Origin of the sequence: Allohahella marinimesophila (assembly GCF_039538005.1) — a bacterium.
Lineage (GTDB): Bacteria > Pseudomonadota > Gammaproteobacteria > Pseudomonadales > Oleiphilaceae > Allohahella > Allohahella marinimesophila.
In genome coordinates, this window is record NZ_BAABBO010000012.1 from 1 (window position 1) to 56,959 (window position 56,959).

Here is a 56,959-nt window from a genome sequence, read left to right on the forward strand (position 1 = left end):
TCCAAGATCATTAAGCCACTTCATTGGCGGTCTGCAGCTCTTCGTTTATTGACTGTAGCTCCTCTTTCGACGTTTCAAGCTCTTCAAGGGTGGAACGCAACTCCTCATTAGCGGACTGCAACTCCTCATTAGAAGCTCGCATGTCTTCCTGGCCGGTCTCATATTCGTCAATCGCAGTCTGCAGGCGCCGCTTGGTCAGCTCCAGTTCAAGCTCAAGCTCTCGGCTATCAGCTCCTAGTCTCTCCTCCCCCTCGCGAACCGCCTGGACCTGCACCGGGTCCCGTTCATCGAAAACGACAAGAGTATAAATATCGTCCTCTTCGCCACTGCCACGACGTGCGTACAACGTAACTTCACGCGGCTCTCCATCGAGCTTTAAGACTATTGGGCGGGAGATACAGGGTTCGGTCGCACTTGACGCACCCTGCAATGCTGCATTTAGCTCAACCTGCAGCTCTTCGCGGATAAGCTTGAAGATATTGGAGCTTGGCACGCCTCCAGGATGCATCATGTAGCGACCAGCCCGGCGTGAGAGATGGACCATCTTGTTCTCGGAATTCACCAACACACTGGGGGGGGCGTATCGTTCTACCATACGATGATGCATGGCACCATATGATGGGAGAGCTCTCTCCGCCTTGTTGGTTCTGTCCTCGTCCTTTCGACCGGATCGGGTGAACGGAAACACTGGCAACTTTGGCTCTGTTGCAGGCACATTGCGTCGCGAATAAAGTCCGTTTGTCTTGTTTTCCGGCACAAACAGGTGCGACTGGGTCACTGTTTCTGCCGTGCCGAGCAACAGATATCCCGGCGCCTTCAGAGCGTAGTGAAACAATTCAATGATGTCCGGCTGTAGCGTCCGCTGCAGATAGATCAGCACGTTGCGACAGACAATGAGATTGATCCGGGAAAACGGTGGATCGGAAAGAAAATTATGCGGTGAAAAAACCACAAGATCCCTCACCTCGTTCTTTATCCGGTAGGCACCATTCTCCTTTTTAAAGAAGCGCTCGAGGCGCTCCTGGCTGACATCAGCCTCAATATCGCCGGGATAGAGACCTTCACGTGCCCGCTTCAAAGACATGTCATGCATATCCGAGGCAAATATCTGTACAGGCCGGTCCGAATTGGTCTTCTCAGCGTGTTCAAGCATGAGGATAGCCAGCGTATAGGCCTCTTCCCCGGTAGAACAGCCAATGGACCATATCCGCAAAGACTCTTCTTCATGAGACGCGTTGAATAGCCTGGGGATTATTTTTTCACTCAACTCGTCGAATACTTCCGGATCTCTGAAGAAGCTGGTGACGGTGATTGAGAAATCGTTGACCAACTCTCCGACCTCTTCCGGCGTGGTCTGAAGCAGCTCAAGATAATCGGTCAGTTCCTCAACGTGTGCCAGCTGCATGCGCCTGCGAATCCGCCGCATGATCGTGGATTGTTTATACCGCGAAAAGTCACGACCCTGGTTGGCTCTGACTACAGAAAGGATTGAGGCCAATAGCGGACGTGCTGCATCAGGTTCGTCTTCGGGGGGCGGTAGTCGGGGCTGGGTCTTGAGAAAGCGAAGAACATAGTCCACCATCTCTTCAAGCGGCAACACCAGATCGATGATGCCTGTGTCGATGGCACTGCGAGGCATTCCGTCATATTCGGCCTCGACGGGATCCTGCACGACCGTCAGCCCGCCCTTCTGCTTGACCTCCTGAATACCCAATGTTCCATCCGAACCTGTGCCGGTGAGAATGATGGCTGCCGAATTGCCATCATGGGATTTCGCCAGTGTTCTGAAAAAATGGTCAACCGGCGCTCGGGCCCGGCGCTCTGTCTCTAGTTTCGTCAGGCGCAAATGACTATCGATGGCACTGAGGTTCTGCCCTGGCGGGATGACGTACACCCTGTTGGGCTCCAGCTTCACATCACCCACAATCTGCTGAACGGGAATATTGGCTCGAACCTGCAGTATCTCTGACAGATGACTCTCGTGGTCCGGCGACAGATGGACCACCACTACGAAGGCCACCCCGCTTTCAGCTGGCACGGTAGCCAACAGTAGCTTGAGTGCCGATAGACCTCCGGCAGACGCGCCAATCGCGACCACAGCAGGGAGGGAGTGTCCTGCATCATTCGGCTTGCCACCCAGTGATGGGTCTGCATTAGCTTGAGGCGAGGTATTCAGCTGCTGTTGAGGCGGATGATCTGTTTGCGTCTTGTGTGTCATTGAAAGGCCAAGGAGATGAGGCGAAGAGGGACAGCATAATGGGCGCCAAAAGTATTCACAATTGCTTACTGACGAAACGGCGGAGCGGCTCAACCGAAAAAGACACCAGCAATGACGACGTGCCACTGACCGATGTCTTCAAAACTGCAAATGCTTGCGGTGTAAAACCGGAACGGACTGGTCCCGGTGTTCACGGTTAGATATCAGCTTCAGTTCTCGTAGGATTATACGAACCAGAACTACGCTCATTCGACGGTCGATAAGTCGTGGGCGTCAGCTTGCTGGCTGTTCCGGCAGCACGAGTCTCATTCCGTGGATCGGCTGAAGAGCTGGTTCCGGCATACTGTCGCGGTGTACGCTGGGTGGTCGTACCCCTCAAATTACTGCTGCGCATGGTGCCGTAACGACTACTACTACTCTCACGGTGCATGAGAGCCCACACCAGCATTGCGGTGGCCGCGCCAGCAACTGCACCACCAATGACCAGCGCTGTCGGTGGCGCTTGCACGAACTCTCTGGTTCGACCTACCAGCTCACGTCCACGTTCCCTTAACTCGGGCGCGTACTCCTCATATTCATCAGCTACCTTGTGAGTCACATCACTGATCTTCTCTCTGACGTCGTTCATCGTGTCTTTGTAAGTCATCGTCATATTTTCCTTTTTCTGCGATAGGTTGAAGATAACTCGCATATTTCGGGCCAATTCGCTTCAGTTTCTACGTATGAATCTGTGGAGGGCGGCACGGCAGGCGTGCCAGCGATCAGACGCCCTCTGATCGGCACTGTAACCCACAACCCGGGTTGAACATTTTTGTAAATCAGCTCATCAGCCAAGGTGTGCTTTGTAATTGTTATCACCGGCAGTCCTGCTTCAGCAGCACATCGTAAAGAGCCGTCATACAGACTGGAGACCGTTATAATGAAAAAAAGCTTAGTACTGACTCGCGGATTGCCTGCCCTCATCATCCTGCTTGTCATCATTCGCCTGGCCATGCCTTATGCCATTCTGAAATACGTCAACGACACGCTGGACGGCCTGGATGGCTTCAGTGGCCATATTGATGATCTCGATCTTTCACTCTACCGGGGCGCGTTCGTTATTCAGGGTATCGATATCGTGAAAACAGACGGCGAAGTACCCACGCCGCTGTTCAGCGCTGAAGAAGTGGATGTCTCGATACTGTGGGGCGCATTGTTTCGAGGCTCACTGGTCAGTGAGGTCTACTTTCTCAAGCCGGAAATCAATATCGTCGATGGTGGCGATGCCGCAGAGGGGCAGACCGGCGAGGACCAATCCTGGACTGAGGTACTCGAGTCGATCACGCCATTCAATATCGAGCAGCTCGAAGTGGTCGACGGCGAGTTTCACTTCCGAAACTTCAGCAGTGAACCGCCGGTCGATGTCTATCTCAACGAGATCCAGCTGCTGGCGACCAACCTCACTAACTCGGAAGATCTGTCTTCAAGTCTGGTGGCCAGTATCGACGCCAAGGCATTGCTGATGGCAGACGCCCCCGTGAACCTTGCTCTGAAAATGAACCCCTATGCAGAGCAGCCATTGTTCGACTTCAATTTGCAAATGGACGAACTTTCGGTTCTCAAGCTTGACGATTTGATCAAGGCTTATGCCCCTTTCGACCTTGAAGGTGGACGCTTCAGCCTGACCAGCGAGCTTGCCGCGAAGAACGGCCAGATCGCGGGTTACATCACACCGTCATTGAAAGAAGCAACGGTGTTCGAATGGCGCGAGGATATCAAACGTGACGACGATGGCCTGCTGACAGTGATCGGTGAATCCATCACCGGCTTATTTTCAGCTATCTTTGAAGAGGGCAGCAAAGATCGTATTGCGACCCGTGTGCCCATCGAAGGCCAGATAGACAATCCAGACGTGGGCGTCTTCACCGCGGTCATCGGCATCATCAAGAATGCCTTTATCGAAGCCTACGGCTCTTCTCTCGAGGGCAGCGTATCGCTCGAAGACGTAGGCGAAGACAATGCCGAAAATGATGAACAGAACGAATGACGGCCCCAGCAGGTCGTAAAGACATCCATAAGAGACCGTTTTATGTCGACCACAACATCCAGGCAGAACCTGCGTCATCATCTGCGTGTACCTGCCTCCTGTCCCGCTGTCCTGCAGCTTGAAACACCGGCCAAAGTCCAGATCAGGAATATCTCACGCGCGGGTCTCATGGTCTCCTGCGAGCGTGAGCTGGCCGATCTGCTATCGGCCGATCAGAAGACGACCACTCGCCATGAGCCGGTCACGCTCGATATCGAGTTCGATCTTCGTGAGCTCGCGGCAGGCAGCGCTTACGTGCCGCCAGCCAGTGCCGAGGCGTCGTTCCGAATCGCAGCGGTGGTCGCCCATACCTGCCGGCAATCGCGCGATGAATACCATGTGGGACTGACCTATCTGCGCCTGACGACTGAACAGCAGGACCTGCTGGATGCATTCATAGAGGCAAAAAAGGGGCGCAAACCATAAGGCTATAACAAAGCGATATAGAATAGAGCTTTCTTATAATTTCCTGATTTCCTATAGTACGCGCATTCAAAACTGGCGAAATTCTTTCCGGGGAGACGCGCACTACATGTCCGAACACACTTTGACTCACCTCAAGCAACTTGAGGCCGAGAGCATTCACATCATTCGCGAGGTCGCTGCCGAATTCGAGCGACCCGTCATGATGTACTCGATCGGGAAGGACTCTTCCGTCATGCTGCACCTGGCTCGGAAGGCCTTCTTCCCTGGCAAGCTGCCCTTCCCCCTGCTGCACGTCGATACCACCTGGAAATTCAGGGAAATGATCGAATTCCGCGACCGCATGGCCAAAGAGCACAATCTCGACCTGATCGTGCATATCAACCAGGAAGGTGTTGCACAGGGCGTTGGTCCGTTCACCCATGGCAGCTCCAAGCACACCCATATCATGAAGACACAGGCGCTCAAGCAGGCGCTGAATAAATACAAGTTCGATGCAGCCTTCGGCGGAGCCCGCCGTGATGAAGAAAAGTCCCGTGCCAAGGAGCGGGTCTATTCCTTCCGCGACGAAAACCATAGTTGGGACCCGAAGAATCAGCGGCCCGAACTCTGGAACCTCTATAACGGCAAGATCAACAAAGGCGAGAGCATCAGAGTCTTCCCACTGTCCAACTGGACGGAGCTCGATATCTGGCAGTACATCCACCTCGAGCAGATCGAGATCGTACCGCTGTACTTCTCCAAGAAGCGTCCTGTGGTCGAACGCGATGGCACACTCATCATGGTCGACGACGAGCGCATGCCGCTGCGTGAGGGCGAAAAGCCGGAAATGCGTTCAGTGCGTTTCAGAACACTGGGCTGCTATCCATTGACCGGTGCAGTCGAGTCCGAAGCCGACACACTGACAGATATCATTCAGGAAATGCTGCTGACCACCAGCAGTGAGCGACAAGGGCGAATGATCGACCACGATCAGGCCGGCTCAATGGAACAGAAAAAGCGCGAGGGATATTTCTAGCATGTCACACCAGTCCGAACTCATCAGCGAAGACATTCTCGCGTATCTTGAACAGCACGAGCACAAGGAGCTGCTGCGCCTGCTGACCTGTGGCAGTGTAGACGACGGCAAGAGCACACTCATCGGACGTCTGCTGCACGATTCGAAAATGATTTACGAAGATCAGCTCGAAGCGATCAGGAAAGATAGCGCCAAGAGCGGTAATACCGATGGCAAGCTGGACCTGTCCCTGCTGGTCGATGGCCTGCAGGCAGAACGTGAACAGGGCATCACCATCGATGTCGCCTATCGCTTCTTCTCCACCGCCAAGCGCAAGTTCATCATTGCCGACACGCCCGGTCATGAGCAATACACCCGCAACATGGCCACGGGCGCCTCGACGGCGCAGCTGGCAATCATCCTGGTCGACGCGCGCTATGGCGTGCTGACTCAGACCAGGCGTCACACCTTCATCGCGTCACTACTCGGGATCCGGCACGTGGTCGTGGCCATCAACAAGATGGACCTGGTCGACTACAGCCAGGCGCGCTATGACGAAATTCGTGAAGATTATCTGGCGTTTTCCAAGGCCCTGCGGATTCCGGATCTGCGCTTCATTCCAATTTCAGCGCTGGATGGCGACAACGTCGTCGATTTTTCAGAAAAGATGCCCTGGTACAAGGATCTGGCCGGCGCAGAGCCACTGATGCACATTCTCGAAAACGTGGCCATTTCGGATGACAGCCAGCTCGCTGAATTCCGCATGCCTGTCCAGTACGTGAACCGGCCAAATCTCGATTTCCGTGGTTTTGCCGGTACGATCGCTTCCGGCATCATCCGCCAGGGCGACGAAATCATGGCGCTGCCCTCGCGCAGAACCAGTCGCGTCAAGTCCATCGTGACCTACGACGGTGATCTCGAAGAAGCCTTCCAGAACCAGGCCGTCACCCTGACCCTGAGTGACGAAATAGATGTGAGTCGTGGCGACGTTCTGGTCAAGAAGGACCATGTCCCCACGGTCAGCAGTCGACTCAAGGCCAATATTGTCTGGATGACCGACAGCCCGCTGGTCCCTGGCAAGCAGTACGCGATCAAACTGGGCACGACGACGACTTTCGGCTCGATCACCAGGGTTCTTCATCAGATCGACGTCAACTCACTGCAGCAGAGCGACGCGACGCAGCTTGGGCTGAATGAAATTGGCTTGTGTGAGCTCGCGCTTACCAAGCCCATCGTCTTCGATCCCTATCAGCGCAATCACCTGATGGGTGCATTCATCATCATCGATCGCCTGACCAACGTCACTGTCGGTGCAGGCATGGTGGATAGCGCGGTCACTGATTCCGAGCGGCTGTCGGATGTACCGGTCGCTGCCAGCGAGCGCGAAGCCCGAAGGGGCCACCCTGCGCTCCTGGTCGAAACACAGGGACCTGTCGCCACCAAGCTCGCCAATACTGTCGAACGAACCCTGTTCGAGCATGGCTTGACCGTGGTGTCTATCGAAGAACCGCTAACGCTGTCGACGGCCCGGCTAGCCGCTCGTGTACATATGGTGCTCATCACACAAGGTGCTGAAGACATCAGTGTCGACGATAATGAGCTGCCAGATCGCCTGTGTATTCATGCTGAGACTGATGATGATATCGCTGAGGCAGTCGATAGTGTGCTGGAAAAACTGGGACTAGCGCTACGCTAGGGAGTGACCAGGGCGACCTGACAGGTCGCCCTTTCGCGGGCCCAGCGCTGCGCACCGCTCGCTGAATTCCCGCATTGGCACCAACGCTGTTGATGCGGCCAGCGCACTGCCGGCAGGAAAGGCTATTTGTCGGTCTTGGCCGGAGGGCGTGGAAACGCGGACACTGTAGCCATCTTCGCGGTCGAGACCTTGGCCTGCCCCTGCTGCTCCACTTCGTCGATGCGGATGATGGCCGTCATGGGAATATATGAACGAGTCACTCCGGCGAACTCGTTCTTCAGCTTTTCTTCAGCCGGATCCACCAACAACTGTGAGCGCTCACCGAACAGCCAGGTTTCTATCTCGACGAAACCATATAACTCGCTGGCGTACACGTTCGCCGCGTAGACTTCGAAAATCTCGTCGTGATTGAAGTAGATCACCTTGTAGACCGTTTTATTCGTCGTAGAACTTGCCATGTATTTGAGTACCGTGAACGATGAGACTAAGAAATGGGGTCGAGATTTTATCACTTCAACCCTATAATAGCCGCCCAATTTGTTAAATGCTCAATTTTTGAGCAAGGGTGACCAGTGGCGACCAAGAAGCTTTTCATAAAAACACATGGCTGTCAGATGAATGAGTATGACTCCTCACGCATGGCAGACCTGCTGGGTGAGAGTCATCAGCTCGAGCTGACCGATTCGGCCGAAGACGCTGATGTGATCCTGCTCAACACCTGTTCGATCAGGGAAAAGGCGCAGGAAAAGGTGTTTCATCAGCTTGGTCGCTGGAAATCCCTGAAGAAAAAAAAGCCTGATTTGCTCATCGGCGTGGGCGGCTGTGTCGCCAGTCAGGAAGGGGAGGCCATTCGTGCCCGCGCACCCTTCGTCGACCTCGTATTTGGACCGCAGACCCTGCACCGGCTGCCAGCCATGGTTGACCAGCGTGTCCAGACCCAGATTCCGATGATGGATGTGACCTTCCCGGAAATCGAGAAGTTTGATCACCTGCCCATGCCGACGGCCGACGGCGCCAGCGCCTTCGTCTCGATCATGGAAGGCTGCAGCAAATATTGTTCGTTCTGCATCGTGCCCTATACCCGTGGTGAAGAAGTCAGCCGTCCGGTCGCCGACGTTCTGGCTGAAATCGAGCATCTCGCCGCTTCCGGTGTTCGGGAAGTCAATCTTCTGGGGCAGAACGTGAATGCTTACCTCGGAACATTGGAGGATGAAGACGAAGCGCCAGTAGATCTAGCCGAACTCATCACCTATGTGGCTGCCATTGAAGGTATCGATCGCATTCGCTTCACGACCTCACATCCAGTCGAATTCAGCGACTCGCTGATCGAAGTCTATGCCGAAGTGCCAGAACTGGTCAGTCATCTGCATCTGCCAATTCAGAGCGGCAGTGACAACATTCTCATGCGAATGAAGCGTGGTCATAGTGCGGCAGAGTACGTCGAGAAGATCCGCCGCCTACGTAAGATCAGGCCAAACCTGAGTCTTTCGTCAGATTTCATCATCGGCTTCCCTGACGAGTCTGAAGAAGATTTCGAAGCGACCATGCAGTTGATCGATGAACTCGGCTTCGATGTATCCTTCAGCTTCATCTATTCGGCAAGGCCTGGCACCCCAGCCGCCGACTTGCCTGACAGCGTTCCGATGGATGTAAAAAAGGCCCGCCTGGCGCGGCTTCAGCATGCCATCAACCAGCATGCCCAGCAAATCAGCCGGCAGATGGTTGGTACGGTCGAGCGCGTACTGGTCACCGGACGCTCGAAGAAAGATCCTGCGCAACTGCAGGCTCGTACAGAAAATAACCGCGTAGTCAATTTCTTTGCGCAGCTCGAGACGGCAGATATGACTGATTCCAGCGACCGCAGCATGATGAGCTACGAAGACAGCGAAGGGCTGATCAGCCGCTTTGTCGACTTGCGTATTACAGAAGCACGCCCGAACTCACTTCGTGGCGTATTGGTTGGCTTGCCGGAAGGTCTCAGACCGAATTCACGCGCGGCTGACGCCAGCGTGGCCACCAACGCACAACCCACTACGGAGACCGCCTATTACCAGGCATGATTCAGCCGCTGTAACCGGCTCAGCAGCACAAGACAGTCTTGTCACCATTTCGCTCGAGCCGGACAATGTCGCCAAGCTGCAGAATTTCTGTGGACAATTCGATGAGCATCTCCGTCATATCGAGAATCGACTGCGTGTGTCGATCAGCCATCGCGGCAATCAATTTGCCATTCGCGGTGAGCCTGCACGTATCAAGGCAGCCGAAGAGCTGCTTAAACGGCTCTATAAACAGACCAGCTCGCGCTTCGAGCTGGGCGGTGAAGAAGTTCATCTGCTGATACAGGAAGTCCGCGACCGTCATCGGCTGGACTCGACATCGGACGATGATAGCCCCCAGGATCGAGAGCTGGCTGCGGCCATACGAACACCAAAACTGCACGTCAAGCCGCGGGGCTCCAATCAGAGCAGCTACGTCAAATCGATTCGCAGCTGCGATATCAACTTCGGCGTGGGGCCGGCCGGTACGGGTAAGACCTATCTCGCCGTCGCCTGCGCAGTGGAAGCCTTCACCAGTGAACAGGTCCGTCGAATCATGCTTGTTCGGCCCGCTGTTGAAGCTGGTGAGAAATTGGGCTTCCTGCCTGGTGATCTGGCCCAGAAAGTCGACCCCTATCTGCGCCCGCTCTACGATGCGCTCTACGACATGATGGGTTTCGAGCAGGTAGCGCGCTTGATGGAAAAGGGGCTCATCGAAGTTGCGCCGCTGGCCTTCATGCGTGGGCGCACGCTCAACAATGCCTTCGTCATTCTCGACGAAAGTCAGAATACGACCCGCGAACAAATGAAAATGTTCCTCACGCGCATCGGCTTCGGCTCTACGGCGGTCATCACAGGTGACCTTACGCAGGTCGACCTGCCGCGCAATACACCGTCGGGGCTCGTGCATAGTCTGAATGTCCTGAGCGAAGTGGACGGCATCGCTGTAACGCGGTTTGCCAGCCGAGATGTCGTGCGCCATCCGCTCGTCCAGCGCATCGTCGACGCCTATGACAAGTTCGACAAGCTTGGTGAGACCGCAGTGACCAAGGATCAGGGCGGCGAACTGCAGCGCCCGAGCCGCTTCAAGCGAAGCGGGCCGCAGCCACCTGCGCGACCTCGCTCCAAAACGCCAACGGATGGTCAGTCCCATTGAAGCCGCTCATTGACCTCGGTTTCGAGGACCTTCGCGCTGCGCCGACAGCAGGCGCCCTACCCGAGTTCGTCAATGCCGATGGCCTACTGCCTGTGGTGGCAGCCGTTCTGGCTGGCGACCGTACTGCTGACGAGACGGCGCGTGAGTGGTCGCTGTCGATACAACTGCTGAGTCCAGAGGACATGCAGAGCTACAACAGTCAGTATCGGGGCAAAGACAAGTCCACCAACGTACTGTCCTTTCCTTTCGAGCCGCCACAGGGCCTGCCCCCGGAAGCACTGGCTGCCGCTCAGGCGGAGCTCGGCGACATCTTTATCTGTCCTTCGGTGCTCGAGCAGGAGGCGCTGGATCAAGGCAAGACTCTCGACCATCACTGGATGCATATCGTCATTCACGGGGTCTTGCATTTGCTCGGCCATGACCATATTGAAGCCGAAGAGGCCGGAGTCATGGAGGCGGTCGAGATAGCTCTGCTGAGAGAGTTTGGTGTCGCCGATCCCTACCTCAGCGCAGACGCGGACGAGCAGTCGAAGCCTTTCGACTGAAGAATACGCTGTTCCTCGCCAGCAATTTTGATTATTCTGACCCTGTGTCGGTAGTTTTACCGATGCGCGTTACACCAGACACTTTCAGAGAGAGTTAACAGACACTTTATGACGGATCCCGAGCCGGAACAGTCAAAACCGAATATGGACACCCCCGCTAAAAGCTGGATCAGCAAGCTTTCAGCTGCTTTTTCCGCGGAACCCCAGGATAAGTCAGAACTGCTCGAAATCCTTCGGGCTGCCGAATCAAGACAGATCATCGATACCGAATCCCTTGGCCTGATTGAAGGCGCCATGCAGGTGACCGACATGCAGGTGCGTGAGGTCATGGTGCCCAGAGCCCAGATGATCGTCATCAAGGCCTCGGCTTCACCTGAGGACTACCTCGCAGAAATACTCGATGCTGCACACAGTCGCTATCCCGTTATTGGTGAGTCCCGGGACGATGTGGTCGGCGTTCTGCTGGCGAAGGATCTGCTGCCGCTGGCGCTCAAGGGTGAACTCACCCGTGCCCAGGTCATCAACCAGCTCAGGCCGGTCGCTTTCGTGCCAGAGAGCAAGCGCCTGAATCAACTGCTCAAGGACTTCAAGACCAACCGCAACCACATGGCCATCGTAGTCGACGAATACGGCGGTGTTGCCGGTCTGGTCACTATCGAAGACGTGCTTGAACAGATCGTCGGTGACATCGAGGATGAGCACGATTTCGACGAAGAAGGCTTCATCAAGCGCCGTGACGACAGCCAGTTCGTCGTCAAGGCGCTGACGCCGATCGAGGATTTCAACGAGTACTTTGGTCTGGAACTCGACGAAGACGAATATGACACTATCGGCGGTCTCGTCGTGCATCGCTTTGGACGCCTGCCCAAGCGCGGTGAAAGTATCGCTTTCGGCGACTTCATGGTGAAAATTCTGAACTCGGACAATCGTCAGATCCGGCTTATGCAGTTCACCCGCCAGGCAGAAATGAGCTGAGTCGGTACTGCTTCATCATCAACAGTTGAAAGACCTCATGTTCGCGTCCTTTTTCCGCCACTATCTGCCCTGGCTGCTTATTGGCGGTTTGCTGCCGTTCACCTTCGCCCCCTTCGACCAGGTCTGGCTGCCCTACCCGCTGTTCGCTCTGGCCTTTTGCATGCTACCCACTCTGGCCCGGCGCAATCTTCGACAGTTCGCGCTCGCAGGGTGGTGTCTCGGTTTTGGCTTCTTCACCGTCGGCGTCTCCTGGGTCTATTTCAGCATCCACGACTACGGCAATGCCTCGCCCACCCTGGCTGGCGGGCTTACGCTCCTGTTCACCGCCTTGCTGTCCCTGTTTTTCGTCCTGCAGTTCCTGCTACTGGGGCTCTCTTTCAGATATGGCGGGCTAAGCCGGCTGGCAGCGCGCCGGCAGGTGTTATTCGGCGGTTTACTATTCGCAGCCGTCTGGGTGTTGTTTGAATGGGTGAGAGCCTGGCTACTGAGTGGCTTTCCATGGCTCTTACTGGGCGAGGCCCTGCCCGCCTCCAGCACCGGCGGCTGGATGTCCGGCTGGGCGCCTGTAGCGGGCGTCTATGCCTGCTCACTGCTCATACTGCTGATGGCGCTGGCGCTCGGACTGGTGATTAACAGGCTTCTTGAACGAATCAGGAACACGGCTGAATCTCCTCCCGCCCCAGACTCGACCGGTCTGCCCTCATGGCCGGACTACACCTTCGCCGTGCTGGTGCTGGCTCTGGTGCTCGGTGGCTATGGACTCAGTTCAGTTCAGTGGACGTCTGCAAATGGCCCCGTGCTGAGCGCTGCCCTCGTACAGCCAAATATCGCCCAGGCTTTGAAATGGAAGTCTTCGGAACAGGACCGGATCGTCCGTACTTACATCGACATGACGACGCCCATCTGGGACGCCGACATCATACTCTGGCCTGAAACGGCACTGCCGCTATACCAACATCAGGCCGTCAATTTGCTCAAGCAGCTTGGCCAGCGCGCAGATTCAGAACAGGCCGCTTTTTTCACTGGCATTCTGACCGTGAGCGAGAGTGACGCGGGTGAAATTCAGGTGCATAACAGCTTCATCGGTCTGGGCAAGGCAAGCGGCCAATACGACAAGCAGAGGCTTGTTCCGTTTGGCGAATATGTGCCGATGCAGTCGATACTTCGTGGGCTCATCGACTTTTTCAATCTGCCGATGTCAGACATGCGACCCGGCAGAACGGAACAAGCACCACTGACCATGCAGCTGAACTCAAGCGGTGAGACCTACACTGTCGCCGCTCTCATCTGCTACGAAGTCGTCTATCCCGATTTCGTAGCCAGTCAGGCTGCTGATGTCGACCTCATGATCACGGTCAGCAACGACACCTGGTTTGGCCGCTCGATTGGACCACTACAACATCTTCAGATCGCCCGCATGCGAGCATTGGAGCAGCAGAAGCCCATTCTTCGCGGCACCAATAACGGCGTGACAGCCATCATCGGCGCCGATGGCATCATTCAGGATCGGCTGGCGCAGTTTGAAAGCGGCGTACTCAGGGGCGAGGTTCAGCCACGCCAGGGTGCCACGCCATTTGCCAGAACGGGCTCCATGCCCATTCTGCTTTTGTGCGGCCTGCTGATCGTCGGCGTCGTGCTGCAGGCTCGACGAGCCTGATCGCCATCGGCTGGTGACAAGGCGACCAATACAGGTAGAATAGCCGGCCACGCGGAGCCAAGCAGAGCACATGCCAGCCATGCCAGAACTGATACCAGAACACTATCATCCCCAGGCGGTCGAACAGGACGTTCAGACAATATGGGAGAAGGAAGCCTGTTTTCAGGTCAACGAGGACAGGACCAAAGAGAAGTATTACTGTCTCTCGATGTTCCCCTACCCCAGCGGCAAGCTGCATATGGGGCATGTGCGGAACTACACCATCGGCGACGTCATTTCCCGCTATCAGCGCATGCTCGGCAAGAACGTTCTTCAGCCCATGGGCTGGGACGCATTTGGTCTGCCAGCTGAGAACGCCGCACTGAAGAATAACGTGCCGCCCGCTCGCTGGACCTACGAAAACATTGCCTATATGAAGTCCCAGCTGCAGGCACTTGGCTTCGGCTATGACTGGTCGCGCGAAGTCGCCACCTGCAAGCCGGACTATTACAAGTGGGAACAGTGGTTCTTCACACGCCTGTACGAAAAAGGGCTGGTCTACAAAAAGATGTCCACGGTCAACTGGGACCCGGTCGATGGCACCGTACTCGCCAATGAGCAAGTCATCGATGGTCGGGGATGGCGTTCAGGTGCCCTGGTCGAGCGCCGCGAAATCCCGCAGTGGTTCATCAAGATCACCGCCTATGCAGAAGAATTGCTGAACGACCTCGACAAGCTCGAGCACTGGCCGGATCAGGTCCGCACCATGCAGCGCAACTGGATCGGTCGTTCGGAGGGCATCGAGTTCAGGTTCAGCCTGAAGGATCGGGAAGAAGAGATCGAGGTCTACACGACCCGGCCTGACACCATCATGGGCGCGACCTATATTGCCATTGCCGCGCAGCATCCGCTGGCGCAGGAAGCGGCCGCTGCTTCCACACGCGTCAGCGATTTCATTCAGTCCTGCATCAACACCAAGACCGCGGAGGCCGAGCTGGCCACGATGGAAAAACTGGGTGTGGAAACAGATATCAAGGCTATCCATCCATTTACCGGAGAGCTGATACCGGTCTGGATTGCCAATTTCGTATTGATGGATTACGGTTCAGGCGCCGTAATGTCAGTGCCGGCTCATGACGAGCGCGACCACGAATTCGCCCGCAAGTACGGATTACCAATTACCCAGGTGATCGCTCCGCTGGAAATTGATTCGGTTGATATCGACATTCAGCTGAATGCCTATACCTCGCATGGCATTACCATCAACTCTGGTGAGTTCACCGGTCTGACAACCGCGGAAGCATTTGATGCCGTCGCACGGGTGTTGGAGACTCAGGGCAAGGGCAAAAAACGCGTCAATTATCGCCTTCGTGACTGGGGCGTATCCCGCCAGCGCTACTGGGGTGCACCAATCCCCATGGTCACCACTGAGTCGGGTGAAGAGCGTATCGTCCCGCTAGACGAATTACCGGTCGTGCTGCCTGAAGATGTCACCATGAGTGGCGTGAAGAGCCCGATCAAGGCAGACCCCGAATGGGCGAAGACCACCAGTGCCGGCGAGCCAGCGCTTCGCGAAACTGACACCTTCGACACCTTCATGGAGTCCTCCTGGTATTTCGCACGCTACTGCTCACCGAAGTCCGACACCGCCATGCTCGAGCCGGAGGCGGCCAATTACTGGTTGCCAGTTGACCAATACATCGGTGGTATCGAACACGCCATTCTTCACCTCCTGTATGCACGATTCTTCCACAAGCTGCTGCGCGACGAAGGATTGGTCAGTTCAGACGAACCGTTTTCTCGCCTGCTCTGCCAGGGCATGGTGATCGCAGACGTCTTCTATCGCACTATGGACGACGGCAAGAAGGTCTTTTACAACCCAGCAGAAGTCCAGCCAGTACTGACGGACGATGGCAGAGTCAGCGGCTATGTCCTGGTCACCGATGGTCAAGCAGTTGAGCACGGCGGTCGCGAAAAAATGGCCAAGTCGAAGAACAACGGTGTTGATCCGCAAACGCTCATCGACCAATACGGCGCCGATACAGTGCGACTGTTCACGATGTTCGCGGCCCCGCCAGAACAGTCTCTGGAGTGGTCCGACACCGGCGTCGAAGGTGCGCACCGATTTCTGCGCAGGCTCTGGAAGCAGGTCCGGAGTTTCACTGAAGCGTCATCCACTGGCAGTACTGCCAATATCGATGTAGAGAGCCTTGCCGAGGCCGAGCGCAATCTGTATCGCAAGACCCATGAGACCATCGAAAAGGTCTCAGACGATTTCGGCCGTCGCCTGACTTTCAATACAGCCATTGCAGCCGTTATGGAGCTCCTCAACGAGGCTAACAAACTAGCTGCCGACACCGAGCAGAGCCAGGCTGTACTGAGGGCTGCGCTTGAAACAGCGGTCCTGGCACTGGCGCCCATCACACCACATATCTGTCATGTGCTCTGGCAGGCGCTCGGCCACGACGACAGGATTCTGGACGCGCCATGGCCGAAGGCTAATCCGAAGGCGCTGGTACGCGATGTCTTCACCCTGGCGATACAGGTAAACGGCAAGCGCAGGGGCGAAATGGAGTGTGCCGCCAGTGCTGACAAGGAGGCGATCATCGCTGCAGCGCTGGCTCATGACAATGTTCAGAAGTTCATCGAGGGCAAGGACATCGTGAAGACAATCGTCGTGCCACAGCGGCTGGTCAACATTGTTGTTCGCTAGTCCGGCCAGACAGGCCAGCATTGGCAACAGACGAGCGCTGCCAATGCGGCACCTGGGCATTTTTGTGCTGCTGACCAGCCTGCTCATCTCTGCGGGCTGTGGTTTCAGACCGCGTGGAAACATCGTATTGCCCGACGGTCTGCGAGCAATGAATCTGGTGTGCACACAGGCAATGGATTCGAACTTCTGCGACGTCGTCGACAGGCAGTTGTCCGAAGCCGGTGTGACCATCGCCGAAGATTCCGATCGTCTACCGACCTTGACGATTGGTGAAGTGAGAACAGAGCGTCGGGCGGTCAGTATTTCGAACAATGCCATCGCCGCGGAATTCCAGGTCGTGCGCCTCGTAAACTTTTCCCTGACCGACCTTGGCGCCACTTTGATTCCGCAAACCCAGCTGGCGCAGTCGCAAGTCTATCGCTACGACGAACTGAGCGTCCTGGGTAAGGAAAAAGAGGAAGAACAGATCATCGAGGATCTGGATCAGCAGCTGTCGGCGGAGCTGATGCTCAGGCTTTCGTTATACAGCGACCGTAATGCCATTTTGCAGATTTTCGCCCCTTAACCAGTGAATAAGGCCTCATGCGTCTGAAGCCGGAAGGTATCAAGGCCCATTTCGACAAGCAGTTTCGCCAGGGTCATGGGCTGGCCGACAGCTCAATGTGGGCGGTCTGGATCAGCAGCGATGAACCCCTGTTTCGTAATGAAGCCGCGGATGAAGTGCGCGCACAGTGTCGCGAACTCGGCTTTAATCAGCGCCAGGTCTACCAGGTTGGGACTGATTTTGACTGGAACGGCCTGGCCCAGCAGTTCGAGACCGCGTCGCTGTTTGCAGAACAGAGCGTCCTGCAGCTCCACCTGATTGCCCTACCAAGCGATGCGGGTCGAAAAGTCTTGCTGAGCTGGCTGGAGCGCCCCCCGGCAGATACCTTCGTGTTGATTCTTTCTGACCGGATCGAATCCAAGACGCTCAACACCAAATGGTTCAAGCAGTTCGAACAATCCCAGGCCCACGTACCCATCTGGCCTATGAAATCAGATGGGCTCGCCAGCTGGCTGGCACGGCGCGCCAATCAGGCCGGCCTGCATCTCACTGCGCCGGCCCTGACCTTGCTCCAGCAGTACATCGATGGCAACCTTCTGGCGGCCGACCAAGAGCTCAGGAAACTGAGCCTGCTGCACGGTAAAAGTCAGATAGATGAGCGACACATTGCTGATGCGATCAGCGACAGCAGCCGCTATACCGTTTTCGATCTCACCGACGCCTGTCTTGAAGGCAAGGGCGAAAAGGCCGTCTCCATCGTCCTTCATTTGCGCAGCGAAAATGTTGCCGATCCTATTTTGCTATGGTCGCTTAGCCGAGAACTGAGAGTGCTGGCAAAAATATTGCGTGCACAGGCTTCAGGGGCAAATTTTCAGGACGCCTGCCAGCAGGCCGGCGTTGTGCGCTTTCGCCAACAGGCTTACAAGCAGCATGCGGCGAGACTTCGACCCGCGCGACTCAAACAGGCCCATCAGCTGGCCTGTCTCTGTGACGCAGCTATCAAAAAAGCCAACCCATTGCCTATCGAACAGCTCCTGTGTGATTTCGCTCTCGCCTTGAGTGGTCAGCCCCCGAAAGTCTGCGCTCCGGTCTGACCGGTAGTAGGGGGGCTTGCAAAAGCATATTCTGCTGATGCTGAATATGTGGTTTAATCGCTTGTTAGTCTGCTTTCAGCAATTGCGGTTTCGAGACTATGGGCTTCATTATCAGATCTTTATCCAATATTTTGCCATGCTTATCAGCCAAGCCGACCTGTAGTAGCCTCCGGCCTGGTTTCGCAGTTTTCCTTCTCGTGTCATTGCTGCTCGCTGCTTACGGCGGTCATACAGAGGCACAGACGCGTCATACTGACCCGGAAAAGACGTTGAAGGAATTGTTCTGGGGCGATCTTTATGCCAAAGGCGGCACTACCCTCTTTTGCAGTCAGGACTTCGAGAAGAAGTCGATTACGATCAAGGAAGGTTATATCTACGAATCGAGCTGGATCCGCGAAAAGCTAGACTGCGGTACCAGCAGCAAGTGCAGGACGAATGCCCCTGACTATCGCCGCATGATTTCGGACATGCATAACATCTTTCCGTCTACCATGAGCTTCGAGTTGGCTCGTGGCTCTTCCCGCTTTGCTGAAATAGGCGCCGATGGACTGGCCGGCGAATGCGAAACCCGTAAGGCCTATGGGGTGATAGAACCGCAGGATACGGCGAAAGGTATCATCGCCCGCGCCACCCTCTACATGATGGAAGCTTACAAATTACCCGCGCCAAGCTCCATCGATACGCTGATTGACTGGTGCAAGCGGTTCCCGCCAGATGACGCCGAAAAAGCTCGCAACAATCTGATCGAGAAATTGCAGGGGAATCGCAATCTTTTCATAGACAAGCCTTCGCGTGCAGACCAGATGCGCTAAAGACCGTAGTCATCCCCTAAGGAGTCTCAGGGCGCTACCCAGCGAGCCTCCCACCCATCCTGGCGCCATTGGCCCTGGACCCGATGATGAGGATCATCAGCGAGGCTAAGGCAATCCACAGCGCTGACAGCAACGTCTACTAACATGAAATGAGGGCTTACAAGGCTCTCGTCCCCACGGGCGGCGGCCTCCACGGTTTTGGCAAACGTCAGTGCAGTTGGATGGGCAAGCCCAGTGCCTGGCGCCTCATGCCGCCAGAAGCTCTGCTGACCTCGCGCTCCCAGGTCATTCCACACTTTATGAACAACGGCTGCATCCCGACATTCACTGGCAGTGCCCAGCAGCCTGATCTGCAACTGACTGGAGGAATCCCAGAACACCGCACTCAGTTGATGGCTGAGCGAACGCTCGCTGACTTTGGCCGCCCGCCGGTCGGTATGAAACTGCCAGACAGGCGGGGCACTCGTCCAGTCTCTCATCACGACGGTTCTCGCAGTTGGCCTGGGCAGCTCATCCTCATCAGTATCACAAGCTATTGTGGCCAGAGACAGAAAGCGCGCTTGCCGACGGCTCCTGTCGTCGAGCGCAGACGCCAGCTGCTCCAGGCTGTGCTTCAGAAATGACAGGGCTGTTGCGCGGTAGTCACTCTGCTCACTCATACCGATCTCCTTGAACGAAAAAACCGGCTCGAAAGCCGGTTTTTGTCAGAACATACACTTCAAGCGAAGTAGGTCAGCTTACAGCTGCTCGGCAGTAATCGCCATCATGTCTTCACTGCCTGAACGAACGGCTTCGGCCAGTGACAGTGTCCGTGGCAACAGGCGGTTATAGAAGTAACGGACAGTCTTCAGTTTGCCATCGTAGAAGCCGTTGCTGTCGTCACCCTTGTGGGCCTGGGCAGCAATCGCACTGCGAGCCAGCACATAAGCGAAAGCCGTGTAGCCAAACAGATCCAGATACTCAACGCTCGCTGCGCCAACCGCACTTGGATCATCCTTGGCTGACTTGATAACGTGCTCTGTCACGTCGCACAGACGCGACAGCGCAGCTGACAGCGGCTCCATGAACTCCTGCAGCGACGAATCCTGACGATGGCCTTCAACGAAATCAGCGACTTCGTTTGCAAACAGCTCAAAGAAGCGACCGTCGTTGGAGACGATCTTACGGCCCATGAGGTCGAGTGCCTGAATGCCGTTAGTGCCTTCATAAATCTGGGCAATCCGAACATCCCGCACCAGTTGCTCCTGGCCCCACTCGCGTACATAGCCGTGGCCACCGAAGATTTGCTGACCTGTGACGGTTGACTCAAGGCCACGATCGGTCAGGAAGGCCTTGCAGACTGGCGTCAACAGCGCAACCATCGCCTCTGCATGCTGGCGCTCACTCTCGTTCTGAGAATACTTGGACAGATCGAGAAAGCGAGCCGAGTACACGGAGAATGCGCGGCTACCCTCGTTCATCGCCTTCATGTTCATGAGCATGCGACGCACGTCAGGATGCACGAAAATCGGATCGGCAGCCTTGTCTGGGTTCTGCGCACCCTGCGGTGAACGACCCTGGGTGCGGTCAAGTGCGTAAGCCACGGCATTCTGATAGCTCTGCTCAGCCGCCGCCAGGCCCTGGACACCCACCGCGAGACGCTCATAGTTCATCATGGTAAACATGGCCGCCAGGCCCTTGTTCACATCGCCTACGAGCCAGCCTTTCGCGCCATCGAAGTTCATGACACACGTGGCTGACGCCTTGATACCCATCTTGTGCTCGATGGAACCACAGCTGACGTTGTTCTTCTCGCCAGACACGCCCTTGTCATCGACCAGCAGTTTAGGCACGAGGAACAGCGAAATCCCACGTGAACCAGCTGGCGCATCAGGCAACTTGGCCAGAACGAGATGAATGATGTTGTCACTCAGATCGTGCTCACCGCCAGTGATAAAGATCTTGGTACCAGACACGGTATATGACCCGTCAGCCTGTGGCACAGCCTTCGTGCGGATGATACCAAGGTCTGTTCCACAGTGTGGCTCGGTCAGACACATGGAGCCGCTCCAAACACCGCTGTACATGTTTGGCAGATATTTTTCCTTGAGCTCTTCGGAAGCATGCGCATCGAGCGCCAGACAGGCACCCGCCGTCAGCATCGGGTAGAGACCGAAGGAAATATTGGCAGACTGAATCATTTCTTCGACCAGCGCGCCCAGTATCTTTGGCATGCCCATGCCGCCGAACTCAGGATTGCCGCCGAGTCCGCACCAGCCGCCTTCAATGAAGGTCTTATAGGCTTCCTTGAAACCAGATGGGGTGGTCACCACTCCATCGTTCCACAGGCAGCCTTCCTCATCACCGGAACGGTTGATTGGCGCGAGCAAACTGTTTGAGATCTTGGCAGCTTCTTCGAGGATAGCGTCAGCGGTGTCGGTATCCACGTGATCCTTGAGTCCATCAAGACTGCTGAGCATTCCTTTCAGATCAAACACTTCATTCAACAGAAAGCGCATATCCTGGAGAGGTGCATTGTACGCAGGCATGGGTAATCCTCTTTTATTAATATCAATCAGCAAAAAAAGCCCGCAGAGCGGGCTTGTAAACTTTCAGAATTTAGAGCGCGAAGTGCTCTGCATCCATATCCATCAGCGATTCGGCGCCGGCTACCGCAGCAGTAGCGTGAGCTTGGGTTCTTGGCAGCAGGCGCTTGAAGTAGAACTGCGAGGTCTGAACCTTGGCTGTGTAGAACGCCTTTTCGTCACTGCCTGCTTCAAGCTTCTGCTTGGCCAGCAGACCCATGCGAGCCCAGAAGTAGGCCATTGAGGCATAGCCACTGTACATCAGGTAGTCTACTGAAGCCGCACCTACTTCATCACGGTTCTTCATGGCTGCCATGCCGATCTTCGTAGTGAGTTCGCCCCACTCCTTGTTCAGCTTGGTCAAAGGCTCAACGTATTCTTTCGCCAGCTCGTTACCTTCGTTTTCCTTGCAGAAGGTGTGAATCAGCTTGGTGAAGCGCTTCAGCGACTCGCCCTGCGTCATCAGAACCTTACGACCCAGCAGGTCGAGCGCCTGAATACCAGTCGTGCCTTCGTACATCAGCGCGATACGGGTATCACGAACTATCTGCTCCATGCCCCACTCGGAGATGAAACCATGGCCGCCGTACACCTGCATGCCAAGGTTGGAAGCTTCGTAGCCGACTTCAGTCAGGAACGCTTTCGCGATTGGCGTCAGGAAGCCGAGCATTTCATCAGCTTCGCGACGAATTTCTTCAGAGGCACTGTCCTTGACCAGATCGCCCTTCATCGCAGCGAAATAGATCATCGCACGAGCGCCTTCAGCAAAGGCTTTCTGCGTCAGCAGCATGCGACGAACGTCCGGGTGAACGATGATCGGATCAGCGATGCCATCAGGATTCTTGGTACCTGACAGTGAACGCATGGCCAGACGATCTTTCGCGTAAGTCAGCGCGCCCTGGAAAGAGAGCTCGGCAGCGCCAAGCCCCTGGATAGCCGTACCAAGACGGGCCACGTTCATGAACGTGAACATGCAGTTCAGACCCTTGTTCTCAGGTCCGATCAGGAAGCCCTTGGCGCCATCGAAGTTCATGACGCAGGTCGAGTTACCGTGAATACCCATCTTGTGCTCGATAGAGCCACACTTGACGGCATTGCGGTCGCCCATGTTGCCTTCAGCATCAACGTCGAACTTTGGCACGATGAACAGTGAAATGCCCTTGGTGCCCTGTGGCGCACCAGGCAGGCGAGCAAGAACGATGTGGACGATGTTATCGGCCATATCGTGCTCACCAGAGGAAATAAAGATTTTGGTACCGGTGATGGCGTAGGCGCCGTCTGCTGTAGGCTCGGCCTTGCAACGCAGTGTACCCAGGTCCGATCCACAGTGTGGTTCGGTCAGACACATGGTACCAGTCCACTCACCGCTCACCAGTTTTGGCAGGTAAGCTGCTTTCTGCTCGGCGCTGCCGTGCTGCTCGATGGTATTAAACGCACCATGGCTCAGACCCGGGTACATGCCCCAGCTCCAGTTGGCCGTGCCGATCATCTCGCTCATGACGAGACCAAGTGATTCTGGCATGCCCTGACCGCCGAATTCTTCAGGACCGGTCATGGAAGGCCAGCCGCCTTCGACGAATTGCTTGTAAGCTTCCTTGAACCCGGTTGGCGTCTTGACGCCATCTTCAGACCAGGTACAGCCTTCGCTGTCACCGACAGAATTAAGGGGCGAAAGTACACCTTCACAGAACTTGGCACCTTCCTGGATGATGGCTTCAACCACATCCGGTGATGTCATCTCTGCGCTTGGCAGTTCGCTGTAATGATTTTCAACATGCAGCAGTTCGTTCATGACGAAACTGATGTCACGAAGTGGAGCTTTGTATTCGACCATGACTTTACCTCTTCACTGCCAGGTGACCATCGGATTCGCTTCAGCTAACCAGTAGCTGCAATTTCGATCCATGTGCCCCGAAGGCTTTATTGCCCTCCCCGGTATCGGGAGAGGGTATTGTTGAATTTCCAGACGAGCCGTTTGGCATGAAAACCGAACATCACGGGCTACTCTGGAAATAACCAGTATCAAACAAGTGTTTGAAACATACGTTTGCTTCGGGCAATTGTCAAGATGGATCGGGTTAAGCTGCAGTAAATATTTGTTGATATGTGGCTATTGCTCGCTGCATTTCGCGGGGCTGAATAGCGTTCTCATTGGCGGGGCGCGTAGGCTCGGAGGCCAGTGACGACGGTGCTCTTCCGCCGGAGCCATCAGAATTTTCCACCACCGAATTGCCCTCTTCGGTGTCTGAGGCAATAGCACTGGCCTCGGTCTCCTCTGGAATTTGAGACTCAGTCGCCGCTTTCTCCATGGCAGCCAGTTCTGCACGTGCTGCGTTGATGGCCTGACTCGCCGCGGCAGCGACTTTTCTGTCCTGGGCAGAGGGTTCTGCAGGCGCCAGTGCGGCGCGAACCACCTGCTGCATTTTATCTATGGTCGCATCGGGATCGCCCTCGATGGCACCGGTATCAATCGAGACTTCGCCGCCAGTGGCATACTGCTTGCCATCCGGGCCACGGGTGTAGGTATATGAGGGCGCGCCGGCATAGGCACCGCCTACACTCGCATGCGCCTGCTCGTGGGTCTTGACCTCACGGTCCCGACTGGCGAGGTCCTGAATCAGGCGTAGCTCAGTTTCATCAAGCTTCGTTTCGAGTTCTGCCTTGTCGGGAGCGTCGGCATTCTGGCCAGCTTCTTTACCAAGTTCACCGTCCTCCTTGCCTCTTAGCGCCCGCGAGGTAGTGTCTTCGTCAGTATTAACGGTTCTGGAAGTGCCAGGTGCGTCGGCAGCAGTCTTGTCATCGACGCGCTGCACGGGCTGAAGATCGGTCGCTACCAGTGAGCGACCATCAGAGCCAGTCTTCAGCGCAAAGGCATCCTGCGCAGAAGCCGAGGCTGCCGTTGGGCCGACCGCGCTCGTGGGAGCAGTGGTCAGCGCCCTTGAATTAGCGGCGCTGGCCTGCTGACCCTGGAAAGCGCTATTGACGCTACCAATGGTAGAAAACATGCTCAGGCCATCGTGTCGAGCAGCGTACCGAGCACGGCGTCCGCCGTTTTCACCACTTTGGCAGAAGCTGTCGCCTGAACTTCATACAGTTTCAGGTCCACAACCGCACTGGTGATCTCATCGAGTCCGCTCGCCTGGCTCAGGCCTTGCTGAACAGCCTGGGGTTGCGTGGTACCTGTAGTCGTCGCCTGGGTCAGCCGTTCTGCGGAGGCCTGCATGCCCCGCATACCGTTCTGCATACCCTGGACTCCGGCATTCATTGCGCCACTGATCATAAGCCACCTGCCTGTTTCGTTGCCTGACCGCGCCATCAAATATGACGCTGTCTGGACGGGAGCCCTACTTGATAAGAAGGGCTTCAGCCGCAGTATCTACGCTACCAAGCAGCTGTTCAATTTTCAAACAGCATGATGTAAAGAATCGTGAGGGTTCGTATGCCGACTTTTTGTGTACCTTGTTTCCAGTCAACGAGAATGTAATCAGTAGTTGGGTTGCTGCCGAACAGATCGCCAGCGTCATAGCCGAGGACAAAACCGAAGAAGTCATCATCACTGGTTGTCTGCACTTCTAACCGACCAGCTAGGCCGACCAATAGATATGTACTGCGAGATCGGTCTCCGGTCTGGAGGGATGCATAGTCCACACCGGCTGACAAGCTGAGGGTTATGAACACGTGCATCTTCGGTAGCTGAAAGTGACAAGTTGACGGTAGACGCAGCTTTAGCAGCTTCACTTTGCGTCAGTTATCGAATTGACCGTGTCGACCAGCCCCTCTCGCAAACCGGTCGGCCCCGGATAGGGCTTCGCTTTCAATGATGGGATGGCCGTTCCTGCCTTCGTTTTGCAGGGCATCCGCCAGTGACAGGTCCCACTGGCGATAGGCTGAGGCCCGGTCGGCGAGCATGCATTGTTGAGGGAATTCTGCTATTTGAGCGGCCAGTTCTTCGGCGGCAAAACGCGAGGTGCCATCAGGCACGACTCGATTGGTAAGCCCCATCTGCAGGGCTTCCTGCGCATGGACGGGGCGACCGGTCAGTATCATGTCGAGCGCCCGGGACTGGCCAACAATGCGAGGCAGACGAACAGTGCCGCCATCGATCAAGGGCACGCCCCACCGTCGACAGAATACGCCAAATACTGCGGATTCTTCGGCAACACGCATATCGCACAGCAGTGCCAGTTCCAGTCCGCCGGCGACGGCATAGCCGGAAACAGCCGCGATGACTGGCTTGCTCAACAGCATTCGGGTGGGGCCCATGGGCCCGGGACCTTTGCCATCCTCATCAACGATATTACGTCTCTCAGGATCGCCCAAGGCAGCCAGATCAGCACCAGCACAGAAGCTGCCACCAGCACCCCAGAGCACCGCAACTCTCAGCTGGTCGTGCGATTCAAAGTGATCGAATGCTTCCCGCAGGGCTGCGGCTGTAAGGCGGTCCACTGCATTTTTCTTGGAGGGCCGATCCATAATGATCGTGCAGACCTGGCCATTTTCTTCTACGCGTACTGGAGAGTCTTCCATGTGCCAAGCCTCCGCTTTATTTGAAACTAAAGTAGTCCAGACAGGTTCGCAGCCGCTTTAACAGCCCGGTCAGCCTCAGGTGCATCCTCTGAAAAATTCAGGGTGCCGAGCAATGGCGCGTGGAGCAGTTCTTTCAGCGTCGCCAGGTTCTCCGCTTCTGCAGCCATGACCGCAGCAGTGGGCCGGTTTGCTACCCAGCCAGCGAGCTTCAGGCCACGCGCCCGAATGGCTTCGCAGCTTAGCAAGGCATGGTTGATGCAGCCCAGTCGTAGCGCGACCACAAGAATCACCGGATAGTCCAGCGCGACAGCCAGGTCGGCAAAGGTTTCAGTTTGGCCGGCAGTGCTGCTCAGGGGCACCAGCCAGCCGCCAGCCCCTTCCACGATCGCGAAGTCAGGCTGCTGTTCAGTCAGCACCCGCTCGACATGAGCCTTCAAGCTGCCGACCTGCAGTTGTTCGTGCTGCCCTCCCCGTTGCGCGGCGATGTGCGGCGCTATGGCGTCTTCGAGTTGAACAGGATTGATATCGCCATACTCAACGGCCGTCGTCGAGGCCGCCTGCAGCTTGAGCGCATCATCATTGCGCAGCCCTTCAGGGGTCCGCTCGCAACCGGCGGCGACAGGTTTGAGCCCCAGTGTCGACAAGCCCTTGCCCGCGGCGTGAGTCAGAAGCGCGCAGCCCACGAAGGTCTTGCCGACATCGGTATCAGTGCCAGTCACGAAAAAACGATAAGTCATTGCCGCTCCGCTCTGCTCAATTGCCTACATGGGTTTCTGATAGGAGATAAAACCCGCTTCATAACTGAGTGGCACACCCTCGGGCTGCCGCTGCTGCTCATACGCAGCCAGAACAGCCTTCATCCGGCCGGGCGTGGTGAGCTGCTGACGCGCACCGTGCAATACCGTGTGTGCGCCTACGGCCTTGACCGAGCGCATGGCGTCGAGCGCCGAAGGAAAGTACTCGGTGAAGCGCTGCCGTGTCACAAGCGCATCAGGCGGTGCGGCAGCTTGAAGGTTTTCCAGTGGCTCAAAATTGTTGATGTGCTGAGCCTGGTCCAGTCCTGCCCAAGCGGCCTGAATTTCAATAAGCGAGCCGGGCAACAATGTTGAACAGACCAGCCAGCCTCCCGGCCGAAGCACCCTGACTGCCTCATCAAGCCAGATCGACGGCTGCTCGAGCCACTGCATGGCGAGATTGCTGAACACGACATCACAGCTATTTGAATACAGCGGCAGGCACTCGAGATCAGCCTGCAGTGGCGCGAGCTGAACACCTGGCTTTTGGGTTTGGCCGTGCTTTTCAGCCAGCACGTCCAGCATGCCAGCTGATCGATCAAGCGCGACCAACAGGATATCCCCGGCAGCCCTCGCGTCAGCCTGCATGGCTCCGTCCTTCGCCCGCCAATTCCGAAGCAGGCTGGCGAGCGGGTCGGTGAAATAACCCGTGCCACAACCGGCATCGATGACGCGGCACTGGGCGTGCTGGGGGCCTTTATGCTTCAGGCGCTCGGCGAGCCCGTTCAACAGTGACTCACCGATTCGCCGCTGTATGCTGGCGTGATCGTCGTAGCTTTTGGAGGCGAGGCTGAAGGAGCGATCGACGTGTCGCTTATCCATGGGCTTCAAGCCTCAGGTCCTGCGGGTGTGCGGTCTGAATGAAGTCTTTGCACTGCGTGGCGATCGAGGCACTGCTCAGCTCATCGGGGTAATGACCAGCATGTGGAATAAGCGTGACAGTGGGTCGCGGCATCCGGCCAACAGGCAGGCCAGCGACGAGCCTGTCCGAGGCTTTTGCCACACTCTCACCCGTTAGTGGATCCAGCTCTCCAAACAGCGCCATAGCGAGTATCGGAGATGAAGCGAATGACGCTCGAAGATCCTCGCGCCTCAGAAACTGCAAACCCTCTTCCAGGACAGCACTCGGGGCCGAAGCTGGTGAGTCATTCAGCATCTTCAGCGCCTGCTTACGTCGACTGCCTGGCAGCTTGCTGCACTGCAGCATATTGAAGGCGCGGATGGTTCGAGACTGATCCTTTGCAAGATCGGCGAACATGGTGTCTAGAGCCGCCGCGGGCATGCCAGGCCAGGCTGTTTCAAGTGACTCACAGAATCGTGGATTGGTGCCGAACAGTACCAGGTACTCCTTAGCGTGGCGCAGATCCGGCTCACCAGCTCTTCGTCGCTCAAGCCACTGGAGCAGGTGCAAACCGCCGAGTGAGCAACCGAGCCAGAGCACCGGCGTCGCTGCTTCGCGGCAAGCGCTGGCGAGCAGATCCAGCTGGCTGTAGAGCGTAGAGGCGCTGGATTCGAGCGGCAGGATCTGAATGCGCGTGTGGGTAATCGCCCCGCTGTTTTCAGTAATCAGCGCTTTCTCGAGCGCATTAGCAAGGCACCCATAGCTTCCAGTCGTTTGCGCCCACCCACCAACAATTATGATCTGCAGTGCGCTCATCGCCCGACCAACTCGGCCAGCGCCTGAACCAGTTGATCGACATCGTTCTCGTCATGTGCAGCTGACAGGGTGATGCGCAGTCGGGACTGGCCCGCAGGCACGGTCGGTGGCCGGATTGCCACCACCAGAAAGCCCTTGTCGAGCAGCGACTTGCTGAGATTGACGGCTGCCGAGGCCTCACCGACAAGCAATGGCTGTATGGCCGTGTCGGAAGGCATCAAATCCAGGCCGAGCGCAGAAACTTTTTTCCTGAAGCCTGCGATCAGCTGCTGCAGATGCGGCCGTCGCCAGCCCTCGCTTTGAAGTAGCTCGATACTCTGTGACGTGGCAGCCGCCAGCGCTGGGGGCATGGCCGTGGTGTACATGAAGGTCCGGCTTTTCTGGATCAGCGTCTCGATCAGCTGTTCACTGCCAGCGACGAAAGCGCCTGCTGTGCCGAGGGCCTTGCCAAAGGTACCCATAAGTACGGGCACGGCAGCTTCATCCAGACCGTAGGCCTCACAGGCGCCACCGCCCTGCTCGCCCAGAACGCCCAGACCGTGGGCGTCGTCGAGCTGCAAGGCTGCGCCAGCCTGAGCGGTGCAGCTTGCCAGCGCATTCAGATCTGGCACGTCGCCATCCATGCTGAACACACTGTCTGAACTGACAAGCACCCGTTGCTCGGATGGCGCCAGTGCCGCAAGTCGCTCTTCCAGATGCTGCATATCCGCATGACGATATCTGACGAGCTTCGCCCCACTGATGGCGGCAGCATCCAGTAGTGACGCGTGATTCAGCTTGTCCTGCAGCAGAACATCCTGGCGGCTCAGCAATGCAGAGGCAACGCCAAGGTTGGCCATGTAACCAGTGGAATACAGCAGAACTCTGGAGCGCCCAGTCAGACGAGCTAGCGCGTCTTCGAGCGCCGCATGTGCAGAAGTATGACCGCAGACGAGATGGCTAGCGCCTGAGCCGACGCCGTAGATATCGACAGCCGTCTTCAGCGCCTTGCCGACAGCCGGGTGAGCAGCGAGACCGAGGTAATCATTGCTGGAGAAGTTGAGCAGGGTGCGGCCGTCAATAGTGACTCGTGCGCCCTGCCCGCCTTCCAATAGACGCAGCTGCCGGAATTGTCCCGCATCTGCGATTTCAGCGAGGGTCTTTTCGAGCCCCCAGCTGGCTGGCAACGGCATACTTAGCCGGCAGCATTATAGAATTGTTCCTGACCAGCCTGGCTCGACGGTACAGAAGCCAGCGCAGGATGCGCCTGTTGTACAGCCAGATGCTCAGGCTGAATGCCGAGCTTGCCGAACAAGGCCATATCAGTATTGGCGTCCGGGTTAGAAGTGGTCAGCAGTTTCTCACCGTAGAACAGGGAGTTCGCGCCAGCAAAGAAGCACATGGCCTGCATCTGCTCATTCATGGTCTCGCGACCGGCCGACAAGCGAACGTAGGACTTCGGCATCATGATGCGCGCGACAGCGATGGTGCGAACAAATTCGAAGGGCTCCAGCGGCGCCTGATCTTCCAGCGGGGTACCCTTCACAGCGACGAGCATATTGATAGGCACGCTTTCAGGATGATGCGGCAAATTGGCCAGCTGCTTCAGCAGACCCGAACGATCGTTCGCACTTTCACCCATGCCCACAATGCCACCGCTACACACTTTCATGCCAGCATCACGGACGTGCGCCAGTGTATCCAGACGGTCGCCGTAAGTACGGGTCGTGATGATCTCACCATAGTATTCAGGCGAGGTATCCAGGTTGTGGTTGTAGTAATCCAGACCGGCTTCAGCAAGCTCCGCCGCCTGCTTTTCTTCCAGCATACCCAGCGTCATACAGGTTTCGAGACCGAGCTCTTTCACGCGCCGCACCATCTCGACCACGTAGGGCATATCCTTCTCACGTGGATTACGCCATGCGGCGCCCATGCAGAAGCGACCTGATCCGGCGGCCTTGGCACGCTCAGCGGCAGCAACGACCTTCTCAATCTCCAGCAGCTTCTCTTTTTCCAGGCCAGTGTTGTAGTGGCCACTCTGTGGACAGTATTTGCAGTCTTCAGGGCAGGCACCGGTCTTGATTGACAACAGGGTACTGACCTGAACCGCATTCGGGTTGAAGTGCTGCCTGTGCACGCGCTGCGCTTCGAACAGCAGATCATTGAACGGCATGGCAAACAGCTTGTTGACCTGCGCGACTGTCCAGTCGTGACGAACGGCACCGATGTCAAAAGCACCAGGATCAGCTGAGGCAGATGTATTTTCGGGTGACCATTGCGATACAGATGTGACAGACATAAGCGTTTCCGGTATAAGCAGCGTCGATTAAGGATTGATCAATCACGATCGTTGAACATTCAAGGAGTGAAGTGTTCATGTTCCAGCAAAAGCTGTCAACTTTTTTGCGCCCTCAAGTTTACAGGCTAGCTCATTGGCTTGATAAGAGCGCAGCCCATCTCGAGGCAGGATTCAGACGTCCATTGAGGCGCTGTCTATTGTGCGGTTCAGGTGAAACGCATGACAGCGCCCTATGCGAAGGCTGCTTTGATGATTTGCCACGCGTTCGCTCACCCTGCTCTGTCTGTGGTGGCAACGTTGGAAGCGCCCGACTGTTGCACCCTGACCTGGCGGCGAGCATGCCGCCAGACCTCATCTGTGGTCAATGTGTTAGGGTTCCACCTGTCTATGAGAGGGCGCGATGTGGTCTCGAGTATGAGTTCCCGGCCGATGAATTGATTCGCAGCATCAAGTATCGGGCGGCGCTCCACTGGATTCCGCCATTGGCTTCCAGTGCCTCAGCTGAGTTCAATGCCCTGCTTGACGGATATCAACCTGAAGATGTTTGCCTGGTACCTGTGCCGCTTCACCGCAGGAAAGCCTGCCAACGTGGATTCAACCAGGCAGCGGCTATCGCCCTCGCCCTGGCCGCACCTCGACGTTTCGCAGTGGAGAGCCAGCTGCTATTTCGTGCCAAAGCGACCCGCCCTCAGGCTGCGCTGGCCCCGGAAAGCCGCCGCGAAAACATGCGAGAAGCTTTCGTGGCAGATCAAGGCCGCCTGGAACGGCTACGCAGGAAGCGCAGCGTCAGCATCATCGTGCTGATCGACGATGTCATGACGACCGGCGCAACGGCCGATGAATGCACACGGGCACTCAAGGCCGCGGATCCAGCATTGACCGTACTGGCATTCGCTCTGGCCCGAAAAAGCCAGTGCTGACGCAGGACGCTACCGGTGCTCTTCCAGCAGTCTAAATTTGATGCCACTTGCCTGAAGTCGCTTCAACATTGGCTCACCTAGGCCCATGACTGGCGTCACCACGCCGTAGACTTTCGGCAGACGACGGGCGTCCTGAACCAGGCAGAGCCCGGTTTCGGCCAGCATCTTGGCTGTTTCGTCATAACCAGGATCCTTGCCCGACACGCTGGTCAGCACTTCCCGCTCTTCAGGCTCATCGCCCTCGAGGCTCAACTCGCCACGAAAAATCACTTCGAACCAGGACTTCGCCCGACGATGCTCTGAAGGTCCGGCATTGCTCCCTGCCTTCGACAGCAGCCATTCACGTGAGGCCCTGATCTGCGACAATGCAAATACGCCGCCGAGGAAAGCAGCCCCGCCCACTATTCTCAGCAGGCTCTCCACCTTGACGTAGTGACCGTAAGTGAATCGACCGCCATAGCGTGGATCATTCGCGGCCGACCGCAGAATGATCTGTGGATCGATGGTAGGGAACGGACAGGCCCACGCATCCAGCACTTCACGCTTCGAAAGTTTCGGGAACATGGGTCGAATGACTCGCTCCGTGTCAGGCTTGTCGAGATCGCTGCGCTGGAGCAGATAGGTCTTTACCCGCGAAAAGGCATGAATGGCCGAGGATAGCGTTCCACCAGAAAGCCTTCCACTCGCACTCACAAAGCCCTCTACAGCCAGGTCGCTGTTCTGCACACTTTCATTGGAAAGCCCGCGAGTCAGCTGCTGCACCGTATAAAACGCACCGAAATCGTGGGGAATAGAGTCAAAGCCACAACAGTTAATGATCTTTACCTTGCGTGCAGCGGCAGCTTCATCGCACCTGATTCGCAAACCATCGACGAATTCGGGCTCGCCTGTGATATCAGCGTAATGTGCTCCCGCGTCAATACAGGCCTTCACCAGTAATTCGCCGTGATGCACGAAGGGGCCAGCCGTGCTAAGCACAACTTTTGCTGATGCCGCCATCTGGGCCAGTTCGCCAGGCTTCCTGGCATCAGCCTTGATCAGTCCAATCTGATCGCTCAACGCAGGATTGATGGAGACCAGTCGTCGTTGCAGTCGCTTGAGCTTCTGTCGGCTGCGGCCGGCGATGGCGAAGTGGAATTTGGAGGAGAAACTGGCGCGGGCCAGATACTCGGCAGTGAGCTGGCCGGTAAACCCCGTGGCGCCAAAAAGTACGATGTCGAACCGTCTAGATGCTATCATTCAATCCTTGTCCTGATGTGCCAAGCTGCCTTGCGCGACGCATACCCTCGGGCATAACAGCCCAGGCTCTCGGTTTTCAGCCATTGTACGTAAACCCTGTAAAGCCTAAGGTTTTTATTCTATTAGCTCAATTTCTTGCTAATACTGACAGGAAACAGGTCATGACTGACGCAAGCAAACCCATCTCGCCGAACGAGGCCAGCTCCGGAGAAGCCATGTCCGACAAGAAACAATTCGCCATCGTCATGCTGTTGGCCGCCATGTTTATCGCCTGGATTCTGAGCGACAGTATCCACTCGACAACACTCAATAAACGACTCGTCGAGGACAAGACGCTACAGGCCTACCCCTATCCGTTTCGTGTTCTTGAGGAGCACGACGGCGTGGTGACCATGAGCACCCTGCACGGTGAAAATGTGTCGCTCACTCAGGGCCTCAGAACTGTATTTCCCAGGCTTCAGGACGTCAAGGAAGATTCACCCGAGATGATTGATGCGCAGAAAGAGTTCGCCAGCATGCAGGCCCGTGCACAGCAGATCATGCTTGAGCATGACGATATCGAGGCGGTGCAATGGGTGGTGGATGAGAGCTGGTTGCGGTTGAACAAGTATGATTTGCCGGTGACCTTGCGCTAGCGTTTAAATAATAAACAAACAGCTTGATTTTTGATCACCTCGAATTTAATATGCGCTCCGCTGTCAGGGAGACAGCGCAGTACGTCGAATAATGCTTACCACAGGATGTGGTTGCGTTAGCCTTCAAAGCCTCGTCTTCCTCCAGCACTTCCAGTCCAGGATGGACATCATTTGCTCAAGGAGGACGCATGCGCGCGTTCAGTTTCACTTCGTTCGTTTCCAGAAAAAAGTCTCTTGGTCAGGGCATGACCGAATACATCATCATCGTTGCGCTCATTGCTGTATCAGCTATCGGCGTATATGGCATGTTCGGCTCTGCTGTCCGCAACCAGGTCGCTGGTATGGCGGCTGAGATCGGCGGTCAGTCAGGTACTGTTGCGACGGGTCGGGCCAACACTGCGGGTAAGGATGCCCTCGATATTTCTGCGGCCAATGATCGCGCCAACCTGTCAAACTACGACAAGGCTGCCACCAAGGCCATTGAATAACACCCTCCCCCCGCACTGATAAGGTTTTCAGCCAGGTAGTCGACCTACCTTAGTAAAGGAATTCGAAGATGCGACGTTTGAAAAGGATTTCAGACAGCAGTACGCAGCAAGGGAATGTGCTCGTTTTCTCGACGCTTTTCATGGCAACCGTCTGCCTGGCTTTTTTACAGATCTACGACACGGGAAAAATCAGTCTCGAGAAGACGAGACTTCAGAATATTGCTGACTCAGCGGCCTACAGTGCGGCTGTGTTACAGGCTCGCGAACTCAATTTTCACAGCTATATGAACCGGGCAATGGTCGTCAATCAGAGTGCCATCGGGCAGATGGTTGCCATCAGTTCTTATATGCAGATTGCCCAGCAGAGCCAATACAACGCGGACATTTTGCTTGAGAAGATCCCGGTTGTAGGACCGTTCTTTCGCGCTGCCGAAATCGCGCTCGGCACCATCAATATGACAACGCAGATCGCTGCATCGACAACGACTTTTACACTCGACACCTTGATAGGGCTGTTCAGTAAAGCGTCGCTGGCCTGGCATGCGTCGACCACCGTTCAGCTGGCGGAGTCCATCCCTGCTCTGGTCAAGGACAATGATCCCGCTGCCGAAGTCAACGCAGCGAGTGCGTTCTACATGGTGAGTGATCTAGCAGCCTTCAATCGTTTCACACGTCGCTGGTCGGTTGAAGATACTGAGATTGGCTCAGCAACGCCGGCTGATCGCGCCGAATCGAGAAGACAATTCGACAGCTTCAGAAACATGGTGCTTGCCAGCCGCGACGAATTCGTCAAAAAGCGCTCAAATACCTTTTTCAATGCTCGTCTCATCAAGATGGTTCAGCGAGGCGGCACGGAGTTCGGCAGAGTGCCTGGTAAGACCAACCCCTATTACAGCTGGTCTGCTGTGGATACCTTGAGCGTCCATACGCGAGATCTTGGTGGCTTGTTCGGCGGCGATTGGAATGAAGCCCTGCCTGTCGCCTGGGGAAGACAGGCCACCCACCATGACACGGCATTTGAATGGTCTTCGGTGAACTCAAATGGCTGGAATAAGGCTGCACGTACGAATCGCTATGCCTGGCAATCAAATCAACTGCGAGACCTCGCGGGAGAGCAGTTTTTCGAAGGCAAACGCAATACACCCGAACACATCGCCCACTATAAGGTCGGTGAGGGCCGCAACAACGGATTTGGCATGCCCGCTCCAGGAGTCACTACCGGCGCTAATGTCCACGGCCTGCGGGATTTCTACCAGCTTCGCACACCAACCCGTGAAGAGATGGACACCGGCATCAGCGGGAGCCCGATTTTCAGAGTGTTGATTCAGAAGCCTTTGACCGCCATCAAGGACAGTAGCCGAAACGATACCATCGTGCGTCAGGATGGCAAACTGGCCCTGCGCACTGCAGATGCCAGAACGGCAGCATTGGGCAATATGCATGCGACTGCTGCTGCGAAGGCTGTTTATGAGCGCTCAAGTGACCTCTGGCGCCGCCGGGACAACCGATACGAATTGGCGAATCTATACAATCCCTTCTGGTATCCACGACTGGCCGAGTTCGAAGGTAAGAGTGCTTTGACGGCGGCAATTACTGGATTGGATGCGGTGGGGCAATGATGAACATTTCGATAAAGCCAATACATTCCGGCCAGGCGCTTACTGAGATGCTTATTGTCAGCAGTTTCGTGTTCGTACCAATGATGCTGGCCCTGCCCTTGCTGGCAAAGTATCTGGACAGCCGTCACAAGGTCGAGCAGGCCGCAAAATATGCAGTCTGGGAACGCACTGTATGGAGCGAGACCAACTCTCCTTTTGCGCAGCACAACGCCGTGCGTTCCGATGCACAGCTGCTCAGTCGGGCTGATCGCCACATATTTGCTCATGAAGTTATGCCAATCGGTGACACAGCTCCCGGCGCCGATAACTCGGCGTCGCAAGGACCAGGCGCTGAAGGCAGGAGTTTCATGCAGTTCATCCCGCCATCGAGCGGCTCCGCTCAGGCAGGTGTCACCGAAACGTCGGCAGGCCAGGTCTCATTGCTGCTGCCAGCTGGCGATCAAAAGGAGCGACAGCTGCATAGCCTGACTCGCGTCAATGGCTCGCTTGGTGGAGTTGGGGCTGCGGCGATAGATCTTCTTGGCGATATTTTCGAGAAGACCGACTTCAAACTCGACACAAATGGCTACGTAAAATATCGGACCCACGTAAACCTGCGTCCGCTGCCCTGGCATCGGGGGATGGATTCGACCGGCCTGCCGGAGGCGGGACTGACTTATGGGGGTAGCCTCGGCATGTTGACGAATGGCTGGCAGGCTGCTGGCCCCGCCGAACAAAGTGGCCAGCTGGCGCAACTGAATCCGACTGGCAAACTGGGTGACAGCGATTTCGTTCCCAAGTTGCTCGAAGTCGCCTCATGGACGCCGTGGACGGAAGAATTCAGAGAACTGAAGCTTGGTCAGTCCAACATCGACACGCTACCGGCCGATCTTCTGAAACCCTATGTGGTGAACCGATGAATACAATGTGCAAGAACAGGTGGCTGGGTCTTGTGATCCCCCTTCTGCTAAGCGATCTGGCATTTGCCGAAGAGCACTGGCCCGAACTTGATTTTCCTCCAGAGGCGAAAGTGGAGCTCATTGCCGAGGAGAGCTGGGTAGCGGGTTTCTTACCAGTGCGGATATTTGAGGTAACCGCCATTAGCCGAGAGAAGGATATCTTCAGTTGGCTAGCCGCAGACTGGCTTCGTAATGGGCGTCACTGTTTACTCAATTCAGAGCCTTTGGAGGCATTAGAGGACGTGCCCCCGGGGTTAAAGCACAAACCAAAGGTGCTGAGCTGCCTTCTCGACGAGTACGTTGTCGTCGGGGAGTTTTCCGCCGGCCTGCGGGGAGCAGCCCTTATTTCATTGAGTGCACCCGCACGTGCCAAGAAGCGGCCGACGTCTTCAACAGTGTTGGCCCTCCAGTCGTACGTGGGTGGCCGAATTCTGAGTCAGGAGCATAATGACTTCGGTCCTAGACAGGCAACGACCGTGGCGCTTGAGGCTAAAGGACAGCCCGACTTTGTGGTAGGTAGCCTGGCCGGTGCACTGATCAAGAACAACTGGCGCGTTGAGCGACTGCGCGGCCTGCCCGGCTCTGGTCATATGGGCCGTGAACTGGTCGCTGTACGCGAGGACGAGCGACTACTTGTTTCGGTGCAGGCACTCGGCACGGCTTACAGTGGTGTCGTAGCCGTTATCGAGAAGGGTGGAGAATAATGGGCAGAACTTTGAAGGCTCGCAAAGCATGCGGCGCCATCGGTATCGAATATCTGGTTTGCCTACTCATGCTGGTTGCCGTGCTATTCGTCCCTCTGGGTGAGGACGGCTTACCTCAGGCAAGTGGAAAAACGGTTGGCGAACGACTCGTCGATGGTATCAGGGCCAATCACAATGCCTGGGTATATGCGATGTCGATGCCGGATGCGCGATAAGCGCTAACCGGTATCACTCTATAAATTGATCTTCACAAGGAGGTGAATATCATGAAAGCTGTATTGAAATCGTGGGCGATCATCGTGGTCGCGCTTATCGTTGGTGGCTTGGCAGTGTACCTCTCAGCCAGTTATCTCGATGCCAAGGAACAGTCATTGACTGAGCGGCTGAGGGCACAATTCTCGGCTACGTCCGAGATTCTGGTGGCCTCTCAGGATATCGAAGCTGGCGCGTTCGCTTCGGCGGGCAATCTTGCTGTGGCTAACGCCGATCCGGAATTCCTGCCAGTCGACGTACTGACACCAGCTGACTTCGAGTCGATCAAATCGCTCGAAATCACGTTTGCCATCCCTGCCGGAAAGCCTCTGCTACGCAGCTATCTTGGCGGCGAAATCGCTTACACGTTCTCGGAGCTTATTCCTGTCGGCTATAGACCCGTGACCATCAGGGTCGATGAAAACTCTTCCAATGAGCGCATGATTGAAGTTGGTGACCGGGTGGATCTCCTGAAGGCTCTGGCTGAAGAAGCTAGTGACAGGCTCCACCTGCTGGCGGAGAACATCGAGGTGGTGGCTACAGGCGCCATGCGCAGTGCCTCGAAAGATTCTTCGAAAGGACAGATGGCTGGAGTCGATGATAGACAACAGTACTCGACCATTACAGTTCTTCTAGAGGTTGCCAAGGCTTCGGATGTCATGCTGGCTCAACAGGGCGATGGCGTAATCACGCTGCTGCGAAACCGAGGGGACAACAGCTCCCTGGTCAGTCAGCTCGGTCAGAAAGGCCAGAATCGAACGATTACCGTGTACACGAAAAGCGGTACGGAGTCCGGCTCCCTCACCGGCAAGAACGTTTCTCTGTCGGTGAAATAATCTCGGGGCCCCTGGGCCCTGCGCTCTACTGAAATACAAGCATACTCGGCGGAACGGATTCTGCCGCACACGAATTACGTCATATTAAAGGATGTACTATGACGACTTATTTGCATGGAATTGGTGCAGGTGTTCGAGCGCCTGCAACTTATAAAACGCTTGGGGGGAAAACGGCCAAAGCTGTTGTATTTAGCCTCTTCTCTCTGCTCCTCATGCCAAGCGCACCGTCGACCGCAGCTGACCGCTTTCCGATCCACCGAACTGATGCCGTCAGTCTTCACTTGGGCAAGGTTGAAACGCTGCGGATCAAGGATATCGAGCGCGTGGCTGTCGGCAATGACGAGATCGTCTCCACAAGTCTGTTGGAAAACGATGAACTGCTCATCATTCCACAGAAGGCTGGCGATACAGAAATCGTCATCTGGCAAACCGGCAACAGGAAGCAGTTGGTGCGAGTCCAGGTTCGGGCAGAAAACCCCGAAAAACTCGCGCGTCAGGTTCGCGCTCGGCTTACGCCGTTTACTGAGCTGAAAGTCAGCGTGAGAGAAAGTCTGGTGTTCGTGACCGGCCAGCTCAAAACGGCCAAGGATCTCGAGCGCATTCAAACGCTTCTGGGGAAGGACCTCATACAGCAGGTCGTGTTGCAACTCCATGTTGACAGTGTTGCCGTCGTGCGTTCAGCACTGAGGCATATCGACACGCTCAAAGTCGAAGGGTCTGACGACGGCATTCGGCTGACTGGTTCGTACGGGCCTGAATTCAAGAACACGATCGAGACAGTCCTCCAGCGTTACCCGCAGGTGATCAACCTGGCACAGATTGACCTGGCAAAAATGAAGTCGATGATCCTCATCGATGTGAAGATTCTGGAACTCAGGAAGCGCAACCTTGAGCAGCTCGGTGTTCGCTGGGACAGCTCCATTGCTGGGCCTTCCGCAGCTATGGCGGCGACAGGTACGGTCAATCCCTTTTTTCGATCCGCAGTAGACTTTAATGGCGCCGCTCAAATAGCTGAAGCTATACCAGTGAACGACACCAACTTCCACAGCTCAGTGGGGCTATTGAGCAATATCGGCTCCAGGATTGAACTGATGGAAGAAGCGGGTGAAGCTCGAATGCTCGCCAGACCGATGCTCAGCGCCAGAGACGGCGCCGTGGCGACATTCCATTCTGGCGGTGAACTCCCCTATCCCGTTGTGGATCAGAATACTGGCAATATCGCAGTGAGTTTTCGTAGCTACGGCGTCAAGCTCAATGTGCTGCCGCAGCTGAGCTACGAAGGCAAGATCATGGTGGAGGTCGACGCTGAAGTGAGCTCGATCGACAGTTCGATCAATATCAACGGTGTACCTGGACTCATTTCAAAATCGGTGTCGTCCACCATCAATGCGAAAGACGGTGAAACCATTGTCATGTCTGGCCTGTTGGCTAATACAGAAGCTGAAAGTGTCAGCAAAGTCCCGCTCCTCGGCGATCTGCCGCTGATCGGCGCGCTATTCAGAACAACAAACACCGAAAACGAAGGTCGGGAGCTGGCAATATTTCTGACGCCAAGAATCAAGTTCCTCGATAGTTCGGGCGATGTCCTGAATCCCGAAGCGCCGATCACTGATTTGGAGCGTCTTGGCGGGCATGTCAATGAACAGACCTCCGGTATGGATTGGCTCTCCGAGAGGATTCAGGACTAATGCTGACCATCATAGTCCGCGACCGCAATGGCGGTTTCATCGAGAGAACCAGCTTGCCGCTCACCCGGTGTACGATTGGAAAAAGTACAACCAGTGCACTAGTGCTCAAAGGCTGGTCGGTGCAGAAGGAGCACTGCGTCATCGATATCAGCACGGGCATCGCTGAGCTTACGCCAATCGATCAGGCCGTAGTACGGGTAAACGGAAGGCGTATAACGGCGTCACAGGCTTTGAATCGTGAGGATGTCGTTCAGATCGCCCAGCACTGCCTGAGCATTGATTGGACAGCAGCGGACGATTCCATCAGGCCTGAATCGAAAATGACAGCTTCTGATGTCGAGCAGTCGGGCGTCAGCGTGCCGGCTGGGACCGCCAAATCGCCGCTGCCATTCGCCGAGACCATAGTGCCGCCAGACAGCCTCAATGGCGAAGAGATGCGGCGTCTTCAGATACAGGCCCATCAGGGGCTGATCCTCTATCTGGAACGCAGACGAATCGATGTCAACACGCTCCCCGAAGCAGATCTCTGGCGTCAGGCGCCCGGCTGGATTGCAGAGGTTATCGAGCAGATGGGTGCACTTTCAGATAGCGTCGATCGTTCAGCACTCGAAAAACGAGTGCTGGATGAAGCACTCGGCCTGGGACCTCTGGAAGTTCTCCTGAAAGACAGCGCCGTCACAGAAATCATGGTGAACGCACATGACCAGATCTTCTTTGAAAAAGCAGGTCGACTGCATCGCTCTTCGGTCGAATTTTCCGACAGGCAGGCGGTTATCTCGGCTATCGAGCGAATTGTCGCACCGCTCGGACGTCGAATCGATGAGTCATCGCCTATGGTCGATGCTCGACTGAAGGATGGTTCGCGAGTAAACGCCGTGATTCCGCCCCTGGCCTTGAAAGGACCCTGCATCACGATCCGAAAATTTCCTGAGCATAATCTGACGGCCGCACAGCTCTGCCAGTTCGGCAGCATGAACCAGGCCATGGCTGATTTCCTCAACCTCATCGTGAAGGAAAAACAGAACGTCGTGATTTCAGGCGGCACTGGCTCCGGCAAGACCACCTTGCTAAATGTGTTGTCGGCCGCCATTCCAGCGAGCGAACGAATTGTAACGGTCGAAGATGCGGCTGAACTCAGGCTGACCCAGCCCAACCTGGTGTCGCTCGAAGCGCGACCTTCTAACCAGGAAGGAAAGGGTGCCGTCAGCATTCGGGACCTGGTCAGGAACTGTCTGCGAATGAGACCTGACCGGATCGTTGTTGGTGAATGCCGCGGCGGTGAGGCGCTCGATATGCTGCAGGCCATGAATACTGGCCATGATGGCTCGCTCACCACCGCTCACGCCAATACACCAAGGGATTGTCTTTCCAGAATGGAGGTGATGGTCATGATGGCGGACATGGGTATGCCGATTCAGGCGATCCGAGAGCAGATCTGCTCAGCCGTCAGCTACATCGTTCAGCAGACCAGATTCCCTTGTGGTAGTCGCAAGATCACATCAATCAGCGAAGTCTGCGGCATCGAACAGGGCGTTGTACAGCTGGCTGAAATTTTCCGCTTTCAGGCGACTGGCTACGATGGTGACGGACGTGTTCAGGGTCACTTTACAGCAACCGGCATCATTCCCGACATCTGTGAGCAGCTGCGACGCAGGGGCATCAACGTCGACATGAGTTGGTTCGATACGAGTGGGGTTGCCGCGTGATGCTGTATCTGATCATTGGACTGTTCTCACTCAGCGCTCTTTTGCTGACATTGGCGATTGGCAACAAAGCCGAGTTGGCGGTTGGTACGCTTCAGAGTTCGACCCGCCATATGGCCGGTCAGGCTGACACCAATGGCGCAATGCTGCGTGCCTTGTGGGCTCAGTCAGTTGTTCGCGCTGCGCTCGGCTTCGTTCTCTGTCTGATGCTCCTGGCAGCCTCGGTGCCGATTCCGCTCTCGGTAGTGGCCGGTATCGCCGTATTCGCTTTCCCGATCGCTCTTCAGGCCCACAACCATATAAAGCGCCTCAAGGCGCTGCAGGAACAACTGCCGGACGTCATTCTTGGAGTCTCGAGTGTTCTCGCCTCTGGCTCGAGTCTGATGACTGCTTTGGAGCTTTGCTGCAAGGAAAGTATGCAGCCTTCGAAGGATGAATTTTCAAGGTTACTGGGCGATTTGAGAATGGGTATCCCACTTGAGCAGGCGATCTGCGATTTCGAGAAAAGGAACGCCTGCGAAGCCGTGACACTGCTGTCCACTGGGATCCTCATCAATAAGGAGGTGGGCGGAAACCTTGGCATCATGCTCGCTAATCTTGCAGAAACACTGCGACGGAAGCGTGAAATGGAGGGCAAGATCAAGGCGCTCACTTCACAAGGTCGAATGCAGGGCTGGGTCATGGCAGGCCTGCCGTTTCTGATTGCCTTTGCCGTCTACCATCTGGAACCAGAGGCAATGTCGAGACTCTGGACTGATCCCTGGGGATGGCTTGTGCTGGCAGTAGCCAGTGTTCTGTTGGCAGTTGGCAGCATGATCATCCGCAAGATCGTGATGATCGACATTTAAAGCACCGGGAACTCATGGATGAATACCTTATGCTGACCAGTAATTTCATTATATGTCTCTATGTCCTCAGCGCCTGCCTGCTGGTCTGGGGTCTCTGGCGACTCGTAGCCTGGATGCGAGCGCAGCATCGAGACTACATGGATCCCCTGCCGCGATTTTTGCGCTTGATCTGGCCACTCGTTGCAGCGCTAGAGCCACTCGCCGACCTGCTCGTTCCACAACGACTGCATCAGCGCCTGGAGCAACAGCTGCTGACATCGGGCATGAGTTTTGTGCTGACCTCCGCCGAATACATCAGTCTTCATGTCGTATCGGCGTTTTTGAGCATGAGTCTTGGGTGGATCTGCCTGAACATCGTGGAATCTGATAGCTCTATAGCGAGCCTTGTGTTGCTGCTACTTGTTGGTCTTGTGCTGCCTCAGCTGAGTGTACGAGACATGCGACTCAAGCGGGAAAAAGCGCTGGTTCGCGCGCTGCCGGTATTTGTCGACTACCTCGTCATGACTCTAGAGGCTGGGCTCAACTTCTCGGGCGCTCTGCAGCAAGCCGTAGCAAAAGGTCCGGATGGTCCGCTGAGGAATGAGTTTGCGCGGGTGCTTCGCGATATCAGAGCGGGCAAAGGCAAGTCGCAGGCCCTGCGGGAACTCGCCTCCCGAAACCAGGTGAAAGAGTTGAATCTGCTGGTGAACGCCATCGTTCAGGCGGAACAGAGTGGGTCGAGTCTCTCGGGCACATTGAGCATCCAGGCAGAACAGCGGCGAAACGAGCGATTTCAGCGTGCCGAGAAGCTCGCGCTTCAGGCCCCTGTGAAACTGGTATTTCCGCTGGTGGCCTTCATCTTTCCCATCACATTCATCCTGCTGGGCTTTCCAATCGTCATGAAGTTTATGTATGAACTCTAGAGCCCTCTGTCTGCGGACTACAGTGATTGAAAATCAGGACGGACGTATCGTCGAGGCCCTGATCGCTGCATCGTTTCTACAGCGTCTGCGCGGGCTTCTTGGCCGAAAACGCCTCGATGTCCGGCAAGGTCTGTTACTGGAAGAATGCAATGCCGTGCACACCATCGGCATGCGCTTTGCCATAGATGTGATTTTCCTGAGCGCAGACTTTCGCATACTGGCGATGCATAGCCATGTCGGGGCCTTCAGGTTCAGGCGTTGCCCCAAGGCTGCCCATACGCTCGAGCTTGCAGCTGGGCAAGCGGCAGGCTTGCAGTGGACTGTGGGCGACGCACTTGCTTTGCGCTGACTAGCGTTTTACGGATTATTGACAACAGATTGACTGTGAAAGGAACTCACACCATGCATTCGAACTTTTTGACCTGGCCATTACTGAAACTCAGTCCGGTGCGATCAAGCCTGAGAATCATCATTCTCTGCATAATCGTCAGCATCATCAGTGCCTGTAGCCACCTGCAGCTGCCCACGCTGGGCAGTGAACAAATTACCAGTAGCGAGCGCGTCAATGAGGCGGACAAACTCTATTACCAGGGTCTGTACAGCGAGGCGAGATCGGCTTACCTCTCAATCACCCGCGACTATCCCGAATTCAGCTACGGATGGTTCAAGCTCGCCAACACTAGCTCGAGAATAGGCCAGCCTGAAGAGGCTGTACTCTATTACAAGCGTGCGATAAGCCTCGACGAAGGTGACCAACGCTATTGGCACAATCTTTCGCTTGCCTATCTGCAACTTGCACGACAAACCGCTCGAACGGCAGTGAGCCGAAATTTGACTGCCGTCAATACCGACCTGCTGCAGTTGATTTCTCAGATCGACGCGGCAGGCGAGCGATGAAAGCGCTTCGTGGCGTCTTGCAATCAAGCCGAGAGCAGCGCGGAGTCACCATGGTTGAAACCCTCTTTGTGCTGCCCGTATTACTGGTGTTCATTTTGGGTATTGTCGAGTTCAGCTATGCCTACCGAGCCAAGTCAGTGCTGAATCACGCAGCTGAAATGGTCGCACGAACAGGCAGCCTGACAAATGCCTGCAAGCCGGCCATGGATCGCCAGATCATCATTTCGATGGCACCTCTCTTCATGGATGCGAATCGATCAGCATGGGAAATCGGACTCAATTCGCTCAGCTCTCATATGCTGGACAGGATCGATATTGCAACGCAACTCGATATTGTCAGCCCGACACCCGACATGTTCAATGCGTTCAAACAGGACCTCATGCTCGGTGCCGGACAGATCGGGGATTGTGGTGACAAGAGTTTGCGACCAATGAAGTTGAACCTGGTCATCCCCAACGACAACCTGCGCTTTCGATCAAGCGCCCCAAAAATGATCGATGGCCGTCGAGTGAGCATTCAGGATGCAAATCTACTGAAGATCAGACTCAGATACTGTCATGAACTTGTAACGCCGGTTCTCGACCACGCAATAGACATGGCTCAACGGCTTATCCCAGATTCGATTTTCGGTGCTGAGCGAAGGGTTTTCCTGACAGCTTGCGCAAATGGCGGGGGTACGATGAGTGATTTGGTGCCCTTCAAGAGACGCTTCGTAGCACTTACCGCGGATGCGATTGTTCATATGCAAACCCCGGTAATGGGTCGATTTCTCGGCCAATAGCACATTAGTTAAACCCATCATCAGTTGAAAAGGAGTTCCTGATGCAAAAGTTCAATGTCAACGTCAGTCGAAGTACTGAGCTTACCAAATGGTCTTCTAGACAAGCACTAACTGGCGCTTCTTGGGCGCGGGCTCTGTTGCTCATGTTTGCGGCCACGAGCAGCACCGTCTACGGAGCAAGCACGAAGTCGCCGTTCTTCGACGAATATTTGGTACCCGAGCACAGGTTGGACATCAGCCTGCCCAAAGCGCTGAGCCTGTCAATTTTCGAACAGTCGAAGCGCATCGCTTCGACGGTAAGCTTTCCAAAGCAGCCGTTTGTCACCACGACAACAAGTGATCCTTCAACAAGTGACCAGATGGCGACCGCGCCAGTCGCGTCTGATGACAATCTTTTCGATAGTTTCACCATCGTTTTCGATGCTGCGGAAGAAAGCGGCTTGCCGGAAATCATGGCTGAAACCGTGTCACAACTGACCATGCGCGGCGCCAGAATGATCGACTCGTGTGCGGGCGCAGAGTGCGGTGACAGTCAGCGCTGGAATGAGCGCTTCAAGTTGTATGGTGCCGGACCGCTCGAACAGCAGGCTTATCAACGGCTGTCTACCTCGGCCCCTTCAAACGTAGCCGAGGAGTTCATCACTGATATTTTTGAAGTCTATGCAACCCGATTGGGGTGTTGTGTTCGGCTCGCTGTAACTCATTACAAACCAAGCATTCATCAATACCACGTGCAGCAGGATGGCAGGCTGGATCCACTCATGTTTCCGCAGCAGAGCTTCGCGGTGTATTTCGATACCGGACAAGCAGAGCTTGACGCTCCGCAGCGCGAGGCACTGTTGCGGAATACGCTGGCTCTGAATGCCTGCACCCGGGATCGCAGAATACTGCTCGAAGGTCATACCGATGTTGCCGGGAGCTCAGAAGATAATATGGCGCTTTCCGAGCGCCGGTTAGCAAACGTTTGGGCAGCCCTGGCGACAGCCGGCCTTCCCCAGGACTGCCTGGTGACTGCAGCCTATGGAGATACTGCGCCCGGGCATTTGCCAGCGGCCCAGCAGCGAAAGGTGGTCGTTCGAATGTTATCGGCCGGCTGGGGTGAATCTCCGATGGTGGCAAACGAAACTGGTGCTTCGCCCGGGACTCTGTCGAAAGAGGATAAGCTTACCGTGAGCACCAAGTAGCCAATTACGAGCTTCTCCTGAGTACAGCCGCACCGGATACTGCAGCATTCTTCGCTGCCGTATCCAATTCTCATGACCTCAGGATCAGCTCGATGACAGCGTCTCCACTTTCTACCCCCCGCTCCAGTCAGTCTCAAGGAAGCCTTCTGGCACTGGCTGAAGTTGAGCTTCATCAGCTTTGGCGGTGCCGCCGGCCACGCAGCTAGCCATCTATATCGGCTGGCTACTGCACCGAACGAAGGACGGCATACTGGATGGGGTCCTGTTCGTGCTGCCGTCCCTGCTACTGCTCTGCCTGCTGGCGTGGGTGAATCTGGTGTCTGGGGACGCGCTAGTAGTGGCTGGCGTTCGCTATGGCATCAAGCCTGCAGTGGTGGCTATAATGCTACAGCCCGTCCACTTTCAAAAATCGCCCCTCGTAGGGATCGAGAGACACGTTGAAATTGCCGTTGGCGTCGGCGCTTTCTGGGGCACCGCTCTGTAGATCACGCAACAGCGTGGCTGGCGTTGCGGTCAGCAGCGCACCGGCAGAGAAGCCCACAGTTCTGGGGGTGTTCGACAGGTTGACCAGATAGGCGACCCTGTCGGTGCCGTCGCTTTTCAACACCGAAAACACCCGTCCGGTAGATGAAGTGGTTTCATCCACAGTCATGGCCGTGGCAGTGCCTCGATAAAGCGCTGGCTCCTGGCTTCTGAGTGTGTTCAGTTCAGCCACGGCGGTCCTCAGGGCCTGCTCTTCCTCATACTGGGGGATACCAAGATCTATATTGACGCCATCGATCCGGGCCTGCGTGCGACTGACAAAATCATCACAGGTCCCAGCGCTCAAGCCGATACCGCCATCGTTGGTGCAATCCACCCGGGTATCAAAGCCATCTAGTTCTGCCCCAATCTCTTCGTTGTAGTACAGACTGCTCGGACCGCTATTGGCAGCGAGCGTCTCGTAGGCAGCGCCGATTCGCTGCCAGTATTCAGGGTCGACAGGCTCGGCAATATTGCCGCGTTGCAGAAGGTCGCCCAGGCGTACGCGCTCGTGATTCGTGATGAACGCGGTGGGTACTGCGAAATCAGGATACTGGAAGCTGCCATTCTCGATGCCGAAGCCAATCCGCAGATTTTCAGCCGTGGGTATGGTCAACCCAGATTCATCAATGGCAAAGCTCTGTACCAGCGCATTTCGCAGCGGAATATCGAAGGCCGAACACAAGCCGGGCTGATCGATATCGCCATAGAGCGCAGCACTCAGTGATTCACGATTGGCCTCATAGACGTCGCCGACGACGAAACCGAGTGGATTGCTCTGCGTACCGGCAAAATCGTAGTCGACACTATCAGAAGCAATTTCGACAGCCTGGCGAATCTCACCCAGTGCGCCGAGGGGTATCTGATCGGCTCTGTCGAGACGCCAGCCATCGATACCAAACTCTGTAATCCAGTAGCTGGCGACACTCTGAAAGAAAGCGAGATCCTCCGGGTACACCGCCCTGCGGCTGAACTCACCTTCTGTCGCGCCAGTGGTCGAAACACTCAGACCCTCAGGACTGGGATAGGCCGCCGCATTGTTTTTGAAGTGACCGAAGGCGCCGTCCAGGAAAACATAGAGGCCCCGTGCGTGTGCCTCGTCCACCAGCAGGCGAAGCTGTTCAGGGGTACCGAAGTTTGGATCGACAGTGAAATAGTTGCTGGCGAAATAACCGGTGGCGTCACGACGGTCGACAAAGAAACTTTGCCCAGGCATGGCAATCGATTCAAACACCGGCGAGAGCGAGATGGCATTGACGCCGAGCGATTCAATGTAGTCGAGCGATTCGATGACGCCCTGCAGGTCGCCACGGTGCTCACTGCTGCCAAGGCCTACATTGTAGTTGGCGGTCGTGTCGCGATCCACGAAGGCTTCCAGTACGATCTGGTACATGCGCAGATCCCGGACTGACGCATAACGCTCCACATCGCAGGCATAGGCGCTATAGAGCTCGGCTTCACCGCGATTGCCGATCCCTTCACCTGAACCATCGATGTCTGTGCCGCCGCCGCAGGCCACCAGAGTGACCGCCAACACGACAGCAGCTGCTCGTGATGTCATCGTGGCTGTAGGTCGGACTGCTTGCATGCTGGGCTCCAGAGGCTGACTGCAGGATTCGCCCTGGCAACCAGCGCGATAGCCCAGTCTAACCGATTTTTAAGAAAGGCTCACCCACGCGCTTTGAGGACTGCAAGCGAACCTACTTCTCCAGATCTTTCGGAATCTTGAAGTCGCGTACCTTCCAGGGTTTCTCTCCCCGGCCCTTTCTGAATTCACGTAGCTGGAACACGTAAGCCAGTACCTGGGCAACGGCCAGATAGAGCCCGCTCGGTATCTCCTTCCCGACCTCGGTATGATAGTAGATGGATCGAGCCAGCGGCGGGCTCGAAACAATTTCGATCTTGTGCTTGGCAGCGATTTCACGAATACGGGCCGCCGCAAAATCACCACCCTTGGCCAGAAGTATCGGCGCATTATCACCGTTGCTGTCGTATTTCAGCGCCACCGCGAAATGCGTCGGGTTAGTGATGATAACGTCGGCCTTCGGCACGTCCTGCATCATCCGGCGGCTGGCAGCTTCCATCTGGGCTTCGCGGATACGGCGCTTGACTTCAGGCTTGCCCTCGGTGTCCTTATACTCGTCCTTGACCTCCTGCATGGTCATTTTCAGGTTCTTGTTATTATCGTAGAGCTGAAAAGGGACATCGACAATAGCGATGAGAATGGTAGAGCAGCCCAAGGCGAAGAAGGCCCAGGCCACGATCTCGAGCGCGTCTCTCATGCCCGCAATGGGATCTTCCCTGCCGAGCAAAACGAGTGAGTCGATCGAGTTGCTGATGATCAGCCAGCCAACGGTGCCAATGGTGGCGGACTTCGCCAGGGCCTTGAACAGCTCCATCATCGACTTCATCGAAAACATGCGTTTGATGCCGGCGATGGGATTGATGCGGCTACCTTTGAAGGCCAGGGCTTTGACCGAGAACATCCAGCCGCCGAGCGCGATCGGTCCGGCTATGGCAGCGACCAATAGCACACCTAGCAGCGGCGCAGTGGCGACTGCCGCACGTTCGGCTTGCAGACCCAGCAGGCTGAACATGGCGCTGGTATCGAACAGCATTTCTCGGTCGAGTGTAAAAGATTCGGTGAAAGCCTGAACCATGGTGGTAATAAGAAAGCTGCCAAACATGAGGATGCCTCCGCAGCCAGCGAACAGCACGGCAAAGGTGGCCAATTCGCGGGAACGCGGAAGCTGACCCTCCTCTCGGGCCTTGTCTATCTTCCGTTGGGTGGGTTCCTCGGTTTTTTCCTGACTGCTGTCGTTTTCAGACATGCGCGGTCGCTCCCGTCTTCATGGGGCCTGGATAAACTCATTCATGAATTCGAAGGTCTGCTCACTGAGCAACTGGAACTGCGGCAGCACTTCACCGAATGTCGCCCAGATAGCAATCAGTCCGAACAGCACGGTCATCGGAAAACCGATGGAGAAAATGTTCATCTGTGGCGCGGCTCTCGTCATCACACCGAAAGACAGGTTGACGAGCAGCAAAGCCGTCACGGATGGCAAGGCAATCATCATCGCCGCGGAAAACATCCAGCTCACGCGACTGGCAAGCAGCCAGAAAGCCGAGCCACTGAGACTGCCGGCTTCGATCGGCATCACTGTGAAGCTGTGCACCAGTGCTTCGAACAGCACGAGATGACCGTTCATCGCCAGAAACAGTAGCGTGACCATCATCAGGTAGAACTGGCTCACGGCGGCCACGGTGATGCCGTTGGCAGGATCGACCATCGCCGCGAAGCCGAGACCCATCTGCATCGCCATGATCTGGCCCGCCACCACGAAGACCTGAAACAGCACGGTGACGGCATAGCCCATCGCCATGCCGATGATGACCTGATACATGACCAGCAGCATGGCCTGCATCGAAGTGGGATCGAGTGCCGGCGCTTCCGGCAGCGTCGGGACGACGGCCACAGTAATGGCGAGCGCAAGGCTCAGCCGTACACGGGCGTTGACGAAATTGGCGCCGAAGATCGGCACGATCATCAGAAAGCTGGCGATGCGGAACAACGGCCAGAGGTACTGGCCAATCATTTGCCCGATTTCAGCTTCGGAGAAGGTGAACATGCTAGCCGATCAGCGTCGGCAGACTGGTGATCAAGGTGGTCGAGTAATCCATTAACTGACCCAGCAATGAAGGGCCTGCCCAGATGATGACCAGCAGCGTGATGATGAGACGCGGCAGGAAGCTGAGCGTCTGCTCGTTGATCTGCGTCGCCGCCTGAAATGTACTGACGATGAGACCGACGATAAGACTCGGCACCACGATAATGGTCACCATCTTCACGATGAGCCATAGCGCCTCACCATAGATATCGAGCACTACCTCTGGCGTCATCATATGGCGAAACTCGCTGCAAGTGTGCCCATGATCAAGGCCCATCCGTCGACCAGCACGAAGAGCATGATCTTGAATGGCAAACTGATGATGAGCGGGCTGAGCATCATCATACCCATGGCCATCAGAACGCTGGCGACCACCATGTCGATGATGAGGAAGGGTATGAAAATCATGAAGCCCATCTGGAAGGCAGTTTTCAATTCGCTGGTCACGAAGGCGGGCAACAGTATGTTGAGCGGCACGTCCTGTGGATCGTTGAAAGTGTTATCTTCGCGGGCGAGCCGGATGAAGAGATCGAGATCGCTCTCCCGTGTCTGGGCCAGCATGAATGACTTGAATGGCTTCACGCCTTCGACGAAGGCGTCCTGAATGCTCAGTTCTTCGTTGAGATAGGGTTGAAGCGCCTTCTCGTTGGCGACGTTGAAGACCGGCGTCATGATGAAGAACGTGAGGAACAGCGTCAGTCCGACGATGATCTGGTTTGATGGTGTCTGCTGCAGACCCAGTGCCTGCCTGAGTATGGAAAACACGATGATAATCCGGGTAAAGGACGTCATCATCATGATGAAGGCGGGGATGAAGGTCAGCGCCGTCATCACCAGCAGAATCTGCAGGGTTACCGAGTAACTCTGTGTGCCATCAGGATTGGTGGTGAGATTGACTGCGGGGAGGCCATCGATGGCGGCATGGCCAACGGAGCTCCAGGTGCCGGCGATCAGCGCCAGTATGATCAGTACAATCGTCAGCGGGCCATTCCACAGGCGATCCGCCTTGGGTGGCGTCTCCTGGCTAGCGGCCTGGGGCAGCCTTCTGGTCGTTCTGCTCGTCGGCAGCTTGCGTGTCGTTGTCGTGGCGCTTGGCATCGGCAGTGAAATTCTCTTGAGCGGGCTTCTTCAGCAAACTCTGCAATTTCCTGGCAAATTCACCATTTTCAGTTGATACATCAATGGTTTGGTCAAGCTCCAGCAAGGTGTTTATCTGCTGAGCCGTAATGCCGACAAGTATTTGACGCTCACCCACCTGCACTACGGCGATTTTCTCCCGAGAACCAAGCGAAATGGCGGCCACAATCTTCAGTTGTCTGTTCTGAACGCCTGTGCCGCCGGAAAACCGACGCATCATCCAGCCCACGCCCACGATCAGCACAATAATGAGTGCGAGCGAGAATATAATTTCCAGTGACTGTGAGGCGGGTGTCTCCATGCGATTCTACTTGAGCTTCTTGATGCGTTCGGAGGGGCTGATGACATCAGTCAGACGAATGCCGAATTTTTCGTTCACCATGACCACCTCGCCATGCGCAATCAAGGTGCCGTTGACCAGCACGTTAAGGGGCTCACCAGCCAGACGGTCCAGCTCGATGACCGAGCCCTGGTTCAGCTGCAGCAGATTGCGGATGGCGATCTCGGTACTCCCGACTTCCATGGAAATGGTCACCGGAATATCGAGGATGACTTCCAGATCTGGTGTACCGGTTGACGGCGGTGCGCTGGTTTCAAAGCTCTCGAAGGAGGCGGCCTGTATATTGCCGAGCTCGGCGCTGTTCTTGATACCGTCCTTTGATTTGCCCTTGCCCACGTCAGCCTTTTCGGCTTCAGCCATGGCGGCTGCCCACTCGTCTTCTACGCTGCCCTCGCCTTCGGCCTCCGACTGCTGCTCCATGGCGGCAGCCCACTCATCAGCCATCGCCTGATCGTCGACCTTTTCGCCGTCTACGTCGTCTTTGGGCTTGTCTTTGTCTGCCACTCTTGCTCCTTGCCACGATTGTTGGTGTCGCGGTTGACGCGTCCGGTCAGCTTATAGGCGAGGTTGCCGTTCATCTGACCCAGTCTTGCCTTGTAAATGGGAATACCGTTTGCCTGAATGGTGATGTCCTCATCCAGTTCTATGGGAATGACATCGCCCTTCTTCAGGCTTTTCAAGGCCCGAAGAGAAATCTTCTTCTTGACGATAGTCGCGTTGATCGGAATCTTCGCATCAAGAATGTCCGTCTGCAGCGAATTGATCCAGCGGTCGTCGGCATCATCGATGTCACTCTGCATACCCGCGTCGAGCACTTCCCTGAGCGGCTCGATCATTGCGTAGGGCATGGCGACGTTCAGCGTACCACCGCCACCATCGAGCTCGATATGGAAGGTGCTGACGACCACGACTTCGCTGGGGCTGACGATGTTGGCCATCGCCGGGTTGACCTCCGAGCCGATATAATCGAAGTCGACCTTCATGACCGCGTTCCAGGCTTCCTTCATATCAATGAAGACCTGTTGCAGCACCATCTGCACGATTCGAATCTCTGTCGGCGTAAACTCACGGCCTTCAATTTTCGCGTGCCGGCCGTCACCGCCGAAGAAATTGTCGACCAGCTTGAAGACGAGTTTGGCATCGAGAATGAACAGCGAGGTGCCCCGGAGTGGCCGAATCTTCACGAGATTGAGGCTGGTGGGTACATACAGCGTATGCACATACTCACCAAATTTCATGATCTGCACGCCGCCCGAGGAAACATCCGCAGCGCGCCTGAGAAAATTGAACAGACTGATGCGGGTATAGCGCGCGAACCGCTCGTTGATCATTTCCAGCGTTGGCATCCGACCACGAACAATACGGTCCTGACTGGTCAGGTCATAACTGCGTATGCCATCGCTGGAGGTATCGTCTTCGGTCTCGATGTCGCCATCGTCTACGCCGTGTAAGAGCGCATCGATTTCGTCCTGGGATAATAAATCCTGCATGACTTACTGCAACACCAGATTCTGAAACAGGACCTGTTCCACTTCGCCTTCAACACCTTCGTTCGTAAGCACGGTATTGATGACTGTCTTTGAAGTGTCCAGTATGGCCAGTCGGCCGCTGTCAGTCTGCATCTGTTCGAAGTCCATCTTGCCCAATTCACTGATGAGGCGGTTGCGAATGGTCGGCATGTGCAGCACGACTGCATCAAGCACGACCTGATTCCTTGCCATCACACTGAAGGTGACCTGCATGAAACGGTCACGATCCTTGTAATTATACGTCGTGATGATTGGATCGTTGATAGTCTGGTACAGTGCCGGCGACTTGACCGTCTCGGCAGCTTCTTCAGGTGAAGCCTCGTCTCCGCCAAGCAGGAAAAAGGCGGCCCCGCCACCAATGAGCAGTGCCACTACGACAATGCCAATGATCACGAACAGTTTCTTTTTCGACTTCTGCGGTTCACTCTCTGCTGCTGCGGCTTCAGCCATGCTTCTCCACGCTCATTGGTCTCATCTCGCGAATGTCATGCAGTACGTCCAGACCTGCACCTTGATGAGCATAGCTTAGTACACTTTGTCTCTAAACGTACTGATCAACCAGCCTGATATTCTGACTGCCCACCAGCACTTCCGCGGCTTCAAGCTCAAGCTCGCCAGCAGTCGGCGTTGCCGTGCCGCCGTAAGCACCGCTGCCCTGTTCACCACCGGGCTGACCGGCCTGTCCATCGCGTCCCTGGCTACTGACATCGAAGCCACTGAGATCGATGTTCTGGCTTGCGAGCATATCGCGCAGACGGTGCGATGTATTTTCAAGCATCTCCCGGACCTGCTGATTCTGTGCAAACACATGGATCTGCGCCTGATCCTTCTGCACCTGGATTCTCACGTCAATCGGCCCCATGTCTGTCGGGTTCAGTTGCAGACGCGCGGAGCGTATGCCTTCTTTCAGAAACCAGCTGAGTTTTTGCTCAAACTGTTCCTTCCATTCAATACTGTCATTGATAGAGCTTTGCAGGCTAGTCTGGAATGGCAGCAAAGGCTTCCCGGCCTGATCGGCGTTCGTGCTCGCCTGAGCGGGCCCCGACACTGCTGCCGCCAATGGGGTCAGCTGACCACCGGCCTGGCGAACGCTCGCATTGTCATCGGCCGCTGCGCCCTCCCTGCTGGCCAGCATCTGGGCAAACATCAGGCGCTCATTCGTGGCGATACCCTCACCGGCCGGCTTGGTGGCCGCGCCTGGGGCGGCGGCTGGGGCATCTGAAGTGGAAGCACCATCTCCTGATGTATCCGAGCCAGGCTGACCCGAGGCCGAAGTCTCTTTTCCAGATGCGGCCACAAGGCCTGCAGGCAATGACGTATCGTCATTCATGGCGACGCTAGCGTTATCAGCGACCACGGCAATATGTGCAGCTATCTGCTGGACACCATCCGAGACATCCCTGAGTGCAGACGCGAGATCGCCGTCAATGCCGAGCAATTCTGCGACTTCAGCTTCTGTAGCGCCGGCGGCCTCGAGTTCAGGTGTAATGTCAATTTCACTGAAGGACAGTATGGCTTGCAGCATGCTCTGCGATTCAGGTGCCACACCGGCTTCATCGAGCATCGCCTGCAGTTCTTCTGTAGGCACATGACTGAACATGTCGACGGTCTGCTGCAACAGTTCGCTGTTCTCTTCAAGCCAGCCTTTGAGTTCGTCGACGGTCAAACCGTCAGCATCCTCGGCCAGGGCCGACAGATCGGCGAAAGCCGCCACAAGTTCTTCGGTCGGGAGATCTTCGACAAGCGCATTGAGCTCTTCGCTGAATGGTGGCGTTTCTGTCAGCTCAGTGCCTGCCGCCGCAGTGTCGGCAGTCCGTGTGGTCGACGCCGTCGAAGCTTCTGTCTCTAGGTCCTTCGCTTCGGCTGTCTTATCTTTTCGCGCACTGTCTCGAGTGTCATCTGCTCTTCGCTGGTCATGCGATGACTTCACCGCTGAATCCGGCCTTCGATCAGTATCCTGTCGTGAGGATCTTTCCGTAGCGGTAGATCTGTCATCACGCGCTGCTGGCCGCTCAGGCCTGGGCGCAGCTGCCGGCACGGGCACTCGCTCGGCTTGTCGGGATGAAGACTGCAGCATGGCTGCAAAGCTGGCGCCCTTTGATCCTCCCGCGTTTTCACCGAGCGAAAACGGCAAAGCCATGCCACCTGATTGCCACCCTTTCTCGACGGACTGTGACAGAGCTTTTGCCTGCAACTGAAGACCTTTGAAGCCTGTTTCAATACTCATAAGACCCTGCTTATTAACAGATTTTACTACTTTATCCGACACGGCGACTGTCGCTCACGCGAGCTGGACGCCGTGCAGATGCCTGTCGACTGCTGCTGAAATTTGCCGCTTGTCCGGTTCATGGGGAAGGTATTGCAGAATGCGGGCCAGAACGCCTTAGTCGCGTCCAATTTTGCGCTGGCGTGCTATAAAGCGTTGCAGGCTCATTTCATCGAGCTGTTGCTGCAGTTTCTTGTCAGCCGCTGCGGCTTCTTCGGCCTTGAGGCGTTCGACAAAGCTTTCGAGATTGCTTAGCCGGGATTTACTTTCCTGCCAGTCGAGCAGGCTTTTGGCATGCTGCTTTTCCCGCAGCTCGACGAGTGCGACCTGCTGTCGAATGGCCGTGGCAAGCTTTGTCAGAAAGGTGTGATAACTATGGTAAGTGCTGGCAGCACGAATGGACTGGCTATGGTCGCGCATCTGCGACATGTAGTCCTGTTCGTAGGCTTCGAGATCCTTGAACTGTTGGGTCGCTTCGCTGAGCGCCTGCTGAGCCTGCGCAAGGGCTTCACGAGCGGAGGCCTCCTCTCGCTGGGACTGGTCGAGCACGGGCTCCATCCGCTTTGAACGCTGCATCGGCTAGCCTCAGCGCGGCTTGGGCATGGTCGCCGGCTTGCGTGCCGGCAGTTTGGCCTGCGCTCCCGAAGTCTGCAGGTCGGGTGGTACCAGCTTGATCAGGTCGCTGACACATTCCTCCACCGGCCGTCCCTCATCGAGGGACTGCTGCAGGAACTGGATAAGCTGGGGATATTTCGCAATCGCCAGATCGATGCCTGGATCGGACCCTGGCTTGTAGGCGCCGACTGCAATCAGATCGCGCGTCTGTTGATATCGCGCATACAGCTGCTTGAACACTTGCGCGCTCTTGAGATGTTCCTTGCTGACGACGTGAGGCATGACCCGGCTAATCGATTGCTCGATATCAATCGCTGGATAATGGCCCTCCTCGGCCAGGCGACGGTTGAGCACGATGTGGCCATCAAGGATTGCACGCGAAGCGTCAGCGATGGGATCCTGCTGATCGTCACCTTCGGTCAACACGGTATAGAAAGCTGTAATCGAACCGCCACCTACCGGACCGTTACCAGTCCGTTCAACGAGCGCCGGCAGCTTGGAAAAGACGGAAGGTGGA

The 56,959-nt window shown here is 55.9% G+C and carries 58 protein-coding genes and 1 pseudogene (1 of these 59 cut by a window edge); 30 read left to right on the plus strand and 29 right to left on the minus strand.

Annotated features, from left to right (window positions below; translation table 11 throughout):
* Positions 1-10: 10 nt before the first annotated feature.
* Positions 11-2,218 (minus strand): CheR family methyltransferase, encoded by a 2,208-nt coding sequence (locus ABD735_RS13830; protein ID WP_344807420.1) that lies wholly within the window; start codon positions 2,216-2,218, stop codon positions 11-13.
* A 196-nt stretch (positions 2,219-2,414) separates the two neighbouring features.
* Entirely contained in the window at positions 2,415-2,864 is a 450-nt protein-coding gene (locus ABD735_RS13835; protein ID WP_344807423.1) for a hypothetical protein, read from the minus strand.
* A gap of 273 nt (positions 2,865-3,137) precedes the next feature.
* On the opposite strand from ABD735_RS13835, the gene ABD735_RS13840 reads away from it, so the two are divergent.
* The 4 genes from ABD735_RS13840 (at position 3,138) to cysN (ending at position 7,399) form a co-directional block, all read left to right on the plus strand.
* On the plus strand, positions 3,138-4,244 hold the full coding sequence (locus ABD735_RS13840; protein WP_344807425.1) for an AsmA family protein: 1,107 nt from the start codon (positions 3,138-3,140) through the stop codon (positions 4,242-4,244).
* A 42-nt stretch (positions 4,245-4,286) separates the two neighbouring features.
* Positions 4,287-4,709, plus strand: coding sequence for a PilZ domain-containing protein (locus ABD735_RS13845; protein ID WP_344807427.1), 423 nt, complete (start codon positions 4,287-4,289; stop codon positions 4,707-4,709).
* Between the two features lie 64 nt (positions 4,710-4,773).
* Entirely contained in the window at positions 4,774-5,724 is a 951-nt protein-coding gene (gene cysD / locus ABD735_RS13850; RefSeq protein WP_344807857.1) for a sulfate adenylyltransferase subunit CysD, read from the plus strand.
* A 1-nt stretch (position 5,725) separates the two neighbouring features.
* A complete protein-coding gene (gene cysN / locus ABD735_RS13855; protein WP_344807429.1) occupies positions 5,726-7,399 on the plus strand; it encodes a sulfate adenylyltransferase subunit CysN in 1,674 nt (557 codons plus the stop codon).
* A 122-nt stretch (positions 7,400-7,521) separates the two neighbouring features.
* Here the strand turns inward: cysN and ABD735_RS13860 are convergent, their stop codons facing one another.
* Positions 7,522-7,857 (minus strand): DUF1820 family protein, encoded by a 336-nt coding sequence (locus ABD735_RS13860; RefSeq protein ID WP_344807431.1) that lies wholly within the window; start codon positions 7,855-7,857, stop codon positions 7,522-7,524.
* Between the two features lie 156 nt (positions 7,858-8,013).
* On the opposite strand from ABD735_RS13860, the pseudogene miaB reads away from it, so the two are divergent.
* Positions 8,014-9,351: pseudogene (gene miaB, locus ABD735_RS13865) on the plus strand (tRNA (N6-isopentenyl adenosine(37)-C2)-methylthiotransferase MiaB); the annotation flags it as partial.
* Between the two features lie 127 nt (positions 9,352-9,478).
* On the opposite strand, the gene ABD735_RS13870 reads toward miaB, so the two are convergent.
* A complete protein-coding gene (locus ABD735_RS13870) occupies positions 9,479-9,610 on the minus strand; it encodes a hypothetical protein (protein ID WP_344807433.1) in 132 nt (43 codons plus the stop codon).
* On the opposite strand from ABD735_RS13870, the gene ABD735_RS13875 reads away from it, so the two are divergent.
* The 8 genes from ABD735_RS13875 (at position 9,596) to ABD735_RS13910 (ending at position 18,910) form a co-directional block, all read left to right on the plus strand.
* On the plus strand, positions 9,596-10,591 hold the full coding sequence (locus ABD735_RS13875) for a PhoH family protein (RefSeq protein ID WP_344807435.1): 996 nt from the start codon (positions 9,596-9,598) through the stop codon (positions 10,589-10,591). The two genes, ABD735_RS13870 and ABD735_RS13875, sit on opposite strands and share 15 nt — an antisense overlap.
* Positions 10,588-11,136: an rRNA maturation RNase YbeY gene (ybeY, locus tag ABD735_RS13880; RefSeq protein WP_344807437.1), complete on the plus strand. Its 549-nt coding sequence runs from the start codon at positions 10,588-10,590 to the stop codon at positions 11,134-11,136. The genes ABD735_RS13875 and ybeY overlap by 4 nt, the downstream gene beginning before the upstream one ends.
* A 108-nt stretch (positions 11,137-11,244) precedes the next feature.
* Positions 11,245-12,111, plus strand: coding sequence for a CorC family transporter (locus ABD735_RS13885; protein WP_344807439.1), 867 nt, complete (start codon positions 11,245-11,247; stop codon positions 12,109-12,111).
* Between the two features lie 37 nt (positions 12,112-12,148).
* Complete coding sequence (gene lnt / locus ABD735_RS13890; protein ID WP_344807441.1) at positions 12,149-13,768, plus strand: apolipoprotein N-acyltransferase; 1,620 nt, start codon at positions 12,149-12,151, stop codon at positions 13,766-13,768.
* Positions 13,769-13,859: 91 nt separating this feature from the next.
* The gene (gene leuS, locus ABD735_RS13895; protein ID WP_344807859.1) at positions 13,860-16,460 is read left to right on the plus strand and encodes a leucine--tRNA ligase; all 2,601 of its coding nucleotides are present in this window, start codon (positions 13,860-13,862) and stop codon (positions 16,458-16,460) included.
* Positions 16,450-17,025 (plus strand): LPS-assembly lipoprotein LptE, encoded by a 576-nt coding sequence (locus tag ABD735_RS13900; protein WP_344807443.1) that lies wholly within the window; start codon positions 16,450-16,452, stop codon positions 17,023-17,025. The genes leuS and ABD735_RS13900 overlap by 11 nt, the downstream gene beginning before the upstream one ends.
* Positions 17,026-17,042: 17 nt before the next feature.
* On the plus strand, positions 17,043-18,098 hold the full coding sequence (gene holA, locus ABD735_RS13905; protein WP_344807445.1) for a DNA polymerase III subunit delta: 1,056 nt from the start codon (positions 17,043-17,045) through the stop codon (positions 18,096-18,098).
* Positions 18,099-18,367: 269 nt separating this feature from the next.
* A complete protein-coding gene (locus tag ABD735_RS13910) occupies positions 18,368-18,910 on the plus strand; it encodes an endonuclease (protein ID WP_344807447.1) in 543 nt (180 codons plus the stop codon).
* Between the two features lie 26 nt (positions 18,911-18,936).
* Here ABD735_RS13910 and ABD735_RS13915 read toward each other — a convergent pair whose 3' ends face one another.
* The 12 genes from ABD735_RS13915 to bioB form a co-directional block, all read right to left on the minus strand.
* A complete protein-coding gene (locus ABD735_RS13915) occupies positions 18,937-19,569 on the minus strand; it encodes a hypothetical protein (RefSeq protein ID WP_344807449.1) in 633 nt (210 codons plus the stop codon).
* A gap of 78 nt (positions 19,570-19,647) precedes the next feature.
* Complete coding sequence (locus tag ABD735_RS13920; RefSeq protein WP_344807451.1) at positions 19,648-21,438, minus strand: acyl-CoA dehydrogenase C-terminal domain-containing protein; 1,791 nt, start codon at positions 21,436-21,438, stop codon at positions 19,648-19,650.
* A 70-nt stretch (positions 21,439-21,508) separates the two neighbouring features.
* Positions 21,509-23,308: an acyl-CoA dehydrogenase C-terminal domain-containing protein gene (locus ABD735_RS13925; protein WP_344807453.1), complete on the minus strand. Its 1,800-nt coding sequence runs from the start codon at positions 23,306-23,308 to the stop codon at positions 21,509-21,511.
* 244 nt (positions 23,309-23,552) lie between these two features.
* Positions 23,553-24,479 (minus strand): putative metalloprotease CJM1_0395 family protein, encoded by a 927-nt coding sequence (locus tag ABD735_RS13930; RefSeq protein WP_344807455.1) that lies wholly within the window; start codon positions 24,477-24,479, stop codon positions 23,553-23,555.
* Between the two features lie 2 nt (positions 24,480-24,481).
* Complete coding sequence (locus ABD735_RS13935) at positions 24,482-24,754, minus strand: flagellar biosynthesis protein FlgE (protein WP_344807457.1); 273 nt, start codon at positions 24,752-24,754, stop codon at positions 24,482-24,484.
* A 116-nt stretch (positions 24,755-24,870) separates the two neighbouring features.
* Entirely contained in the window at positions 24,871-25,158 is a 288-nt protein-coding gene (locus ABD735_RS13940; protein ID WP_344807458.1) for a hypothetical protein, read from the minus strand.
* 60 nt (positions 25,159-25,218) lie between these two features.
* Positions 25,219-26,001 carry a crotonase/enoyl-CoA hydratase family protein gene (locus tag ABD735_RS13945; protein WP_344807460.1) on the minus strand — a complete coding sequence of 261 codons (783 nt, stop codon included), beginning with the start codon at positions 25,999-26,001 and terminating at the stop codon, positions 25,219-25,221.
* Positions 26,002-26,027: 26 nt separating this feature from the next.
* Positions 26,028-26,738, minus strand: a complete 711-nt coding sequence (gene bioD, locus ABD735_RS13950) for a dethiobiotin synthase (protein ID WP_344807462.1) — start codon at positions 26,736-26,738, stop codon at positions 26,028-26,030.
* Positions 26,739-26,762: 24 nt separating this feature from the next.
* Complete coding sequence (locus tag ABD735_RS13955; protein ID WP_344807464.1) at positions 26,763-27,617, minus strand: malonyl-ACP O-methyltransferase; 855 nt, start codon at positions 27,615-27,617, stop codon at positions 26,763-26,765.
* Positions 27,610-28,452 carry an alpha/beta hydrolase family protein gene (locus ABD735_RS13960; RefSeq protein ID WP_344807466.1) on the minus strand — a complete coding sequence of 281 codons (843 nt, stop codon included), beginning with the start codon at positions 28,450-28,452 and terminating at the stop codon, positions 27,610-27,612. Before ABD735_RS13960 ends, ABD735_RS13955 begins: the two co-directional genes overlap by 8 nt.
* Complete coding sequence (bioF, locus tag ABD735_RS13965) at positions 28,449-29,624, minus strand: 8-amino-7-oxononanoate synthase (RefSeq protein WP_344807468.1); 1,176 nt, start codon at positions 29,622-29,624, stop codon at positions 28,449-28,451. Before bioF ends, ABD735_RS13960 begins: the two co-directional genes overlap by 4 nt.
* A gap of 2 nt (positions 29,625-29,626) precedes the next feature.
* Positions 29,627-30,604, minus strand: coding sequence for a biotin synthase BioB (bioB, locus tag ABD735_RS13970; RefSeq protein WP_425548619.1), 978 nt, complete (start codon positions 30,602-30,604; stop codon positions 29,627-29,629).
* Between the two features lie 464 nt (positions 30,605-31,068).
* Here bioB and ABD735_RS13975 point away from each other — a divergent pair, with 464 nt between their 5' ends.
* Positions 31,069-31,650: a ComF family protein gene (locus ABD735_RS13975; RefSeq protein WP_344807472.1), complete on the plus strand. Its 582-nt coding sequence runs from the start codon at positions 31,069-31,071 to the stop codon at positions 31,648-31,650.
* Between the two features lie 9 nt (positions 31,651-31,659).
* On the opposite strand, the gene ABD735_RS13980 is transcribed toward ABD735_RS13975, so the two are convergent.
* The gene (locus ABD735_RS13980) at positions 31,660-32,889 is read right to left on the minus strand and encodes a saccharopine dehydrogenase family protein (RefSeq protein WP_344807474.1); all 1,230 of its coding nucleotides are present in this window, start codon (positions 32,887-32,889) and stop codon (positions 31,660-31,662) included.
* A gap of 161 nt (positions 32,890-33,050) precedes the next feature.
* On the opposite strand from ABD735_RS13980, the gene ABD735_RS13985 reads away from it, so the two are divergent.
* The 16 genes from ABD735_RS13985 (at position 33,051) to ABD735_RS14060 (ending at position 46,849) form a co-directional block, all read left to right on the plus strand.
* Positions 33,051-33,524 (plus strand): hypothetical protein, encoded by a 474-nt coding sequence (locus tag ABD735_RS13985; RefSeq protein ID WP_344807476.1) that lies wholly within the window; start codon positions 33,051-33,053, stop codon positions 33,522-33,524.
* 188 nt (positions 33,525-33,712) lie between these two features.
* Positions 33,713-34,012 (plus strand): Flp family type IVb pilin, encoded by a 300-nt coding sequence (locus tag ABD735_RS13990; protein WP_344807478.1) that lies wholly within the window; start codon positions 33,713-33,715, stop codon positions 34,010-34,012.
* Positions 34,013-34,080: 68 nt separating this feature from the next.
* Positions 34,081-35,631: a Tad domain-containing protein gene (locus tag ABD735_RS13995; RefSeq protein ID WP_344807480.1), complete on the plus strand. Its 1,551-nt coding sequence runs from the start codon at positions 34,081-34,083 to the stop codon at positions 35,629-35,631.
* On the plus strand, positions 35,628-36,530 hold the full coding sequence (locus tag ABD735_RS14000) for a hypothetical protein (RefSeq protein WP_344807482.1): 903 nt from the start codon (positions 35,628-35,630) through the stop codon (positions 36,528-36,530). The genes ABD735_RS13995 and ABD735_RS14000 overlap by 4 nt, the downstream gene beginning before the upstream one ends.
* Complete coding sequence (locus tag ABD735_RS14005; protein WP_344807484.1) at positions 36,527-37,273, plus strand: hypothetical protein; 747 nt, start codon at positions 36,527-36,529, stop codon at positions 37,271-37,273. The genes ABD735_RS14000 and ABD735_RS14005 overlap by 4 nt, the downstream gene beginning before the upstream one ends.
* Complete coding sequence (locus ABD735_RS14010) at positions 37,273-37,488, plus strand: hypothetical protein (protein ID WP_344807486.1); 216 nt, start codon at positions 37,273-37,275, stop codon at positions 37,486-37,488. The genes ABD735_RS14005 and ABD735_RS14010 overlap by 1 nt, the downstream gene beginning before the upstream one ends.
* A 51-nt stretch (positions 37,489-37,539) precedes the next feature.
* A complete protein-coding gene (gene cpaB / locus ABD735_RS14015; RefSeq protein ID WP_344807488.1) occupies positions 37,540-38,361 on the plus strand; it encodes a Flp pilus assembly protein CpaB in 822 nt (273 codons plus the stop codon).
* A 98-nt stretch (positions 38,362-38,459) separates the two neighbouring features.
* Complete coding sequence (locus ABD735_RS14020) at positions 38,460-40,049, plus strand: type II and III secretion system protein family protein (protein ID WP_344807490.1); 1,590 nt, start codon at positions 38,460-38,462, stop codon at positions 40,047-40,049.
* Positions 40,049-41,755, plus strand: a complete 1,707-nt coding sequence (locus tag ABD735_RS14025) for a TadA family conjugal transfer-associated ATPase (RefSeq protein WP_344807492.1) — start codon at positions 40,049-40,051, stop codon at positions 41,753-41,755. The genes ABD735_RS14020 and ABD735_RS14025 overlap by 1 nt, the downstream gene beginning before the upstream one ends.
* Complete coding sequence (locus tag ABD735_RS14030; RefSeq protein WP_344807861.1) at positions 41,755-42,600, plus strand: type II secretion system F family protein; 846 nt, start codon at positions 41,755-41,757, stop codon at positions 42,598-42,600. The genes ABD735_RS14025 and ABD735_RS14030 overlap by 1 nt, the downstream gene beginning before the upstream one ends.
* A gap of 14 nt (positions 42,601-42,614) precedes the next feature.
* Positions 42,615-43,502: a type II secretion system F family protein gene (locus tag ABD735_RS14035; RefSeq protein WP_344807494.1), complete on the plus strand. Its 888-nt coding sequence runs from the start codon at positions 42,615-42,617 to the stop codon at positions 43,500-43,502.
* A complete protein-coding gene (locus ABD735_RS14040; protein WP_344807496.1) occupies positions 43,492-43,851 on the plus strand; it encodes a DUF192 domain-containing protein in 360 nt (119 codons plus the stop codon). The genes ABD735_RS14035 and ABD735_RS14040 overlap by 11 nt, the downstream gene beginning before the upstream one ends.
* Before the next feature lie 53 nt (positions 43,852-43,904).
* Positions 43,905-44,399 (plus strand): tetratricopeptide repeat protein, encoded by a 495-nt coding sequence (locus ABD735_RS14045; protein ID WP_344807498.1) that lies wholly within the window; start codon positions 43,905-43,907, stop codon positions 44,397-44,399.
* A 50-nt stretch (positions 44,400-44,449) separates the two neighbouring features.
* Complete coding sequence (locus ABD735_RS14050) at positions 44,450-45,181, plus strand: TadE/TadG family type IV pilus assembly protein (protein WP_344807500.1); 732 nt, start codon at positions 44,450-44,452, stop codon at positions 45,179-45,181.
* A 41-nt stretch (positions 45,182-45,222) separates the two neighbouring features.
* Complete coding sequence (locus ABD735_RS14055; RefSeq protein ID WP_344807501.1) at positions 45,223-46,365, plus strand: OmpA family protein; 1,143 nt, start codon at positions 45,223-45,225, stop codon at positions 46,363-46,365.
* Positions 46,366-46,549: 184 nt separating this feature from the next.
* Positions 46,550-46,849, plus strand: coding sequence for a chromate transporter (locus ABD735_RS14060; RefSeq protein WP_344807503.1), 300 nt, complete (start codon positions 46,550-46,552; stop codon positions 46,847-46,849).
* On the opposite strand, the gene ABD735_RS14065 is transcribed toward ABD735_RS14060, so the two are convergent.
* The 12 genes from ABD735_RS14065 to fliI all read right to left on the minus strand — a co-directional run.
* Positions 46,751-48,475: an alpha-amylase family glycosyl hydrolase gene (locus tag ABD735_RS14065; protein WP_344807504.1), complete on the minus strand. Its 1,725-nt coding sequence runs from the start codon at positions 48,473-48,475 to the stop codon at positions 46,751-46,753. The genes ABD735_RS14060 and ABD735_RS14065 overlap by 99 nt on opposite strands.
* 112 nt (positions 48,476-48,587) lie before the next feature.
* Positions 48,588-49,718: a flagellar biosynthesis protein FlhB gene (gene flhB / locus ABD735_RS14070; RefSeq protein ID WP_344807506.1), complete on the minus strand. Its 1,131-nt coding sequence runs from the start codon at positions 49,716-49,718 to the stop codon at positions 48,588-48,590.
* Between the two features lie 18 nt (positions 49,719-49,736).
* The gene (fliR, locus tag ABD735_RS14075) at positions 49,737-50,516 is read right to left on the minus strand and encodes a flagellar biosynthetic protein FliR (RefSeq protein WP_344807508.1); all 780 of its coding nucleotides are present in this window, start codon (positions 50,514-50,516) and stop codon (positions 49,737-49,739) included.
* 1 nt (position 50,517) lies between these two features.
* Complete coding sequence (gene fliQ / locus ABD735_RS14080) at positions 50,518-50,787, minus strand: flagellar biosynthesis protein FliQ (RefSeq protein ID WP_344807863.1); 270 nt, start codon at positions 50,785-50,787, stop codon at positions 50,518-50,520.
* On the minus strand, positions 50,787-51,653 hold the full coding sequence (gene fliP, locus ABD735_RS14085; RefSeq protein WP_344807510.1) for a flagellar type III secretion system pore protein FliP: 867 nt from the start codon (positions 51,651-51,653) through the stop codon (positions 50,787-50,789). Before fliP ends, fliQ begins: the two co-directional genes overlap by 1 nt.
* A complete protein-coding gene (gene fliO / locus ABD735_RS14090) occupies positions 51,580-51,993 on the minus strand; it encodes a flagellar biosynthetic protein FliO (protein ID WP_344807512.1) in 414 nt (137 codons plus the stop codon). The genes fliP and fliO overlap by 74 nt, the downstream gene beginning before the upstream one ends.
* A 6-nt stretch (positions 51,994-51,999) precedes the next feature.
* Positions 52,000-52,536, minus strand: a complete 537-nt coding sequence (gene fliN, locus ABD735_RS14095) for a flagellar motor switch protein FliN (RefSeq protein WP_425548615.1) — start codon at positions 52,534-52,536, stop codon at positions 52,000-52,002.
* Positions 52,503-53,522 carry a flagellar motor switch protein FliM gene (gene fliM, locus ABD735_RS14100; RefSeq protein WP_344807514.1) on the minus strand — a complete coding sequence of 340 codons (1,020 nt, stop codon included), beginning with the start codon at positions 53,520-53,522 and terminating at the stop codon, positions 52,503-52,505. Before fliM ends, fliN begins: the two co-directional genes overlap by 34 nt.
* 3 nt (positions 53,523-53,525) lie before the next feature.
* Entirely contained in the window at positions 53,526-54,011 is a 486-nt protein-coding gene (locus ABD735_RS14105; RefSeq protein ID WP_344807516.1) for a flagellar basal body-associated FliL family protein, read from the minus strand.
* A 91-nt stretch (positions 54,012-54,102) separates the two neighbouring features.
* A complete protein-coding gene (locus ABD735_RS14110; RefSeq protein ID WP_344807519.1) occupies positions 54,103-55,788 on the minus strand; it encodes a flagellar hook-length control protein FliK in 1,686 nt (561 codons plus the stop codon).
* 156 nt (positions 55,789-55,944) lie between these two features.
* Positions 55,945-56,403: a flagellar export protein FliJ gene (gene fliJ, locus ABD735_RS14115; protein ID WP_344807521.1), complete on the minus strand. Its 459-nt coding sequence runs from the start codon at positions 56,401-56,403 to the stop codon at positions 55,945-55,947.
* A gap of 9 nt (positions 56,404-56,412) precedes the next feature.
* Positions 56,413-56,959: the final stretch of a flagellar protein export ATPase FliI gene (gene fliI, locus ABD735_RS14120; RefSeq protein ID WP_344807522.1), read on the minus strand. Its footprint extends 875 nt past the window's final position; only the last 547 of its 1,422 coding nucleotides appear in the window; its start codon lies beyond the right edge, outside the window — the gene reads right to left on this strand; its stop codon occupies positions 56,413-56,415.

Bases quoted from the DNA above. Each gene is read 5' to 3' on its own strand.
- ABD735_RS13830 (WP_344807420.1), bottom strand. From the start codon at position 2,218: ATGACACACAAGACGCAAACAGATCATCCGCCTCAACAGCAGCTGAAT.
- ABD735_RS13835 (WP_344807423.1), bottom strand. From the start codon at position 2,864: ATGACTTACAAAGACACGATGAACGACGTCAGAGAGAAGATCAGTGAT.
- ABD735_RS13840 (WP_344807425.1), top strand. From the start codon at position 3,138: ATGAAAAAAAGCTTAGTACTGACTCGCGGATTGCCTGCCCTCATCATC.
- ABD735_RS13845 (WP_344807427.1), top strand. From the start codon at position 4,287: ATGTCGACCACAACATCCAGGCAGAACCTGCGTCATCATCTGCGTGTA.
- cysN (WP_344807429.1), top strand. From the start codon at position 5,726: ATGTCACACCAGTCCGAACTCATCAGCGAAGACATTCTCGCGTATCTT.
- ABD735_RS13860 (WP_344807431.1), bottom strand. From the start codon at position 7,857: ATGGCAAGTTCTACGACGAATAAAACGGTCTACAAGGTGATCTACTTC.
- ABD735_RS13870 (WP_344807433.1), bottom strand. From the start codon at position 9,610: ATGGCTGATCGACACACGCAGTCGATTCTCGATATGACGGAGATGCTC.
- ABD735_RS13885 (WP_344807439.1), top strand. From the start codon at position 11,245: ATGACGGATCCCGAGCCGGAACAGTCAAAACCGAATATGGACACCCCC.
- lnt (WP_344807441.1), top strand. From the start codon at position 12,149: ATGTTCGCGTCCTTTTTCCGCCACTATCTGCCCTGGCTGCTTATTGGC.
- holA (WP_344807445.1), top strand. From the start codon at position 17,043: ATGCGTCTGAAGCCGGAAGGTATCAAGGCCCATTTCGACAAGCAGTTT.
- ABD735_RS13915 (WP_344807449.1), bottom strand. From the start codon at position 19,569: ATGAGTGAGCAGAGTGACTACCGCGCAACAGCCCTGTCATTTCTGAAG.
- ABD735_RS13920 (WP_344807451.1), bottom strand. From the start codon at position 21,438: ATGCCTGCGTACAATGCACCTCTCCAGGATATGCGCTTTCTGTTGAAT.
- ABD735_RS13925 (WP_344807453.1), bottom strand. From the start codon at position 23,308: ATGGTCGAATACAAAGCTCCACTTCGTGACATCAGTTTCGTCATGAAC.
- ABD735_RS13930 (WP_344807455.1), bottom strand. From the start codon at position 24,479: ATGTTTTCTACCATTGGTAGCGTCAATAGCGCTTTCCAGGGTCAGCAG.
- ABD735_RS13935 (WP_344807457.1), bottom strand. From the start codon at position 24,754: ATGATCAGTGGCGCAATGAATGCCGGAGTCCAGGGTATGCAGAACGGT.
- ABD735_RS13940 (WP_344807458.1), bottom strand. From the start codon at position 25,158: ATGCACGTGTTCATAACCCTCAGCTTGTCAGCCGGTGTGGACTATGCA.
- ABD735_RS13945 (WP_344807460.1), bottom strand. From the start codon at position 26,001: ATGGAAGACTCTCCAGTACGCGTAGAAGAAAATGGCCAGGTCTGCACG.
- bioD (WP_344807462.1), bottom strand. From the start codon at position 26,738: ATGACTTATCGTTTTTTCGTGACTGGCACTGATACCGATGTCGGCAAG.
- ABD735_RS13955 (WP_344807464.1), bottom strand. From the start codon at position 27,617: ATGGATAAGCGACACGTCGATCGCTCCTTCAGCCTCGCCTCCAAAAGC.
- ABD735_RS13960 (WP_344807466.1), bottom strand. From the start codon at position 28,452: ATGAGCGCACTGCAGATCATAATTGTTGGTGGGTGGGCGCAAACGACT.
- bioF (WP_344807468.1), bottom strand. From the start codon at position 29,624: ATGCCGTTGCCAGCCAGCTGGGGGCTCGAAAAGACCCTCGCTGAAATC.
- bioB (WP_425548619.1), bottom strand. From the start codon at position 30,604: ATGCCGTTCAATGATCTGCTGTTCGAAGCGCAGCGCGTGCACAGGCAG.
- ABD735_RS13975 (WP_344807472.1), top strand. From the start codon at position 31,069: ATGCCGCCAGACCTCATCTGTGGTCAATGTGTTAGGGTTCCACCTGTC.
- ABD735_RS13980 (WP_344807474.1), bottom strand. From the start codon at position 32,889: ATGATAGCATCTAGACGGTTCGACATCGTACTTTTTGGCGCCACGGGG.
- ABD735_RS13985 (WP_344807476.1), top strand. From the start codon at position 33,051: ATGACTGACGCAAGCAAACCCATCTCGCCGAACGAGGCCAGCTCCGGA.
- ABD735_RS13990 (WP_344807478.1), top strand. From the start codon at position 33,713: ATGCGCGCGTTCAGTTTCACTTCGTTCGTTTCCAGAAAAAAGTCTCTT.
- ABD735_RS13995 (WP_344807480.1), top strand. From the start codon at position 34,081: ATGCGACGTTTGAAAAGGATTTCAGACAGCAGTACGCAGCAAGGGAAT.
- ABD735_RS14000 (WP_344807482.1), top strand. From the start codon at position 35,628: ATGATGAACATTTCGATAAAGCCAATACATTCCGGCCAGGCGCTTACT.
- ABD735_RS14005 (WP_344807484.1), top strand. From the start codon at position 36,527: ATGAATACAATGTGCAAGAACAGGTGGCTGGGTCTTGTGATCCCCCTT.
- ABD735_RS14010 (WP_344807486.1), top strand. From the start codon at position 37,273: ATGGGCAGAACTTTGAAGGCTCGCAAAGCATGCGGCGCCATCGGTATC.
- cpaB (WP_344807488.1), top strand. From the start codon at position 37,540: ATGAAAGCTGTATTGAAATCGTGGGCGATCATCGTGGTCGCGCTTATC.
- ABD735_RS14020 (WP_344807490.1), top strand. From the start codon at position 38,460: ATGACGACTTATTTGCATGGAATTGGTGCAGGTGTTCGAGCGCCTGCA.
- ABD735_RS14025 (WP_344807492.1), top strand. From the start codon at position 40,049: ATGCTGACCATCATAGTCCGCGACCGCAATGGCGGTTTCATCGAGAGA.
- ABD735_RS14030 (WP_344807861.1), top strand. From the start codon at position 41,755: ATGCTGTATCTGATCATTGGACTGTTCTCACTCAGCGCTCTTTTGCTG.
- ABD735_RS14035 (WP_344807494.1), top strand. From the start codon at position 42,615: ATGGATGAATACCTTATGCTGACCAGTAATTTCATTATATGTCTCTAT.
- ABD735_RS14040 (WP_344807496.1), top strand. From the start codon at position 43,492: ATGAACTCTAGAGCCCTCTGTCTGCGGACTACAGTGATTGAAAATCAG.
- ABD735_RS14045 (WP_344807498.1), top strand. From the start codon at position 43,905: ATGCATTCGAACTTTTTGACCTGGCCATTACTGAAACTCAGTCCGGTG.
- ABD735_RS14050 (WP_344807500.1), top strand. From the start codon at position 44,450: ATGGTTGAAACCCTCTTTGTGCTGCCCGTATTACTGGTGTTCATTTTG.
- ABD735_RS14055 (WP_344807501.1), top strand. From the start codon at position 45,223: ATGCAAAAGTTCAATGTCAACGTCAGTCGAAGTACTGAGCTTACCAAA.
- ABD735_RS14065 (WP_344807504.1), bottom strand. From the start codon at position 48,475: ATGCAAGCAGTCCGACCTACAGCCACGATGACATCACGAGCAGCTGCT.
- flhB (WP_344807506.1), bottom strand. From the start codon at position 49,718: ATGTCTGAAAACGACAGCAGTCAGGAAAAAACCGAGGAACCCACCCAA.
- fliR (WP_344807508.1), bottom strand. From the start codon at position 50,516: ATGTTCACCTTCTCCGAAGCTGAAATCGGGCAAATGATTGGCCAGTAC.
- fliQ (WP_344807863.1), bottom strand. From the start codon at position 50,787: ATGACGCCAGAGGTAGTGCTCGATATCTATGGTGAGGCGCTATGGCTC.
- fliP (WP_344807510.1), bottom strand. From the start codon at position 51,653: ATGCCAAGCGCCACGACAACGACACGCAAGCTGCCGACGAGCAGAACG.
- fliO (WP_344807512.1), bottom strand. From the start codon at position 51,993: ATGGAGACACCCGCCTCACAGTCACTGGAAATTATATTCTCGCTCGCA.
- fliM (WP_344807514.1), bottom strand. From the start codon at position 53,522: ATGCAGGATTTATTATCCCAGGACGAAATCGATGCGCTCTTACACGGC.
- ABD735_RS14105 (WP_344807516.1), bottom strand. From the start codon at position 54,011: ATGGCTGAAGCCGCAGCAGCAGAGAGTGAACCGCAGAAGTCGAAAAAG.
- ABD735_RS14110 (WP_344807519.1), bottom strand. From the start codon at position 55,788: ATGAGTATTGAAACAGGCTTCAAAGGTCTTCAGTTGCAGGCAAAAGCT.
- fliJ (WP_344807521.1), bottom strand. From the start codon at position 56,403: ATGCAGCGTTCAAAGCGGATGGAGCCCGTGCTCGACCAGTCCCAGCGA.